Raw genomic sequence first — 55693 nt, forward strand, 5'->3', positions numbered from 1 at the left:
AACTTCATTGCGGCTGATTACCAGCAAGGCCGGGGTCAACCTCGCGGCAGTGAATTACCATTTCGGCTCGAAAAAGGCCCTGATCCAGGCGGTGTTCTCGCGCTTCCTGGGGCCTTTCTGCGCCAGCCTCGACCGTGAGCTCGAGCGCCGCCAGGCCAAGGCCGATCACAAGCCTAGCCTGGAAGAACTGCTGGAAATTCTTGTCGAGCAAGCGCTCGTGGTGCAACCGCGCAGCGGCAATGACTTGTCGATCTTCATGCGCTTGCTCGGCCTGGCGTTCAGCCAGAGCCAGGGCCACCTGCGGCGGTACCTGGAAGATATGTACGGTAAGGTTTTTCGCCGCTATATGTTGCTGGTCAACGAAGCCGCGCCGCGTATTCCGCCGATCGAATTGTTCTGGCGCGTGCATTTCATGCTCGGGGCCGCGGCGTTCAGCATGTCCGGCATCAAGGCGTTGCGTGCAATTGCCGAGACTGATTTCGGCGTCAATACCTCCATCGAGCAAGTCATGCGCCTGATGGTGCCGTTCCTTGCCGCCGGCATGCGCGCTGAAACCGGCGTGACCGACCCGACCATGGCCGCCGCGCAACTGCGCCCACGCAGCAAAACCGTGCCCACCCCCGCCAAGGTTTGATCTCCCTGGGTGTGCGCGGCCACTGGCATCCGCTAAGCTAGCCGCCATGTTCATGTCTGCTGATTATTCGCAACCCGTTGTGCTCACCGCGTGCCTTGCACCGAGTGAGCGCAACGGGTTGTGTGCGTTATTTAAGGAAGGTTTATGACAGTTGCCCTGCAAGGTTCTTTGATGGTCGACGTGGCCGGTACTTGGCTCACGGCTGAGGATCGCCACCTGTTGCGCCAGCCGGAGGTGGGCGGCTTGATCATTTTTGCGCGCAATATCGAGCATCCACGCCAGGTCCGTGAGTTGAGCGCGGCCATTCGGGCGGTGCGCCCGGACCTGCTGCTGGCGGTCGACCAGGAAGGCGGGCGCGTGCAGCGCCTGCGCCAAGGCTTCGTGCGCCTGCCGGCCATGCGCGCGTTGGCGGACAACCCCAACGCCGAGTACCTGGCCGAGCAGTGCGGCTGGATCATGGCCACTGAAGTGCTGGCGGTGGGTCTCGACCTGAGCTTCGCCCCGGTACTGGACCTGGACTACCAGCGCAGCGCCGTGGTCGGCACCCGTTCCTTCGAGGGCAACCCCGAGCGCGCCGCCGTGCTCGCCGGTGCCTTTATCCGTGGCATGAACAGCGCCGGCATGGCCGCCACCGGTAAACACTTTCCCGGCCACGGCTGGGCTGAGGCGGATTCCCACGTCGCAATTCCCAATGACGAACGCAGCCTGGAGCAGATTCGCGCGAATGACCTGGTGCCTTTCGCACGCCTGAGCAAGCACTTGGCGGCAGTGATGCCGGCGCATGTTATCTACCCGCAGGTGGACGCCCAGCCCGCCGGTTTCTCACGCCGCTGGTTGCAGGACATCCTGCGCGGCGAGTTGCAGTTCGATGGGGTGATTTTCAGCGATGACCTGTCGATGGCCGGTGCCCATGTGGTCGGCGATGCGGCCAGCCGGATCGAGGCGGCATTGACCGCCGGTTGTGACATGGGGCTGGTGTGTAACGATCGTGCGGCGGCTGAGTTGGCGCTGAGTGCGGCGCAGCGGATGAAGGTCACGCCATCGGCCCGCATCGCGCGTATGCGTGGGCAGGCGATTGCTTCGACTGACTACAAACAGGATCCGCGCTGGCTCACCGCACTTGGCGCTTTGCGGGATGCACAGCTGATCTAGCGCTTTTCCTGCTTATTGGGCAACGGCGCAAACAACGCCTCGATATCCTCGTTGCCCAACTGCCAATCTCCCGTGGTCCGTCCATCCAGCACCCCCGCCGCCAGGTCGGATTTTTCCTTCTGCAGGTGCTGGATTTTCTCTTCCACGGTGCCGCGCGCGATCATTTTGTACACGAAGACCGGTTTTTCCTGGCCGATGCGATAAGCACGGTCGGTCGCCTGGTTTTCCGTGGCCGGGTTCCACCACGGGTCATAGTGAATCACGGTATCGGCCTCGGTCAGGTTCAGACCCACACCGCCGGCCTTCAGGCTGATCAGAAAAATCTGCAACTTGCCGCTCTGGAAATCCTTCACGGGTGTGCGCCGGTCGCGAGTCTGGCCCGTCAACAGCGCGTAAGCGACACCGCGTTTTTTCAGCTCCACTTCGATCAGGCTCAACATCGAGGTGAACTGGGAAAACAACAGGATCCGGCGGCCTTCCTCAAACAGTTCTTCGAGCATTTCCATCAGGCTGTCGAGCTTGCCCGAGCTGCTGCCACGAGTGGGCAGGGTCGCATCGTTGATCAGGCGCAGGTCACAGCACACCTGGCGTAGCTTCAACAGTGCTTCAAGGATGATGATCTGGCTGCGCGCCACGCCTTTGCGGGTGATTTCATCGCGGACTTTCTTATCCATGGCCAGGCGCATGGTTTCGTACACGTCGCGCTGGGCCTCGTTGAGGTCGACCCAGTGAATGATCTCGGTCTTGGGCGGCAGCTCAGTGGCCACCTGCTCCTTGGTGCGGCGCAGCAGGAAGGGTTTGATCCGACCGTTAAGGTGCTGCAGTCGTACCTCGCTGGCGCGTTTTTCGATGGGAACGCGGTAGTCGCGGTTGAAGCTTTTGACGTCGCCTAGCCAACCCGGCAGCAGAAAGTGGAACAGTGACCATAGTTCGCCCAGGTGGTTTTCCAGCGGTGTGCCGCTCAGGCACAGACGCTGCCGGGCATTCAGCTCCCGCGCGGCCTGGGCAGCCTTGCTGGAAGGGTTTTTGATGTACTGGGCTTCATCGAGGATCAGCACATGCAAGGGTAGGGCGGCCAGGTGCTCGATGTCCTTGGGCAGCAGCGCATAAGTGGTCAGCAGCAGATCGTAGTCCTGCAGGCTGGCGAAGTGTTTTTTACGCGTGGCGCCGTACAGCGCCAGCACCTTGAGTTGCGGGGTGAAGTGCGCCGCTTCGTCCAACCAGTTGGGGATCAGGCTGGTGGGCATGACCACCATGCACGGCCGGTCCAGGCGTCCGGCGGCCTTTTCACTGAGAATATGCGCCAGGGTCTGCAGGGTTTTACCCAGGCCCATGTCGTCCGCAAGAATGCCGCCCACCTCCAACTGGCGCAGCGACTGCATCCAGCTCAAACCTTCCAGCTGATAAGGCCTCAAGGTCGCGTTCAGGCCTTCGGGCGCCACACAGGTGAAGTCCTTGATATCCCGCAGGCGCTGGGCAAAGTTGCGAATCTTCTCGCCGCCTTCCCATTGCAAAGGCAGGTCTTCCAGCGGGTTGAGGCGAATCGCATCGGCCTTGGCCAGGCGCAGCGCGGTGGTGCCGGGCTCCTGCAGGTAAAACTCACCGAGGGTAGCCAGTACCGGTTTCAGGCGGCCGTAGGGCAGTGCCACTTGCAGCGGGCCATGCCCGCCATTGGGCAGGCCGGGGATATTCACCAGGACCAGCTCGTCATCACGGCGCCGAGCGATTTTCTCCGGGTTGAGGAGCTCGGTGTGGGAGCGCATCAGGTTCAGCAGGATCGGCAGCAGGCTCAGCCGCTCGCCATTGACGATAATCCCCAGCTCAAGGTCGAACCAATCCCGTTCGGGACCTTCATCGACGGTGGCGTACCAGTCGTCCACCGCGCTGAGGTCGAAACCGAAGTCGTCGTCGATCTGCAGTTCCCAGCCGTCGGCGCGCAGGGTCGGCGCGGCGTTGAGGGTGAAGTTCAGCCAGGCGCTGTCATTGACCATCTCGAACAGTTCGCCGGCGCTTTCCGGCAAGGCTTTGCTCTGGCGTGTGGCGATCTTGAAACCCAGCAGGCGCAGCTGTTCGCGGTAGGCCTGTTCCACCTCGGGGTGGCGCTTGATCCGCAGGCTCTGGGTGTCCTGGCGCACAATGATGTCGGCGTTTTTCTGTCCGCTGACATAGTTGCCCAGGTAGTTGAAGGATAACGCCGCGCGGTGCTGGATATAACGCTGCATCTTGCCGTTGCGCGGTTCGAACGCGCTGAACTCGGCGCTGGCCAGCCACAGGCGCGGCACCGGTTGGACGTCGTCCATCGGCACTTGCGGCAGTACGACGCGGTTATCCAGTACAGCCTGGAGTTTTTCCAGCAGTTCGGCGTCCTGGGCGGCGGCGGGGTAGGCCAGGGTTTCCTGTACCTTGAGCAGTACCGCCGCGATGTGTTTGCAGTTGCTGTGCACCGGGCAGGTGCAGCGGCTGTCCACCAAAAGCAGCGCGCCTTTGGCCGACTCGCGCAGCGAAATGGTCTGACGGTACACATTGCCGCCCGAGCCTTCGCAACTGGCAATAATGGTGCTGTCGCCGGCCTCGACGATACGTACGCGGTTTTCCAGCGCGTAACGCCGGCCACGCTCCAGGCTTTGCTCTTTAAAGCGATTGGCCCACGAAGGGGCCAGTGGTTTGGTAAGCGACGACGTCGGGGGCATGGCGCTGGATCAGTCCTGCAGCTCGGGCGGCGGCGCGCTGGGTGGTTTGGCGGTCAGTGAAGTGATCTTGATCAGCAGTGCCAGATGGCCGCCGTCAAGGTAGTTGAGCTGGTTGTTCTTGGTGCGCACGTCCTTCTGCGACAAGTGCTCGCTGGCGACGACGCTGCCGTTGCTGTCGAACTGGTTGATCCAGAAATCCGCATCGATATCGGTGAAGCGCCCCAGTTGCAGGTTCAGCACGCCCTGGATGGGGAATTGACCGAACTGCTCCTGGCCATCGGTGACGGCGATTTTTACCGGCTGTTCGCCGAGGTTCTGCTCCCAGGCCTTGTGCGCCAGCACGGTGAAGCTGTTATCGGCGTTCAGTTTGTCGACAATGTTGTTCAGGCGCGGCGGGCTCATGGTGTCAGTGCCCAAGCGCGAGGCGCCGGCATCCCAGTTTTCCGGCGCGGCGCGGCTGTTGATTACCGGCTCCGCATTCTGGCGCACCAGGATCATTTCTACCTGGTACGGGCTGTCGGCGAACGCCGCGGGCGCGAATACCACTAACAACAGGCTCAGAATGCGGAACAGGCGCATTGGGGCGTCCTTCAAACAGGTGTCGGAATGAGGCGCTCAAACAGCGCCTCCAGGGTATTGAAGCGTTCTTCGGCGCGTTCCATCGGCACCATGAACTTGAACAGCGTAGCCCCTTCGAATTTATAGCGGTTGGGCTGGCCCTGGATCAGCTTGATCAGCACCAGTGGGTCTACCGGCGTCTGCGCTTCGAACTCGATCCGCCCGCCCTGCGGCCCGGCGTCGACCTTCTTGATGCCCAGCTGCTCGGCCTGCAGTTTGAGCAGGGTCAGGCGCACCAGGTTCTTGGTCGGTTCCGGCAGCAGGCCGAAGCGGTCGATCATCTCCACTTGCAGGTCCTTGAGGCCCTCTTCGTCGGTGGCCGAGGCGATGCGCTTGTACAGGATCAACCGCGCGTGCACGTCCGGCAGGTAGTCTTCGGGAATCAACGCCGGCAAACGCAGGTTGATTTCCGGACCGCCGCCCAACGGCTGGTCAAGGTTCGGCTGCTCGCCCTTGCGGATGGCTTTCACCGCGCGCTCAAGCATTTCCATATACAACGTGAAGCCTACAGCCTGGATCTGCCCGCTCTGGCCGTCGCCCAGCAGTTCGCCGGCACCGCGGATTTCCAGGTCGTTGGTGGCCAGCACAAAGCCGGCGCCCAGGTCCTGGGTGTTGGCGATGGCTTCCAGGCGTTTTTCCGCGTCGCCGGTAATCTGCTGGCGCGGCGGCGTGAGCAGGTAGGCGTAAGCCTGGTGATGGCTGCGTCCGACCCGGCCGCGCAACTGATGCAGTTGCGCCAGGCCGAATTTGTCGGCGCGCTCGATGATGATGGTGTTGGCGCTCGGCACGTCGATGCCGGTCTCGATGATGGTCGAGGCGATCAGCACATTGAAGCGCTTGTGATAGAAGTCGCTCATCACCTGTTCGAGCTCGCGCTCGCGCATCTGCCCGTGGCCGATGGCGATCCGCGCCTCGGGCACCAGTTCGGCGAGATCGGCGGCGCATTTCTCGATGGTCTTGACGTCGTTGTGCAGGTAATACACCTGCCCGCCGCGCAGCAATTCCCGCAGCAGCGCTTCCTTGACCGTGCTTTTATTCTGTTCCATCACGAAAGTGCGCACCGACAGGCGCCGCGCCGGTGGGGTGGCGATGATGGACAGGTCGCGCATGCCCGACACCGCCATGTTCAACGTGCGCGGAATCGGCGTGGCAGTCAGGGTGAGGATGTCGACTTCGCTGCGCAAAGCCTTGAGTTGTTCCTTTTGCCGAACACCAAAGCGGTGTTCTTCGTCGATGATCACCAGCCCCAGGTTCTTGATCTTCACATCGTCCGACAGCAGCTTGTGGGTGCCGATCACGATATCGATCTTGCCTTCGGCCAGGTCGGCAACGGCCGCGTTCACTTCCTTGGCGGACTTGAAACGGCTCATCACTTCCACGGTCACCGGCCAATCGGCAAAGCGGTCGCGGAAACTGTTGTAGTGCTGCTGAGCGAGCAGGGTGGTGGGCACCAGGATTGCCACCTGTTTGCCGCCGTGCACTGCGATGAAGGCGGCGCGCATGGCCACTTCGGTTTTGCCGAAGCCGACGTCGCCGCAGACCAGGCGATCCATCGGTTTGGGCGCGAGCATATCGGCGCGCACCGCTTCGATGGTGGTTTGCTGGTCCGGGGTTTCTTCAAAGGCGAAACCGGCGCTGAAGGTCGCGTAGTCGGCCTTCGGATCGGCGAAGGCATAACCTTCACGCGCGGCGCGGCGGGCGTAGATGTCCAGCAGCTCGGCCGCGACATCGCGCACTTGTTCGGCGGCCTTGCGCTTGGCTTTCTGCCAGGTCTCGGAGCCCAACCGGTGCAACGGCGCCAAGGCGTCGTCGCTGCCGGTATAGCGCGCGATCAGGTGCAGGTTGGCCACCGGCACGTAAAGCTTGGCACCCTCGGCATATTCCATCGTGAGGAATTCGGCGGCCTGGTTGTCGATCTCCAGGGTCTGCAGGCCCAGATAACGGCCCACACCGTGGTCGATATGCACCACCGGCGCGCCTTCGCGCAGTTCGGTGAGGTTCTTGATCACCGCGTCATTGTTGGCGTCGGCGCGTTTTTCACGACGCCGACGCTGCATCACGCGCTGGCCGAACAGCGGGCTCTCGGCAATCAGTGCCAGGGCCGGGTCATTCAACAGCAGGCCTTCGTCGAGCGGTGCGATGGTGATCGCCAGGCGATCCTTGCCCGCGACAAAGTCCGGCCAACTGTCGACGGTTTTAGGTCGCAGTTTCAGGCGTTCGAGCAGCTCCAGCAGCACTTCGCGGCGCCCGGCGGATTCGGCGGTAAACAGCACGCGGCCCGGGAAGTCGCCAAGGAATGTGGACAGCGCTTCCAGCGGCTGAGTGGCCTTGGCCTGGATCGCGAGGTCGGGCAGTGCTTGCGCGGGGAAGCGTTCGCGACCGCCACCGGCGTCCACATCCTGCTGGCTGGCCACCACACGCGGCCAGTTTTTCAGGCGCGCGAAGCAGTCTTCCACCGGCAGGAATAATTCGGCGGGCGGCAATAAAGGACGCGAGGGATCGACGCGGCGCTCCTCATAACGGTTGCGCACGTCGTTCCAGAAGTTTTCCGCCGCCTGTTCGATGCCCGGCAGCGAGAACACTTGCGTGTCCTGGGGCAGGTAATCGAACAGGGTGGAGGTTTCGTCGAAAAACAGCGGCAGGTAGTACTCGATACCGGCGGGTGTAATCCCGCTGCTCAGGTCCTGGAAGATCGGGCAGCGGCGGAAGTCGACGTCGAAGCGCTCACGAAAACGCGCCTTGAAGCGGGTCACTGCGTCTTTTTGCAACGGGAATTCCCGCGCCGGCAGCAGCTTGATCGATTCGACCTTGTCGATGGAGCGCTGGTTTTCCGGGTCGAAGGTGCGCAGGGTTTCGATTTCGTCGTCGAACAGATCGATGCGATAAGGCAACTTGCTGCCCATCGGAAACAGGTCGATCAGCGCGCCGCGTACCGCGAACTCGCCGTGCTCGTACACCGTGTCCACACAGCGATAGCCGCTGGCTTCCAGGCGCGTGCGCATCTGCTCCACGTCAAGCTTCTGGCCCACATCCAGCACCAGGCTGCTGCCCAACAGGAACCTGGTCGGCGCCAGGCGGTGCAACGCCGTGGTGATCGGCACCACCAGCACGCCGTGGGCCAGTTCCGGCAGGCGGTACAGGCTGGCGATGCGTTGGGAGATGATGTCCTGGTGCGGCGAGAACAGATCGTAGGGCAGGGTTTCCCAGTCGGGAAAATGCAGCACCGGCAAATCGGGGGCGAAGAAGCTCAGCTCCTGCTCCAGCCGTTCGGCGCTTTGGCTGTCGGCGGTAAGCAGCAGGGTAAAGCGCTTGGCTGCGCTGGCAGCCTCGGCGATGGCCAGGCTCAGGGCGGCACCGGGCAGGTTGCCCCAGTGCTGTTTACCTGCCGCGGCAGGGAGTTGCGGTAGACGCAGAACGGGCACGGAAGGTTGAGCTCCAAGCGTTGCGACAAAGTCGGTAATTGTAACGGCCCCAGGTGCCGCCTGTCAGTTGCTGACTGTGCCTATTACGGTTTGTAGGAAATGTAGTGGCTAAGACAAACAATGCAGGGTTTTGACTCAATATGTAGTGCCGAAAAGCACGTATGTTTCGGAGGGTTACGGACAAGTCGGCGCAACCATCTCAATGGTGGCCTTCTGGAACCCGCGTGTTTCCTGGCCTGTAGCGTGGTGGTAGTTTTTTGCAAGGGCTTTTTGTTGGTGTCGGCGCATTGCTCAACGGGCAGTCGGGCGACATAATGTAGCCCCTTTTTTCAGCCCCTACATGTGGAAGGTTCCCGTGACTCAGAAGCCCGACCAGTGTCTTGGTGAATGGATCGACCGTGAAGCACTCGCAGAAGCGATGATCCCGCTCATCGGTCAGCTGTACCGCAATAACAATGTGGTCAGCTCGATCTATGGCCGCAGCCTGATCAACCAGTCAGTCATCGCGATTCTCAAGGCGCACCGCTTTGCTCGCCATCGCTCCGCCGACGACAGCGAACTCTCCGTCCACGAAACATTCCCCCTGCTCAAGGCCATGAGCGAGCTCAAGCTCGGCGCGGCATCGGTAGACCTGGGCAAACTGGCCTACAAATTCCGCAATGAAGCCAACGGCCGCAGCGCCGAGCAGTTCGTGCGTGAAGAAATGGCCGATGTGGTCGGCCAGCAGAGCGCCGCGGCCCGCAAGGGCACCGACGTGGTGCTGTACGGCTTTGGTCGTATCGGCCGCCTGCTGGCACGCATCCTGATCGAAAAAACCGGTGGCGGCGACGGCCTGCGCCTGCGTGCCATCGTCGTGCGCAAAGGCGCCGAGAATGACCTGACCAAGCGCGCCAGCCTGCTGCGTCGCGATTCGGTACATGGTTCGTTCAACGGCACCATCACCATCGACGAAGAAAACAACACCATCACGGCCAACGGTAACCTGATCCAGGTGATCTACGCCAAGAACCCGACCGAGGTGGACTACACCCAGTACGGCATCCAGGACGCCCTGCTGGTGGACAACACCGGCGTATGGCGTGATGCCGAGGGCCTGGGCCAGCACTTGCAGTGCCCGGGCATCGCCCGCGTTGTCCTGACCGCGCCTGGCAAGGGCAAGCTCAAGAACATCGTGCATGGCATCAACCACGCTGACATCACCGCTGACGACAAAATCGTGTCGGCCGCGTCCTGCACCACCAACGCCATCGTGCCGGTGCTCAAGGCCGTGAACGACAAGTTCGGCATCGTCAATGGCCACGTCGAAACCGTTCACTCGTACACCAACGACCAGAACCTGATCGACAACTTCCACAAAGGCGACCGCCGTGGCCGCAGCGCCGCGCTGAATATGGTGATCACCGAGACCGGTGCCGCCACTGCCGCTGCCAAAGCCCTGCCTGAATTGGCCGGCAAGCTGACCGGCAACGCGATCCGTGTTCCGACGCCTAACGTGTCGATGGCTATTCTCAACCTGAACCTTGAGAAAGCCGCTACCCGCGAAGAGATGAACGAGTACCTGCGCTACATGGCGCTGCACTCCGACCTGCACAAGCAGATCGACTTCGTCAATTCGCAGGAAGTGGTGTCCACCGACTTCGTCGGCTCGCGCCACGCCGGTGTGGTGGATGCGGAAGCGACCATTACCCAGGACAACCGCGTTGTGCTGTACGTGTGGTACGACAACGAGTTCGGCTACAGCTGCCAGGTGGTTCGCGTGATGGAAGACATGGCCGGGGTCAACCCGCCGGCGTTTCCGCGCTAAGCCTCTGCGCTGAATGAAAAAGCCCCGACTGGTTCGGGGCTTTTTTGTGGCTGGGATTTTGTGTTGTCTGGGATACCTCATCGGGGGCAAGCCCCCTCCCACGGTTTGATGTGGGAATAGATTCAAATATGGGAGGGGGCTTGCCCCCGAAGGCGATCGTTCATCCGCCGCATCACTTCAGCAACCGGCCGCGCAACTCATCCGACAACCCCCCAGGCGCGAGCCAGATGCCCAGGTAGGCCCGTGCCAGTTCGTCATCGCGACTGATGAACACCACTTGCCCATTGATCTCCAGCTTCAAACCGCGACCGGGATGAAAGTCCAGGGCATAACGGTCACCGCTGCGGATGTCGCGAAAGCTGGCGTGCAACTTATCCAGCTCAGGCTTTAATCGAGCATTGGTTTGTTGGCGTTCAAGAGTGGTCGTGGCGGCCTTGATCACGTCGTTGCGGTCGATGTCGCGAAAGTAATACAGCGTCAGGCGCAGTGCAGCCTGCTGGTCCCAGGCGTGCCTGGCGCTGAGCGCTGCCGGGGCATACAGCGCTGCGGCATACACGTCCGCCCACAGATAGGTGAGCACCGCCTGGTTTTTCAGGATCAGTTCCCCAGCCTGCGCCGGGAAGGCCGCTTGCTTGAGCCGCTGAGCATCACTGGCGTGCGCGGTGATCGACACCATCAGCATCAAACAAAAAAATAGTTGTCGCATAATGCTCATCCTGAAATCGACGCTGATTTGCGTCCTGTAGTATGGCAAGGTTGGCCTACGACGCGACCAAGGGTTAATGTGCGCGGCGTTGAGCCTTCTATAGACTGTGCCCCGGTTCACACACTTGAGCCAAATTGTCCTTCATGACCGCTGGCCGCGGCATGATTTAGCCCGGCGTCCAACCGTACGCCTGGCCTGTTCTGAGGAGTACGCATGGCTGTCTACAACTACGACGTGGTGGTACTGGGTTCCGGCCCGGCTGGAGAAGGTGCGGCGATGAACGCCGCGAAGGCAGGGCGCAAGGTGGCGATGGTCGATAGTCGTCGCCAGGTCGGCGGTAACTGCACCCACCTGGGTACCATCCCGTCCAAGGCCTTGCGTCACTCGGTGCGCCAGATCATGCAGTTCAACACCAACCCGATGTTCCGGGCCATTGGCGAGCCGCGCTGGTTTTCGTTCCCGGACGTGTTGAAAAGCGCCGAGAAAGTCATCTCCAAGCAAGTGGCGTCGCGCACCGGTTACTACGCACGCAACCGTGTCGACCTGTTCTTCGGCACCGGCAGCTTCGCCGACGAGCAAACCATCGAAGTGGTGTGTTCCAACGGCGTGGTCGAAAAACTGGTGGCCAAGCACATCATCATCGCCACCGGCTCGCGCCCGTATCGCCCGGCCGATATCGACTTCAACCACGCGCGTATCTACGACAGCGACACCATCCTGAGCCTGGGCCACACCCCGCGCAAACTGATCATCTACGGCGCCGGCGTGATCGGCTGTGAATACGCCTCGATTTTCAGCGGCCTGGGCGTACTGGTGGAGCTGGTGGACAACCGCGACCAGTTGCTGAGCTTTCTGGACTCGGAAATTTCCCAGGCGTTGAGTTACCACTTCAGCAACAACAACATCACCGTGCGCCACAACGAAGAGTACGAGCGCGTCGAAGGCCTGGACAACGGGGTGATCCTGCACCTCAAGTCCGGCAAGAAGATCAAGGCCGACGCCTTGCTGTGGTGCAACGGGCGTACCGGCAACACCGACAAGCTGGGCATGGAAAACATCGGGGTCAAGGTCAACAACCGTGGCCAGATCGAAGTGGACGAGAATTACCGCACCTGTGTGGCGAACGTCTATGGCGCCGGCGATGTGATCGGTTGGCCGAGCCTGGCCAGCGCCGCCCATGACCAGGGGCGTTCGGCCGCCGGCAGTATTGTCGACAACGGCAGCTGGCGGTATGTGAACGACGTGCCCACCGGTATTTACACGATTCCCGAGATCAGCTCGATCGGCAAGAACGAGCACGAACTGACCAAGGCCAAGGTGCCTTATGAAGTGGGCAAGGCGTTTTTCAAGAGCATGGCGCGTGCGCAGATCGCCGGTGAGCCGCAAGGCATGCTGAAGATTCTGTTTCACCGTGAAACCCTGGAAGTCCTCGGCGTGCATTGCTTCGGTTACCAGGCGTCGGAGATCGTGCACATCGGCCAGGCCATCATGAACCAGCCGGGCGAGCAAAATACCCTCAAGTATTTTGTAAACACCACGTTCAACTACCCGACCATGGCCGAAGCCTATCGGGTAGCCGCCTACGACGGCCTCAACCGGCTTTTTTGAGCGGCTCCGGCCGGTGGCCTGAGCCGGCCGGGGAGACCGATTTCAGCCATTCCCGAGGGTGGCAGTGGCCAAACCGGGAAAGTCTGTAATCAGGCTATCGACGCCGAAGTCGGCGAGCCTGCGCATCAGCGCGGGTTCGTTGACCGTCCACACGGACACGTGCAACCCCTGGCGCTGGGCTTTCTGCAAGCGTTCAGGGGTGCACAGCGTCCAATTCAATGCCAGGTACTCACAGCCGTAGTTCTGCGCGACTTTCAATGGGTCGAGCCAGGCGTATTCGGCCACCAGCCCGCGTGACAGGTCCGGCGTGAGCTCCACGGCGGCCTTGAGCACTTCCCGCGAGCTGGAGGTCACAGTGACCTTGTCCATCAGGCCAAAACGCACGGCCATTTCACGGATTGCCAATACGGTGGTCGCCGCGCGAGTGCGCGAGGCGCTTTTGACTTCCAGTTGCCAGTGATCGAAGTCGCACTGTTCGAACAACGCCTCCAGGCGTGGAATGGGGCAGGGCGTGAGCCAGCCGGGACCGCCCTTGCGCGCGTCCATTTTCACCAGGTCGGCTGCCGAATAGTCAACCACCTTGCCGCGACGGTCAGCCGTGCGTTTGAGGGTCGGGTCGTGGATAACCATCAGCTCGCCGTCCATGGACAGGTGCAAGTCCAGTTCGCAGCGGCGCACACCGTGCTTGAGGCATTGTTGAAAGCTGGTCAGGGTGTTTTCCGGTGCTTCGCCTTTGGCACCGCGGTGGCCGTAAATCAGGGTCACAGTTGCTCCTTTTCGCCGGATCGTCCGGCGGGGTGTATACGAATCAGGTGGCCTGGGCGTCGCTTTTTTCCCGCGCCAGGCGCCGTTCCTGGGCTTGCTTCTGCAGGATGTAGCGCGCCAGCAACTGGCGTTGGGCATCGGTCATGGATTCGAATTCCGTGCCCACATCGAAGCCCTCGCCCTTGGCGTCGCAATGGGTAACCTTGGCGCGCAGCAGCAGGCCCAGGGCCTGGGGCATCAGCACCAGCTTGACCGCCAGGTGCGCGCCGACAGGCAACGATGAGGGGTGCTGGAAGTCGATACCGCCTTCGGAGATGATCACCGGCTGCGGGGCGCCGACTTCGTCCAACAGGCCACGGGCCATGATTTGGCTGAGCAGATCCAGGCGTTTGTTCTGGACTTTGAGGAACGCCGCCAGGCTGCGATCTTTCTCGCTGATCTGGCGCAACAGGTGCTGGGCTTCGAATTCGCTCAGGTGCAATTCACTGAGCAGGTTGAACAGCGGTGAATCATCCAGCAATACTTCCTTGCTGGCTGCTTCAGGGGCAGACAGGCTTTTGATTTGAAGTGCGATCATGTCATCGATACGGTAGTATTCGCGGCGCTCTTCTTCATCTAATGTCGTCATGGCGAACCCCAGCTGGCGGTAATGGTCTGAGTGTAAAGCTGCTTACCAGACCCCGCCACCGGGACGTCTTCTTTTCCTCCGAACAAGCCCCGACATGTTCAGACCTCTCTTCGTATTTATCGGCACGCGTTATACCCGTGCAAAGCGCCGCAATCATTTTGTGTCGTTCATTTCCTTGACCTCGATGATCGGGCTCGCCTTGGGCGTGGTTGTGATGATCGTGGTGCTGTCGGTGATGAACGGCTTCGATCATGAGATGCGCACCCGCGTGCTGGGCATGGTGCCCCATGCGACCATCGAAGCCAGCGAGCCCATCGGCGACTGGCAGAGCCTGGCCGACAAGGTCAAGCAGAACCCCAAGGTGGTGGCCGTTGCGCCGTTCACTCAGATGCAGGGGTTGCTGACCAATGATGGCAAGGTGCAGAAAATCCTGCTCAACGCCATCGACCCGGCCCAGGAGCGCAAGGTCTCGATCATCGACCGGTTCATGCTGCAGGGCAGGCTTGACGACCTGGCGCCCGGCAGTTTTGGCATCGTCATCGGTGACAAGGCCGCAGCCAAGCTCGGCGTGGGCATCGGCGACAAGCTCACCTTCGTCGCCCCGGAAGTCACGGTCACCCCGGCCGGTATGTTCCCACGCATGAAGCGCTTTACCGTGGTCGGCACGTTCCACGTCGGCGCCGGTGAAATCGACGGCTACCTCGGCCTGACCAATCTCACCGACCTGGCCCGCCTGCATCGCTGGCAGCCGGATCAGGTGCAGGGCCTGCGCCTGAAATTCAGCGATCTGTTCGACGCGCCGCGCGGTGCCTGGGAAATCGCCCAGCACTTGGGTGAAACCGAGTATTACGCCCGCGACTGGACCCGCACCCACGGCAACCTGTACCAGGCCATCCGCATGGAAAAAGCCATGATCGGCCTGTTGCTGCTGCTGATCGTCGCCGTTGCAGCGTTCAACATCATTTCCACCCTGGTGATGGTGGTCAACGACAAGAAAGGCGATATCGCCATCCTGCGCACCCTGGGCGCCACGCCGGGGCAGATCATGGCGATCTTCATGGTGCAGGGCACCGTGATCGGCGTGGTCGGCACCTTGATCGGCACCGCCGTCGGCATCCTCGCCGCGCTCAACGTCAGCGCGGCCATCGCCGGCCTGGAAACCCTGATCGGTCACAAATTTCTCAACGCCGACGTGTATTTCATCGACTACTTACCGTCCCAGGTTCAGGCCCAGGATGTGTTGATGGTGGGCGGGGCGGCGTTGGTCCTGAGTTTCCTTGCCACCCTGTATCCAGCCTGGCGCGCGGCACGCACCCAGCCAGCACAGGCCTTACGTTATGAGTGAATCGGGCATGAGTGAAAAAGCAATTTTGAGCTGCCGTAACCTGGGCAAATCCTATGAGGAAGGCCCGGAATCCGTGGTGGTGCTCTCCAACCTGCAGCTTGAACTGCACCCGGGCGAGCGCGTGGCGATTGTCGGCAGTTCGGGTTCCGGTAAAAGTACGTTGCTCAACCTGTTGGGCGGCCTTGATACGCCGTCCCAGGGCAGTGTGTGGCTGGCCGGTGAAGAGCTGTCGGCTCTCGGTGAGAAGGCCCGTGGCCAGCTGCGCAATCGGTCGCTGGGTTTTGTCTACCAGTTTCACCACCTGTTGCCGGAATTCACCGCCCTGGAGAACGTGTGCATGCCGTTGCTGATCGGCAAGACCGCGATCCCCGAGGCCCGCCAACGCGCCACGGCGCTGCTGGAGCGTGTCGGCCTCGGTCACCGTCTGGAGCATAAACCGGCGGAGTTGTCCGGGGGCGAGCGCCAGCGCGTAGCGATTGCCCGCGCCCTGGTGAACAACCCCGGCCTGGTGATGCTCGATGAGCCCACCGGCAACCTCGACTCCCACACCGCCCAAGGCATCAAGGACTTGATGCTGGAGTTGAGCACCCAGATGCGCACCGCGTTCCTGGTGGTGACCCATGACATGAGCATGGCCCGGCAGATGGACCGCGTGCTGCATCTGCAGGAAGGTCATCTGGTCGCCATCTGACCCGTTTTCCAGCCCGGCGCCTGGCGTCGGGCTTTTTCATTTTTTCAGGCGGTGCACGCGAATGTTCAGACCGTTATCGATTTTCATCGGCACGCGCTATACCCGCGCCAAGCGCCGCAATCGCTTTGTGTCGTTCATCTCCATGACGTCCATGATCGGGCTCGCCCTGGGCGTGCTGGCGATGATCGTGGTGCTGTCGGTGATGAACGGCTTCCAGCGCGAAATGAGTTCGCGCATCCTCGGCATGGTGCCCCATGCGACCGTCGTCGGCGTAAAACCGATCGACGATTGGCAGCCGGTGGCGGCCGCTGCGATGAAGAACCCGCAGGTCACGGCTGCGGTGCCTTTCACGCAAATGGACGGCATGTTCTCCTACAAGGGCGCCATGCAGCCCATCGAGATCAGCGGCGTCGATCCGGCCCAGGAAGGCAAGGTGTCGATCGTGGCCCAGCATATCGTGCGCGGCAAACTGGAAGACCTGAGGCCCGGCGAGTTCGGCGTGGTGGTCGGTGAGATCACCGCGCGGCGTTTCCGCCTCAATGTGGGCGACAAGCTGACCCTGATCGTGCCGGAACTCAGCAGCGCGCCTGGCGGCATCACCCCGCGCATGCAGCGGTTGAATGTAGTGGGGATCTTCAAGGTCGGCGCCGAGCTGGATGGCTCCATGGCCCTGATCAACATGGCCGACGCCGCCGAGATTCAACATTGGCAGCCGAACCAGGTGCAGAGCGTACGCCTGGCGGTGAAAGACCTGTACGCCGCGCCCAAAGTGTCGGCGGACATTGCCGCCAGCCTGGGCGCGGGCTACAAGGCCGATGACTGGACCCACACTCAGGGCAGTCTGTTCAGCGCGATGAAAATGGAAAAGACCATGATCGGCCTATTGCTGCTGATGATTGTCGCCGTGGCCGCGTTCAATATCATCGCTACGTTGATCATGGTGGTGAACGACAAGGGCGCGGACATCGCGATTCTGCGCACCATCGGCGCCACGCCGCGCCAGATCATGGCGATCTTTATGGTGCAGGGCACGGTAATCGGGATCGTCGGCACCTTGATCGGCGGCGTGCTCGGCGTGATCGCGGCGTTGAACGTGAGTGAACTGGTGGGGTGGCTGGAGCGCGTGACCGGGCAGCATATCTTCAGTTCGGATGTGTACTTTGTCAGCAACTTGCCGTCCGAGCTGCAAGGCGGGGATGTGCTGTTGATCTGCTCGGCCGGCTTTGTACTGAGCTTTCTGGCGACCATTTACCCAGCGTACCGGGCGGCGAAGATCGAGCCGGCGCATGCGCTGAGATATTCGTAGTCATTGAGACCGCTATCGGGGGCAAGCCCCCTCCCACAGTTGATCGCGTTTATTCAGGAAGCATACGGTCGAATGTGGGAGGGGGCTTGCCCCCGATAGGGCCGGCCCATCTTGCATCAATTCACCCTGGGCAACTCAATCACAAACCTTGTCACTCCAGCCGCGGATTCACAAAAAATCCGCCCCCCATGGGCCCGCACGATCGACTGGGTAATCGCCAAGCCCAGTCCGGCATGCTCGCTGCTGCCTTCGCGTCGCGCCGGGTCTGCTCGGTAGAAACGGTCGAATAATTTCGATAACTGCTGCGCCGGGATGCCTTCGCCGGTGTTCTGCACCGCCATCGTCACTGCGCGCCCATCCTCGGCCAGCGTCACTCGCACTTCGCCGCCGGGCGGGGTAAAACGCAGCGCGTTATCCAGCAGATTCGACAACGCCCGGCGCAACATGCCGCGATCACCGCGTGTATCGGCCGTGCCCTCGCGAACCAGATGCACCGTCGCGTCTTCGGCCAGCAGGGCGAAGAACTCGAGCACGGCGTCGACTTCATCCGCCAGCGCCAGGGGCTCGCGCTTGGGCATCAGCAAGCCATGGTCGGCCTTGGCCAGGTACAACATGTCGTTGACCAGCTGCGCCATCCATTGCAGCTCTTCAAGGTTGCTGTGCAGCGCCTCGCGGTAATCCTCCAGCGGGCGCGGCTGGGTAAGGATGACCTGGGTGTGGGTCAGCAGGTTCGACAGCGGTGTGCGCAATTCGTGGGCGATATCGGCGGAGAACGCCGAGAGGCGCTGGAACGCGTCGTCCAGGCGGCCGAGCATGGCGTTGAAGGCCTGGGCCAGTTCCGCCAGTTCGGCCGGCATCTGTTGCTGGGGCAGGCGCTGGGTGAGGGAGTTGGCCGACACGCTGGCCGCGACTTCCCCCATGCGCCGCAGAGGCCGTAGACCGCTGCGCGCGGCCCAGGCGCCGAGCAGGGCGGTGGCCAGCGCCGACAGGCCGACGGTGAGCCAGATCAGGTGCTGCATGCGCTGCAGGAAATGCTGGTGATGGGTGATGTCGAGCACCAGGCTCAATTGCGGCGAATCGGGCTGCTCTGCAATTAACGGCGCGTTGTACACCCGGTAATCCGTACCGGCGTGTTGCAGGCTATGCAGCCCGGATGATTGCGGCAAACTAATACTCGTCGCGCTGTCGAACCAATCCTGCCCGGCAGCCGTGATGCGCAGGGCCAGATCGGGTTGGCGGCTGAGTTCGGCCTGCAGTTGGGGGGCGCGTTGAGCCAATGCCTGCTGGGTGTCGACGCCTTGCAGGGCGGCGCGCAGCGCAATCAGCTTGCTGTCGAGCAACTGCTGGTCAAGTTCAAGAAAGTGCGCCTCGCTGGCCTGATTGAACAGCACCCCGGCCAGCAGTGAAACCACCGCGGTGCAGGCGGCAAACAACAGCGCCAGGCGGCTGGCCAGGGACAGGCGACGGATCAATTGCACCGCTCCTCCAGCACATAGCCCATGCCGCGTACGGTGTGGATCAGTTTAGTGGGAAAGTGGTCATCGACTTTCAGGCGCAGGCGGCGGATCGCGACTTCGATGATGTTGGTGTCGCTGTCGAAGTTCATGTCCCACACCTGGGAGGCGATCAGCGACTTGGGCAGCACTTCGCCCTGGCGTCGCAGCAGCAGTTCGAGCAAAGAAAATTCCTTGGCGGTGAGGTCGATGCGTTGGCCGTCTCGCTCGACGCGGCGGCGGATCAGGTCCAGGCGCAGGTCGGCCAGTTGCAGCGCGGTGTCCTGCGGCAAACTGCTGCCACGTCGCAACAGGCTGCGCACGCGGGCCAGCAGTTCGGAAAAGGCGAACGGCTTGACCAGATAGTCGTCGGCACCCAGCTCCAGGCCATGCACGCGGTCTTCCACGGCGTCGCGCGCGGTGAGAAACAGCACCGGCACATCCAGACCGGCTGCACGCACCGCCTGCAGGATTTGCCAGCCGTCGCGGTCCGGCAGCATCACGTCGAGGATCAGCAAGTCGTAATCACCGGTCAATGCCAGGTGCTGCCCGGTGAGCCCATCGGCCACCCACTCGGTGATGAAACCTGCCTCTGCCAGGCCCTGGCGCAGGTATTGGCCAGTCTTGGGTTGGTCTTCGACGATCAGCAGTTTCATGGGCGGCTCTGGGTAACGGGTGACGGGGCTTTATACGCGGGTATCAGGCAAAGGGCGCAACCTGACAAAGTTGTAATCCAGCAGTCAGCTGGCTGGCAGCCGCTTCATCTTAGAGTGCCGCTCAAAGCAGTGACACATTTTTGGAGAAGAGCGATGACGTTACGTACACCCCTGTTGCTGGCGGGCTGCCTGTTAGCGTTGAGCGTCAATGCACTGGCCGAAGGGGCGCACACCTACGCCTTCGGACAGCCGGCACCGGCCGACAAGGCCACACGCACGGTGGAAATCACGTTGCAGGACATTGCCTTCTCGCCCACATCGCTGGACGTCAAAGCCGGTGAGACCGTGCGCTTCGTGTTGGTCAACAAAGGCCGGCTGCTGCACGAATTCAACCTGGGCGACGCGGCGATGCATGCACAGCACCAGCAGGAAATGTTGCAGATGCAGGCCAGCGGCATGCTTACCCCCACGGGAATGGGGGAAATGGACCACAGTGCCATGGGCCACGGTGAGGTCATGAAGCACGACGACCCGAACAGTGTGCTGGTGGCGCCGGGCAAGACCGCTGAACTGACGTGGACTTTCAAGCAGGCGACGGGGTTGGAGTTTGCCTGCAACCTGCCGGGCCATTACCAGGCGGGCATGGTGGGCAAGCTCAACGTCAGCCAGTAAGCGGCGGGTGCGCAAACGCGGGGCCAAAGGCTGTTAGACTGGCGCGGTTTATTCAGTCAGGTTTCCGCCATGCATCCCGCAGCCGAACATTCGCCGCTGGGCAAGTCCAGTGAATACATCTCTACCTACACCCCGTCGTTGCTGTTCCCGATTCCCCGTGCCGCCAAGTGGGCCGAGCTGGGATTGAGCGCCGAGACCCTGCCCTATAAGGGCGTGGATTTCTGGAACTGCTTCGAACTGTCGTGGCTGCTGCCGTCGGGCAAGCCGGTGGTGGCCATTGGTGAGTTCAGCATTGCGGCCGATTCGCCGAATATTATCGAATCCAAGTCCTTCAAGCTGTACCTCAACTCGCTGAACCAGACGGCGTTTGCCGATACGGCCAGCCTTGAAGCCACCCTGCGCACCGACCTCAGTTTTGCTGCCGGCAAGCCAGTGAGCGTGCGCATTCGTAGCCTGGCCGATATCGAAGCCGAAGGCGTGATGGCGTTGCCGGGCGTGTGCATTGACGACCTGGATATCAACGTCAGCAGTTACGAACACCCGCGCCCGGAACTGCTGCGTTGCGATGACTCGCGTGTGGTAGAGGAGAGCGTGCACAGCCACCTGCTCAAGTCCAACTGCCCGGTGACCAGCCAGCCGGACTGGGGCAGTGTGGTGGTGGAATATCGTGGTGCGGCGCTGGATCATGCCAGCCTGTTGGAATATATCGTCAGCTTTCGCCAGCACTCGGACTTCCATGAACAGTGCGTGGAGCGGATCTTCCTGGACCTGCAGCGCTTGCTCAAGCCCGAGAAGTTGACCGTGTACGCGCGGTATGTGCGCCGGGGTGGATTGGACATCAACCCCTACCGCAGTACCGAAAACACTCAGTTCCTGAACGTGCGGCTGGCGCGCCAGTAAGCCTTTACCCAACAATACTGTGGGAGCTGGCTCCCACATTTGGTTTGGTGTTCGGCTTGGGCTCGGGTTAGATGCCGATATTGCCCAGGGTAGTGACTATATTGCGAAACGCTCCAGCCAACCCGGGATGACTGGACTCAAACTCGATCGCCGCTTTGTTGAAATCGTCGGCAATGCTGGGTGACTGGGCACCCGGTTCCATTTGAAGTTGAAAATTCAAATCGGCAACCAGTTTTTCCAGGGCTTGGCGCTTTTCAACGGGCAAATCCGGATGCTCTTCCAGTTGTTTGCTCACAATATCGGCCTGCTGTTTTAACTTTTCGCGATCAGGCATGACGTTCTTTCCTTTTATCGATAGGCACTGGCATAGACCGCGGCACGCCGTGAAAGGTCTACGGGCTGACCTGTAGATTAATTCACTGCGGCCAACTGTGCATGATCTCGATCAGGGCTTCTCGCCCTTGAGCCGGCGCAGGCTGATGTCGGCCAGGCAAGTGCCGAGTTCGCCCAGGTGATCGATCACCGAGTGCACCCCCAGCCCGTACAGCGCCACTGTTGCCTTGGCGCGCTTGTGCTCGCGTTCCTTTTCGCTCAGCGCTTGCCAGGGTTCGGGCGCCAGGCCGCACAGCGAACCACAGGAGGCCAAACCGATGGTCCACAATCCGGCGTTGAGCCCGGATTGCAGGAGGCGCGGCTCGCCGCTGACCAACACGCAGCCTTCCAGACGCTCGATGTTCAACTCCATCAAGGCTTGCCAACAGGCGTGGGGCGCGGGCCAGCGGATCGGGGAGGGCGATATGGCCTTGACCCAACGCGGCAGCACGGCGGCCAGCGCAGTGGTCACGGTGGGTGGGAGTTCATCCAGCCAGGCGCAGGGCACGCCTTGTTCTTTGAGGTGGCGCAGGATGTTCAGGGCGCCTGGAGTGGCCTGAGAGTCGGGCGCCGAGGAATCGGTACGCGCCTGGGAACCAAAGTCCACCAGGCAACCACTCAGGCCGAACAGCACCGCAGTCAAGGTGGGGGCGGTGGCGATGGCGATCTCGGCGTGTGGCATGTCGACGTCCCTGAAATAGCTCCGACGCTATCGGCGCGGGATGACAAGGCGATGACAGCTGTATGCAATTGTAGGAATTTTGTGCATTTTCCGTATGTCGTTTCCTAGGAGCTGCCTAAAAGGACACTTCCGTCATATACTCACCGCCTTATTCAGGGCATAGCGCCCATGACAGACCATTCAAGGAGCAAAAGCTATGCGCTGGAGCCACTACTTCGCTCAGCTGTCGGTGTGTGCCACTGTGATGTTGGCGCCGTTCGCCGTACAGGCTGCAACCGAAGACGATCCATGGGAAAGCGTTAACCGTCCGATCTTCGCGTTCAACGACACCATTGATACCTACGCCCTCAAGCCTCTGGCCCAGGGTTATGAGTGGATCACCCCGCAATTTGTCGAAGACGGCATCCACAACTTCTTCCGCAACATCGGCGACGTCGGCAACCTGGCCAACAACGTGCTGCAGCTCAAGCCACACAACGCGGGTGTCGATACCGCGCGCCTGCTGGTCAACACCACGTTCGGCGTGCTGGGCTTCGTCGATGTCGGCACCAAAATGGGGCTGCAACGCAGTGATGAAGACTTCGGCCAGACCCTGGGCTACTGGGGCGTGGGCAGCGGTCCGTACGTGATGATCCCGCTGCTGGGCCCTAGCACGCTGCGGGATGCGCCTTCCAAGTACGTGGACAGTTACACCCAGCCGTACCGCTATATGAACGATATCGACTGGCGCAACAGCACGATGGGCCTCAACATCATCGACACCCGCGCCAGCCTGCTGGATAGCGAGAAGCTGATCACCGGCGACAAATACACCTTTATCCGCAATGCTTACCTGCAGAACCGTGAGTTCAAGGTCAAGGATGGCAAGGTCGTCGACGACTTTTAAGCCGTGATGTTTTGAAACGAAAAAGGCGATCCGTGCAGGTCGCCTTTTTTGTGCGCGTCTTTCAGCGCATTTTCAGGATCTTAAGGCCCAGCCGCTGAGTCTCGTGCTGCTCGCCGTCAGCTTTGATCCAAACCACCTCGGTCTCGGCTTCCAGGCCCTTGAGGGCCGCGTGCTCGGAATCAATGCGCACGCTCAGCAGGTCGCCCACGCTGAACTGGCGGGGTGCCTGCACTTGCATGCCGGAACTGGAAAGGTCCAGGCACACGCCTTCAATCTCCTGCCCAGCGTGGATCAGGGACACATTGGCATCCACCCGCATGCGGATGAAATCGCGTTTTTCGGCGTAATCGCGCTCGTGTTCGCTCACAGCATCCGTCCTTACTTTGTGTTGGGGTAGTGACCGTTCTTATAACTCCCGGTGATTTGCGGTGTAAAGACGCCCGGCGACCATCGGCATGAGCTTGAAACACCTGACGGATGGGAGTACCGTCTGCGCCTTAGAAGGGCACCTCTGCATTACAGTTGTGCGTGGGCAAAAAGCCCATGCTTTGTAGGACAGAGAGGCTAGAAAGCGAATCCAGTAGTATGAGCCCGGCCATTGCCGCGCCGCCTACGCCAACCTAATTCTGGCGCCGTTTGCCCACATGCAAAAAACCAGTGCCACGCTGCTGATAATCGATGACGACGAAGTAGTGCGCGCGAGTCTCGCGGCCTATTTGGAAGACAGTGGCTTCAGCGTCCTGCAGGCCGGCAACGGCCAACAGGGTCTCCAGGTGTTCGAGCGCGACCAGCCCGACCTCGTGATCTGCGACCTGCGCATGCCCCAGATGGGCGGCCTGGAGCTGATTCGCCAGGTCACTGAGCGTGCGCCGCAGATGCCGGTGATCGTTGTGTCCGGCGCCGGTGTGATGAACGACGCCGTCGAGGCGCTGCGCCTGGGCGCCGCCGATTATCTGATCAAGCCCCTGGAAGACCTGGCGGTGCTGGAGCACTCGGTGCGTCGTGCCCTGGATCGGGCACGCCTGCTGCTGGAAAACCAACGCTACCGTGAGAAACTCGAAGCCGCCAATCGCGAGCTCGAAGCCAGCCTGAACCTGCTGCAGGAAGACCAGAACGCCGGTCGCCAGGTGCAGATGAACATGCTGCCGGTGAGCCCCTGGACCATCGATGAGTTCCAGTTCGCGCACCAGATCATCCCGTCGTTGTACCTGTCGGGGGATTTTGTCGACTATTTCCGCGTTGATGAGCGGCGCGTTGCGTTTTATTTGGCCGACGTATCCGGCCACGGTGCGTCTTCGGCCTTTGTGACCGTGTTGTTGAAATTCATGACCACACGGCTGTTGTTCGAATCCAAGCGCAATGGCACCTTGCCGGAGTTTACCCCGTCGCAAGTGCTGGGCCACATCAACCGAGGCCTGATCAGTTGCAAACTGGGCAAGCACGTGACGATGGTCGGCGGCGTGATTGACGAAGAAACCGGTCTTTTGACCTACAGTATTGGCGGTCACCTGCCGATGCCTGTTTTATACACTCCTGACAGTGTGCGTTACCTGGAAGGCCGTGGCCTGCCCGTAGGCTTGTTTAATGAAGCGACCTACGAGGACCACATTCTGGAACTGCCGCCGACGTTCAGCCTGACGCTGATGTCCGATGGCATTCTGGACCTTCTTCCAGAACCTACACTCAAAGAGAAAGAAGCCGCCTTGCCCCAAAAGGTCAAGTCGGCGGGCGGCAGCCTGGATGGCTTGCGGCAGGTTTTTGGATTGGCCACGCTGGGGGAGATGCCGGATGATATCGCCCTACTGGTGTTGAGCAGGAATCTTTGATGAGTACCGGAAGAATCCAATTCGCCGAGCAAGACGGGACTTTTGTCCTGAAGTTTGTCGGTGAAGTGCGCCTGACCTTGTGTTCGGCGCTGGATGCGACGATTGAGCGCATCTTTACTGCGCTGAACTTCTCGGCGATCGTGATCGATCTGACCGAAACCCGCAGCATCGATAGCACCACGCTGGGCCTCTTGGCCAAGCTGTCCATTCTGTCTCGGCAGAAGGTTGGCCTGTTGCCGACCGTGGTCACTACCCACGACGACATCACCCGGCTCCTGCAGTCCATGGGCTTCGATCAGGTGTTCAATATCGTTGGTCGCCCGATTCCATGCCCGGAGTGCCTTACCGATTTGCCCTCCCAGGACCAGTCCGAGGAAGTCGTGCGGGTCAAGGTGCTGGAAGCGCACAAAATTCTGATGGGCCTCAACGAGTCCAACCGCGAAGCATTCCACGACCTGGTCAACGCCCTCGAGCGTCACTGAGCCTCTGCCTAACATTCGCCCCATTGTGGGAGGGGGCTTGCCCCCGATAACGCAGTGTCAGTCAATGTATCTTCCACTGTTGAAATGACATTGGCTTGAGACATCGACACAAAAAAGGGCGGTACCCTCACAGGTACCGCCCTTTTTGTCGCCTCCGCCGTTTACAGCTTAGCGGACAGCAGCGCCTCCAGCTTCTCCTGGTCCCGCGCAAACTGGCGAATACCCTCGGCCAGTTTCTCGGTTGCCATTGCATCCTCGTTGGACTCCCAACGGAACTGCGCTTCAGTCATGTGCACGCGCGCCTCGCCGGCATGCCCTGGCGACAACTTGCGCTCCAGCGTGCCCTCATCCGCCGCCAACTTCTCCAGCAGGTCCGGGCTGATGGTCAGGCGGTCGCAGCCGGCCAACTCTTCGATCTGGCTGAGGTTGCGGAAGCTCGCACCCATGACCACGGTTTTGTAACCGTTGGCCTTGTAGTAGTTGTAGATGCGCGTCACCGACTGCACGCCCGGATCATCGGCGCCGGTGTAATCGTTGCCATTGGCTTTCTTGTACCAGTCGTAGATGCGGCCCACGAACGGCGAGATCAGGAACACGCCTGCTTCGGCACACGCCACGGCCTGGGCAAAGGAGAACAGCAGCGTCAGGTTGGTCTGGATGCCTTCTTTTTCCAGCTTCTCCGCCGCGCGGATGCCTTCCCAGGTGGAGGCGATCTTGATCAGCACGCGGTCACGGCCGACGCCAGCTTTGTCGTACAGCTCGATCAGACGGTGCGCACGCTTGAGGATCGCGCCTTCGTCGAACGACAAGCGGGCATCCACTTCGGTGGAAATCCGGCCCGGTACCACTTTGAGAATTTCTTGACCGACCGCCACCGCAAAACGGTCGCTGGCCAGGCCCACGTCACCGTTGCAGTCCTTCACGCACTCATCCAACAGATTGGCATAGCCCGCAATCGAAGCGGCCTTGAGCAGCAGCGAAGGGTTGGTGGTAGCGTCTTGCGGCTTGAGCTTGGCGAGGGTGGAAAAGTCGCCGGTGTCGGCTACGACGGTGGTGAATTGCTTGAGTTGTTCCAGCTTGGAAGTCATGAGCGTGCTCTGTCCTATGGGTCTGTTGACATTACCCGAGCGCCGACAGGCGCTCAAGGGCGCAAATGCGTTCGATCGTTTGCGGGGGCAACAACCTGAAAACAGCCGTTTGAATCACCGGCTGTGGTGCTTAATAGGAGGGCAAAACTGACCGCAGGTTCAACCCAACTGGCATGTGGGCAACGCTCGCTCCGATAGCAGCAGCTCGATCGTCCCCACGCAGAGCATGGGAACAATCAGCGACCCTCCAGCAACTCCGCGGCCTGATCCAGCAATGCCAGCGGATCACTCACCTTATGAATATCCACCGACAACAACTGCCGAAACTTCCTCGCCCCCGGAAACCCCGTGCCCAAGCCCAGCACATGCCGCGTTATATGGTGCATCGCCCCACCCGTGGCCAAGTGCTCGGCAATATAAGGTCGCAACTGTGCCATCGCCTGCGCCCGACTGATCACCGGCGCTTCACTGCCAAATAGCTGCTGATCCACTTCCGCCAGCAGATAGGGGTTGTGATATGCCTCACGTCCGAGCATCACACCATCAAACGTCTGCAAATGCTCGTGGCACTGTTCCAACGTCTTGATCCCGCCATTGAGCACAATCTCCAGCTCAGGGAAATCCTGCTTCAACTGCGCCGCCACGTCATAGCGCAACGGCGGAATGTCGCGGTTCTCCTTAGGCGACAACCCCTCCAGAATCGCAATCCGCGCATGCACGGTAAAACTGGTGCAGCCGGCGTCCTTCACCGTGCCGACGAAATCACACAACTGGCCATAACTGTCCCGACCGTTGATCCCGATACGATGCTTCACCGTCACCGGAATCGACACCGCATCGCGCATCGCCTTCACGCAATCGGCCACCAGGGCGGGGTGTGCCATCAGGATCGCGCCGATCATATTGTTCTGCACACGGTCGCTGGGGCAGCCGACGTTCAGGTTCACTTCGTCGTAACCCGCGGCCTCGGCCATGCGCGCGCAGGCAGCCAGGTCAGCGGGGACGCTGCCGCCCAGCTGAAGCGCGAGCGGGTGCTCGGCTTCGTCGTGACGCAGGAAGCGCTCATGATCGCCGTGCAGAATAGCGCCGGTGGTGACCATCTCGGTGTAGAGCAGGGCGCGCTTGGAGAGCAGGCGCAGGAAGAACCGGCAGTGGCGGTCGGTCCAGTCCATCATCGGGGCCACGCTAAACCGGCGTGACGGCTCTGAGTGTGAAGGGCTAGCGTTTGCTGGGGATGCGGCTTTTTCGGAATTCATTAATACTGATCTTTTATACAGCGGTTTTTACCCTTTTTCCCTTGTTTTCTAAAGTCGGTTGCTACACTGTAGCGATCGAATTCGGCAATGTAGCAACTGGAAATGGGCACGATCACAGCACGTAAGCGCAAGGACAACTCGACAGCCTACACGGCGCAGATACGGATCAATCGGGATGGCAAGACAGTTTATCAGGAAAGCCAAACCTTCGACCGTAAGCAGGTCGCCCAGGCCTGGATCAAGCGACGGGAGACTGAGCTGGCCCAACCAGGTGCTATTGAGCGGGCGAATCGGAAGGGCGTGACGATCAAGAAGATGATCGAGCAGTACCTGGATGAGTACGAGAAGATCCGGCCATTGGGCAAGACCAAAAACGCTACTCTGAAGGCGATCAAGGAAACTTGGTTGGGAGATCTCGACGATTCAGAACTGACGAGCCAGAGGCTGGTCGAGTTCGCTCAATGGCGAATGAGCAAGGAGGGTGGCGACGTTCAGGCGCAGACGGTTGGTAACGATCTCTCGCACCTTGGCGCGGTGCTGTCCGTGGCGCGGCCAGCATGGGGTTATGAAGTGGATCCGCTGGCCATGCCTGACGCGCGTAGGGTGTTACGCAAGCTGGGCATGGTGAGCAAGAGCAAGGAGCGTAATCGCCGTCCGACACTGTTAGAGCTGGACAAACTCATGGCGCATTTTTTTGAGATGCAGGCGCGCCGTAAAGCTCAGATCGACATGCCGAAGATGATAGCTTTCGCGATCTTCTCGACACGCCGGCAAGAGGAGATCACCCGGATCTGCTGGAACGATCTCGACGAGTCTAGACAGGCGGTTCTAGTGCGGGATATGAAAAACCCCGGGCAGAAAATCGGCAATGACGTGTGGTGCCATTTGCCAGATGAGGCCTGGGCGATTCTGCAGTCCATGCCCAAGAAGGAAAAGGAGATCTTTCCCTACAATGCGAGGTCGGTCTCGGCGTCCTTTACGCGGGCCTGCCCGATGCTGGGGATTGAAGATCTGCATTTCCACGACCTACGCCATGAGGGGGTTAGTCGGTTATTTGAGATGGACTGGGATATTCCAAGGGTGTCGAGCGTTTCGGGTCACAGGGACTGGAATTCGCTTCGACGTTACACGCATCTCAGAGGCCGGGGTGACCGCTACGATAATTGGCGTTGGTTAAAATTGATTTTAGCGTCGTAGTTATTACATTCTTTGCTAGCAAATTTAAGTGGTTTTTGGCATTTTGACATCATGGTACGCGCCGGCTATAGCCAAAAAGTATATAAAAGGGAGTTTTAATGACTGCTCAGGTTAATGCTCATCCCGCGAAGCGATTTTTCGTAGAGATGTTGACGCGCGACATCGAGCTGAAGGATTCGATTCTCGACTTGCTTGATAATTGCGTCGATGGCGCTATGCGCGAGAAGCGTGCGGAGTTAGATCATCCGTTACCTTACAAAGGGTTTGAAGCGAGAATCACGTTTGACGAAAATCACTTCTCTATCTTCGATAACTGTGGAGGAATACCGCGTGAAGTGGCCTTGGAGCGTGCGTTTCGCTTAGGTCGCCCTGATCGTGATACCGATAAAGATGTACCGACCGTGGGTGTATATGGTATCGGGATGAAGCGGGCGATATTCAAGCTCGGTAAGCAATCAACAGTTGAGACAAATGCCAAGGATGCCGCTTATAAAGTTACTATTGATTCTGCATGGTTGGCTGATGACTTTAACTGGAATTTACCAATTGAAGAAGTTGCTCCAGGTGAATCTAAAGGAACAAAGATATCTGTTACAGAGTTGAATGATGGGATTCCACGGTTATTCTCAAACCAAACTGGTTTTGAGATGGATCTTAAAAAAGCTATATCTGCTTACTACGGCCATATCATAACCAAAGGTTTTAATGTTTACGTTAACGCTGAAAGAGTTTCACCGACCACGTCGAGTTTTATCTTGGGTGATAATGCTTTGGCGTCCGGTGCCGGTATCGCGCCTTATGTGTATCAGGGCGATTATCAAGGTGTCACTATTGAGTTGGCTGTTGGTTTCTATCGCGATCTTCCATCTGATGAAGAGGAAGAGGACTCGCTAGCTGGCAAACCGTCAACGGAGAAGGCTGGATGGACCATCATCTGTAACGATCGTGTCGTGCTGCACGCCGATAAAACGAGGGTTACAGGCTGGGGCGAGGCTGGTGTTCCCGCCTACCATACTCAGTTCGTGTCTATCGCTGGCGTGGTAAGCTTTAAATGTAATGACGCTTCGCTGCTTCCTGTGACTACTACCAAACGCGGCATAGATGGTAATTCGGATCTTTATCTCGCAGTTAAAGAATTTATGCGGGAAGGCGTAAAAATCTTTACTGATTATACCAATAAGTGGAAGCGTCCCTCAAAAGAGCGGGCGGATTTGAGTGTATCCGCCGTGACAACGACCCCTGCTGAAATCATGAAGCAAATACCTTCGGAGAGGTGGTCTTCGGATAGGAAGAGCATGATTAAGGGGCAAAAATTTAAGCCAGATTTGCCGATGCCTACCGTAGAAAAAGAATATCGGTTTTTAAGATTCTCCAAACCGTTGACTGACATCAGGACGTTGGGTGAGCATTTTTTTGGCGATGAAAATACATCTCCTGGAGAAATTGGTGCTAAATGCTTTGATGAAGTTCTGAAGAGGATTTGATCAATGAGTCAGGGAGGAAGTATTGCCTATCATCTTCGTCAAAATAAAGCTATTGAGCGAAACTTATTCGTTGATCTGTTAACTCGAGTTGGACGGTATGTAAATATTTCAAACTACAGTTATATCGGGTTCGGAGGTCCATTTTTAGAAGATTTCAAGCACCTGCATGCGGCTCTTAGAATATCAAAAATGATTTCGTTGGAGATGGATTCAAATGTTTTTAAACGGCAGGGATTTAATAAACCTTTATCATGTATATCCCTTCGCAATGAGTCAAGTGGTGAGTTTCTAAATAATTTTGAGTTTGATTCTGAGGCAGGAAACGTAGTTTGGTTTGATTATGCCACTTCGGATATCACAAGTCAGTTAACGGAAACTCAAAGACTTATCGAGAAATTAGGGCATGGGGATATTTTTAAGATTACGGTTAATGCAAGTCCTACTGCTTTGGGAGAGCCTAAAGACCGTTCTCAAATGCTCGAGTTTCGAGCAAATGTGTTAGCTGGTAGATTGTCTTCATATGGTCCTGCCGAAATTACTACTGATTCGGTCGCTACAAAAAATTATCCGAAGACGTTACTAGCAGCAATCATGTCCGCCGTAAGGCATGGCCTGGCTGGCGACCCAAGCATTGTTGTGCAGCCGCTTGCTGCTTTTGTTTATAGTGATGGGCAGCAGATGCTGACGGTCACTGGTATTCTTCTACATGAGGATGAATTGGAGAAGTTTTTAGAGCTGTCCAGATTGCCTTACTGGAGCTTTTTTAATCCTGAGTGTGTTGAGCCCACCGGTATTAGTGTGCCTATTTTATCTACTAAGGAAAGAGTGCATATCGAATCGCTCCTTCCGGAAGCAGGTGTAGAGGATATCCAAAGAGCTCTGGATTTCTACACTGCTTCAACTGAAAAAATTTCTCAGGAGGAGATGGGTAATTTTGTAAACTTTTATCGGATGTTTCCGTGGTATTCGCGCGTGGTCTTATAAGCAGTTATATACAGATTTTAGGATATACTCTCCAACTATGGGGCTCACGCTATTTCCTATTTGACGGAAGCTGTGCCACTTAGTTGGATGGAATTGGAACCAGTCAGGGAAACCCTGCAGTCTTGCTGCTTCACGCGGTGTAATCACTCGAGGAGATGTCATATGTATTGGCCTAACTGCCTGGAAGCTGCCTTTGTCACTACCGGTGCCGGCTCTCAGCGTTGGGCAATACCCGTTAGGGTCAAGCCTTTTGGCCTTGGAGATGGCATCAACCTCACCGGCTTTTAGTCGAGCGAAACGCTTAACGACCTCCGGGATGTGCCGTGTACCAAAACAGCCCGAGACAAGTTGTTTCTCAAACAGCAATTCAATAGCTTTGATTTCGCCGACACCCTCTGGAATATTTCCGTTTACAGAAGCGTGAAATACGTTGTCAGTCAGCAGCTTTGCCGTTCGCCAAGATTGTTCTTCTGCTTGCCAATCAGATCGAATCAGAGAGGGTAGTCCTCTTAATGCCATGTCTACATTAACAAGCTGGGTATCTACCCTCGGTAGAAACAAATCAGAGCTTAAATCGATTTTTAATTCATTAGCTCTAAAGCCAATGAAGAATATTCGCGTTCTAGTTGTAGGTGCGCCATATCTATCCGCTTTGACCTTAATTGGCTCAAGTAGTGTGTATTCTTTACGGACAAGGCTTAGCGCCTCTTCGACATGAGTTTTGTATTTTTCAGTTAGGATTCCAGGTACGTTTTCTGCAATAAAAAACTTTGGCTTTGTTTCCGTAATTAATCTGAAGAAATGATAGAAAAGTTGGTTACGGGGGTCCGCATCATCGCGCTTGCCCATAGTGCTGAAACCCTGGCACGGCGGCCCACCGATGAGCCCATCCAGCATTCCCAGCTGTAAGCCCGAGCGTTCTAATATTTCTTTTCCTGACATCGAACCAATGTCTGCTTGGATATGGTTGGCGTTGGGGAAGTTAATGCCATGTGTTTCAATTGCAAATTTGTCAATTTCGAAAGCGCCTGCAACGTGGAAACCTGCTCTGGAGGCTCCAAGGCTTAGGCCACCGACGCCAGAAAATAGATCGATGACTACAGGGTTATTCATGTGTGGTTCCAATTTTAGTTCTTGCATGTACTTTGTAGGCGTTTTCGACGATACGCCTAACGCTTAATGTTTTTTGACTTACGGTTCTAAGCTTGATTTTTTGACCGCGCATCTTAACACCATCGTTGAAAGCGCGCGGAGATTTCAAGGGTGTCATGAGGGTCTCCCCATCAGTCTGTTTTGTTCAGCGGTAGCCCTCTCGCGCTGACGATCAATGTATTCAGCGAGGTCTTTCAAATGGATCCCAAGCCCGGCTTTTTGGCTTTGCGCACCGAGACGAACCACTGGGATATCGATCTCACCTGTCAGTTGCTTGTGCTTAAATTTTTCAACCGTCAAATTCATATAGTCGGCACAGACTCGTGCAAGTGGAATCACCGCCTGACCGTCATATTGAGCCATGAGTAAAAATAGTGTGTTCATAACACCGCCCGGCTTACGTTGGTCGTTAAGTATGATCCAGCCTTTGATGGGTAGGCCCATTTATACCCCTTATCAGGCTGCGCGAGCGGGCGCTCCTGAGTGTTTAGCGTTGCATTAGCGAGCGCTGCCCCGCGCAGCTTTTCGTGGGGTATAAGTGCCTCGGCAGTGGCGCTGGGAGGAGCAATAATGCCTGCTGCTGCGCAGCAGAGACTATTTGTTTCTAGCGTGTCGACGCCACCTGCAGCGCGTAGCAAAGCGGGCAGGGCATTGGCGTTGTCCTGGCGGTTCTTCATGCCGCTTTCCTCCGGTGTTCGATAGCGAGTTGGTCCATCAGCCGCTGGTGGTAGGTGAGTCGGGCTTCTGCGGCAGGCCATGGGCGGATGATTTCAACCATGGGTTCGATGCCGACCAAGCAATCCCAGATAGCCGTATCGGTTGGCATGAGGTCGCGGCGCTCGGTCGCCAGCGCAATCAGGTCGGCACGGTGCACGCAAGCCGGGAGATCAAGGGCGAGGTCGAAGCGCTCACAAACGCGCATCCAGATCACGTCCTCGAAGCCCCGGTAGTCGGGCATCCACTGCTTGAGTGGGCGAGTGATGTCACCCAGGTATGCCTCGGTGGCGTCGTGAAGCAAGGCCGAGAGCTTGTGTTCTTCCGGCACCAGCTCGGCGACGATGCAGCTGTGTTGGGCCACGCTATAGAACTCGCGGGTGTGGCCGTTGAAGCGGCATAGGTGTGCGAGCGAGTGCGATATGTCCCGTGGGTCGATCATGTCTGCGTCTGGCTCGTACAGGTCAAAGCGCTTGCCGGTATGGGTGAGGATGCAGTTCATGCGGCCTCCTTCACGAGATCGGCCAGCAGCAAGGCGTTTTCGGTTGCTTTGTGCAATTGGCCCAACGCGTCATAACCGATCAACGCTTTCAGTTGCCGGTCGAGTTCCTTGCTGTAGCGGGTCAGCGCGCGGAGTTCCTTGGTGGCCTTGTCGTGCTGCTGTTGCAGTGTGCCGGCGGCTTGGGGCGTCAGGCGCAGCATGGGGATGGCTTGGCTCATGCGGCGTCCCCCTTCAGCTCGAAACGGTCCAACAGCGCGGCCATATTCAGTGCCTTGTCACATAGGGCAAGTGCCTGCACTGCTTGGCTTTCGGATCTGACAGCGCGGAAGGTGTCTGCGGCGAGCTTCAGCTTTTCGGCAATGGCCAAAAGGGTGTAACGGTCTTGCGGTTCCCGGCTCAATAGGAGTTCGGTGCGCATGCATTGATCTGACATCTCTTTGAGAGAGGCAGCGTATGCGGCTGAAGATTCGTCCCGTCCCGAGAAGTACCCATGGGAATAGCCTTCGTCGTAGCCATCATTTTTGCCGTCTGTGAGGCCGCCTCGATAGCCGACCCAATAGAGGATCCCGGCGGCGATTACGATGCTGATCAATGCGCAGATTTGAATTGCAGTCATGTGGTGTGCTCCTGGTGTTGTTGGCTGGTGGTGGCAGCCGTTGGGGATTACTAGCCTTGCTCGGCTGAGTCGGTTTCTGGTCGCGGCATATCTTCATCTGCCCTATAGGCGCGAATGTCGATTAGCGAGGCCACATGCTTGATGTGGGCGTACTTCGGTGCCTTGCGGCTGTTGACCAGTGTTGTCACGGGCAGTTGAATTCGGCCTGTGGTAATTGCGTCGGCAAAAGATCCTTCGTTGAGGTTCCGGAAGTACCGTTCGCGCAACTTTTCCACCGGGATCAGAACGTCACCAAAGGTCCGGTACAGAAGTTCGACTGTCACCGGATCGGGTGCGGGCAGCAGCCTTAGTGGCTGTTGTTCAGCGTGTGCAGTCATTGGGTTTCTTCCGTTGAGGATGATTCCAGGCATTCAGGCAGTGGCGTTTAGTCAGCTCCCGCAGATGCTCCGGCACTTCGAGGAGTGCGGCGTTGCGCTCCTCGCGTGTGCGCATGGCGACGATCTGGCGGGCGTAATCCCTAGGCCACGTCACGGTTATCAGCCGGGATGGCTGGTAGTTCGAGGCCGAGCTGTTCGGCCAGCCAGCGAATACCGGCTTGCCGAACCTTGGTCGACTGGCTGTACTGCATGCCCGCTTTCTCGTGGTACCAGTTGCTGTCTTTGATCCGCAGGTACTCCCGGTCACGCACGGGGAAAGCCGGCAGGTTGCGGTCGTTGAGCAAGCCCTTGTCACGCATGAGCGCGATAAGCTTGGGACGGGTCAGGCCGAAGTAATTGGCGGTTTTTTGGAGGTCACGTTCCATCACGGCCTCCTAAGCTGCATGCGCGGCAGGGGTCGCCACGGTAGCCAGGTGAGTGATGGATTCTGCCACCATGGAATAGATATCCACGTCACTTCCGCATACGGTGAAACACTTGGTGCGCGGCTTCTTCACGCCGATGCTCATGATTGTGGTGATTCCAGCGCGGGTCTTGTTACGGTGGATTGCCAAGTTGATCGGCAACTCAAAACCCATATCGAGACTGAGTGCGCCGCCGGTGCGGATCAGCTCGAATACCTGCTGCTTGTGTTCAGTCTGGAACAGGCCATAACGGCGATCAGCGTGCGGCGGAGACGAAGGATCGACGGAAGTGGTTGGCCCGTTGACGATCTCCTCAATGAAGTCAGCAAGCTTGAGGTGCATCTTCTTGCTGTTGGTCAAGGTCAGTGTGTGGCGTTCGCTGCCCAGCTCAACGGTGAAATGCGTATCTATTTTTCGGCGTTCGACCTGCAGTCGGAAGGCCATGACGTCGCGTTGCGTTTCGGCGCGCAGATGGTGGTTGAAGGTTTCGGTCAGACAGACCTGAGCCTTGAGCAGTGTCAGGGTGCGGTTGTCGAGTTTGTACTTCTTCATGCCGCGTGCCCTCCGCCATTTGGATCGAATGGCACAGTCGCGGAGCGCTGTTTCAGCTTGGGTTTGGAAGCGATGAAAGCGCAGCCGCAGTGTTGTGCCAAGCGGCGGATTTCGAAGATGCGGGAGGGGTTAGCAGCGGCCGGGTGGACGTGCAGGGTGGCAGTGGTGTGCATGGTTTTGCCTCGCTCTGTGGTGGAAGAGTGAGGCAAATATCAACTATTGGTTGATTTTGGTCAAGGGCTTCGGTTTTCGTTGAGGCAAAAACCTATCACCTGATACTGTGAGGGTAAATGGCAAAGTGCCATAGATCAGAGCTATTTAAAGGGATGGTTAAAAATGGACACAGGGCAATTTGTAGCAGATTTCATGGCGGCCAATTTAGAGCGCATCTACAAACTTGGAAAGTCCAGTTTCGGGAAAATCGATGAATCGCTAAAGTTAACGTTGAAAACTGCTTATGACGATTATCTTGAAAAAACAAGAAATAAGTACTCAAAATCTAAGTCATTTTTTATTAGAGATCAGCCTGTAGATCTTTATGAATACTATGTGCCTTCTGGAATTTCTTGCGGAGACTTTGTAATAAAAAGACCTGCATTTTATAGTTGTGTTAAGGCCTCGAAGAGAATTGTTATTGCAGGCACCGGCGGTACTGGTAAGTCTGTATTGATCAAGCATTTATTTCTAGATTGTGTAAGGGACAAAAGGTATGTCCCTGTGTTGATTGAACTGCGAGAATTAAACAGGATTCAGGTGAATCTGATTGATTATATTCACCAAACACTCACGACTTTTGGATTCAAGATGGATCAGGATTTCGTGACGCGCGCTATGGTAGCTGGCCATTTTTGTTTTTTCTTCGATGGCTATGATGAGCTGGATCACTCGTTGCGATTTGACGTAATGCGATGCATCAAAGAAATTTCAAATAAGTTTGGAAGTTGCCCTATATTTATTTCTTCAAGGCCCGATGATGTTTTCAACGGGATTGAGGACTTCTCAATTTTCAAAGTGATGCCATTAAATATCAAGTCGGCATCCGAACTTATTGAGAAGCTACCTTATGACGATGAAATAAAAGCAAAATTCTTGGTGGACCTAAATGATAAGATGTTTTATAGGCATGAATCATTTTTGTCGAATCCTCTACTTTTATCAATTATGTTGCTGACCTACGGTGTAAATGCGGAGATTCCATCTAAGCTAAGCGTTTTTTATAATCAAGCCTATGAAGCGTTGTTTCAACGACACGATGCTAACAAAGGGGGGTACCTAAGAACGAGAATGACAAAGCTGGACATTCAAGATTTCTCTAGAGTGTTTGCGCTCTTTTCATTGCTAACGTTTGATAAGCGCCTCTTCAAGATGTCACGCAATGATTGCTTGGAGTATATAGGTAAGTGTCGTGAACGCCTGCGCTCAGATTTTAAACCGGAAGAATATCTCAATGATCTCCTTAGTGCGGCTTGTTTGCTCATTGAAGATGGTATGGATGTATCGTTTTCACATCGATCGTTTCAAGAGTATTTTGTTGCTGTTTATATTTCCAATGCGACTCCAGTTATCCAGCAGAAGCTTATAGATAAGTATTGGCCGAACTCCGAATCAGATAGTGTCATGTTTTTGCTTCATGAGTTAAATCCGGAATTGGTGGAGCGCCTTTTGGTAGTACCACAACTAGAGATGCTTTTCAGAAGTCTCGGTGTTAAAGATAGGGTAGAGGATATTCATGTTCTTAGGTTTTTGAAGTTTGGCTACAGCGAATTTCGATTCGAAAGAAATAGTTTTGTTGCGTATGGTAGGGATGATGTAAGGTCTGAAAGTGGAAGGCATCCCTTCGAGATGGTCAGATTTGCTATGGATAATGTCTATAAATACAAGAATCGGGAGGAAGCGTACTATCGTAAAATTTCGGATCAGATAATTGAAAAATATATGGTGTCTTCGAAATTCTTGTTGGTTCCATTGTCAACGATGAAGTGTAGCGATGGACTGTTCAAAGATTTGTTGAAAGCTGATACTGTCTTTTCCCTCTCTTACTTGCAAAGTGCGCACGAGTTGTATTTGTCGCTTAAGGCGAAATTTGAAAATCAGTCAGATGATTTTGATTTGTTGCTGGGTGGTTTAGATTAAATTGGAGTGGGGTTATTCGGGGATGAATGACCCTACAACTTTTCCACAAATATGTGTTTCTTCTGTAATTTCAATAATTGGATATTGCGGATTTATAGGTCTTAAAAACTGCCGGCCAGCGTCCTCAACTAGAATTTTGAATGTCGCTTCATTAGTTCGAGGCACTCTAGCTATGACCCTGTCACCAGTTTTCGTTTCCGCCTCAGGATCTACAAAGATAATGCATCCTGTTGGGTAGCTGCGGCCTGGACCTGGATTAGTCATGGAGTCTCCAAGCACCTTTAGCGCGTACCCTTGATCACTAATTGGTACGGGGCAAGAGAGCCAAGAGTCTGCGTCGTAGGCTTCAAAGTTCGAGATTGCTTCACACCATGCGCCAGCCTGAACCCAGGAAATCAGCGGTACTTTGCCAAAGCGCTGACTAATAGCGCTAATATTGCTCCCTTCGTTAGCTTGGAGTTGGCGAACATTGCTCTCCCCAATCTGTTCTTTTGGAAGGACGCCATATTCTAACCATTCCCGCCGAACCTTTAGCCATGTGCAAAGCGCAGACATGCTATCTGCTTCTGCAAAAGCTTCGCCGTTTAACCATTTACTAATAGCTTGGGTGGTTTTCACAACCCCCAAGCTTTTCAAATGGCGGTGAATGTCCACGCCTCGTCCCCGGCTCCGTACGCCGGCGTCATCGAGGGCTTCGTGTAAGCGCTCGCTGAAAGCTGCGCGGAGAGTATTTTTATCAACCATGAGTTGAGAGTCGCACAGAGGTTGCGCAATAGTCAGTTGATATGTAGTATCAACCGAAAGTTGATAAGCTGAGGTTGTCATGTTGGATCCCGCAGATTTTCCAAACGCCATTACCTTTGCTTTTGAAGCCGTAGGCGGCATCGGGGCCGCCGCGAAGGTATGCAATCGAAGCTATCAGGCTCTATACAAATGGCGTCAATCTGCATGCCTGCCGCGAACGGATTACACCGGTGAAACCAAATATGCTGAACTTTTGGCTGCTGAAGCAGCGCGGAAGGGCAACGGCTTCCAAGCAGCTTGGCTGTTGAACGCATCGGCGCCCCAGAAAGCTGCAGCGTAGGTAGAAAAAGGGCGACCCAAAGGTCGCCCAGTTCCTCCCGGCACGCACCACCACAGCGCTGTCGGGTCGCGATAAAGATAGGCGGGCACACCACATGCAGCCACCTCTATTTATCGCGCTTTTCCAAGGCTCGGAAGCCTTGGTGTTGCTGCCTTTTCCACCACAGATTGGGCAGCTGTTGCGCCAGGGGTGAGCAACGGATTGTTCGCCTCGGCACGGTGCCGGTTTCGATCCCTAGATCTAGCCGGCGTTTGGGCCCTTTCAAGCCACGCGGCAAATGTAACACCACTGCATGTCGCGGGGCACTGGCAACTTAGTAGGATTAATGCCATGAGCCGAGTAGCTTTAAGCTGTGTTGATCGAGCGCAAAGGGAAGTACTGACGCTCGAATTAGCCCTGTATCACGCCGCACGGGACTATCCCGGCGGTGCCGCAGCAATCGCCGCCACCACCGGTCGAAATGCCACCACGTTGCAGCACAAGTTGTCTCCGACCCACCCCTCGCACACGGTCAATATCCAAGAATTTGGCGAGATCCTCGAACTGACCAAGGACCGTCGGATTCTCGACGCGGTGCACGGCCTTGTTGGCGACACGATCTGGCAGGAGCTGGCCGAGTCGTACACCAATGACATGCCCGAAACCCTTACCACCGGGATTGCGCAGTTCTTCCGGCAGGTAGCGGACCTGTCCGAAACTTGGGCCAAGCATATTGGCGACGGCAAAGTCGACGACGGTGAGTTGGCTGAGATACGCCAGTTGGTGTTTCGCGGCATCCAGGGTTTGTTGGGTATGTACAACCGCGCCCGCTACGTCAACCAGACTACTAGTGGGGTGGAACGTGGCTGATATTGCTGACTTTGCAAATGACCTGGTGCAGGAGCGACTCGATCAGGCTTTGGCTGCTCGCGCAGCCCAGCTTTCTGCCACGACCCTGCATTCGTTGATGTTCTGTGATGAATGCGATGAGCCAATCCCGGAAGCTCGTCGGTTGGCACAGCCCGGTTGCACTCACTGTGTTGAATGCCAATCCGCAGACGATCTGAGGGCTTCCCGTTATGCTCGATGAGGTAATTAATCAGTTCGCGGATTATGGCCTTGAGCCTGATCAGCCATTGGTTTTCGGCAAGCTCACTCGCTGCAAAACCACCCAGGACAAGGGCAAGGAGAAAAATGGCTGGTATGTTGTCCACGAACACCGCACCGAGAAGAACGAAACTCTGATATTCGGTAGTTTCGGTGACTGGCGATCTGGCGATACCCAAAAAATCAAAGTAAAGGCCGGACGCATGAGCCCGGAAGAGCGCGAGGTAATGCGTGCTCGACAGGAAGATGCAAAGCGCAAGGCTGCCGAAATCGCGGCCAACGCGTCCCGCCGAGCGGCCAATCGTGCATCGGCATTGTTCCAGCGAATGCCAGAAAAGGGTAAAAGCGCCTACCTGGATCGAAAGCAGATCGTAGGCTTTAAGGTTCGCTATGCGCCACGTACAGGCGCATTTTTAGTGCCCATGTGCAACGTGCGCGACCAGATCGTCGGCCTGCAGGTGATCTTCCCCGCGAAGCAAGAGGACACCGGGCGCGACAAAGCGTATTGGCCCTACGGCATGTCGAAGGAAGGCGCTTTCCACTTGATCGGCCCGCACCCTGAACCGGGTGAGCCGGTGCTGGTGTGTGAGGGTTATGCCACGGGTGCAAGCCTGCACATGGCGACTTCGCTCGCTGTCGCCGTCGCCTTCGACGCGGGCAACTTGCTTTCGGTCTCCAAGGCCATGCGCGAACGTTTCCCCGGTTGCCCGCTGATCATCTGTCGTGACGACGACTGGAAGACCAAGCGCCCCAACGGCGATGCCTGGAACCCTGGCGAAGAAAAGGCCAACAACGCCGCTCTGATTGTCGGTGGTCAGGTGGTTGCTCCGGTGTTCTCCGGTGAGCGCGAAACCAAGTGGACCGACTTCAACGACCTGCATATTGCAGAAGGCCTAGAGGCTGTCCGCCGTCAGGTGCTGGCGGTGGTCAGGCCTCCTGCAGCTGGTGGTTGGAAGGATCAATTGGCCCGAACCGAAAACGGATCTTTGATAGCGCACATGCAGAATGTCGAGCTGATTCTTGGCAACGATGAGCGTTGGGCGGGAGTGATCGGCTTCAGCGCGTTCAGCTCAAAAATCGTTAAGTTACGTGCTGCCCCATACGGTGGCGGTGTCGGCGACTGGGCAGATATCGACGACATGCTTGTAATGAAGTGGCTCGCACAACAGTACAACCTTCGGGTCAAGGCCAGCAGCGTGATCGAAGCGGTTAGTGTGGTTGCCCATGATCATGCCTTCCATCCTGTACGCAATTACCTCCATGGTCTGGAATGGGACCGTGTTCCACGGTTGGCTACGTGGTTGACTGACATCATGGGCGTTGAAGCAACTGACTACAGTTCGAAGGTTGGTAAGCGCTGGATGGTGTCAGCGGTCGGGCGTGTGATGCAACCAGGTTGTAAGGCTGACTCGGTGATGATCCTCGAAGGGGCACAGGGCGCTGGTAAATCAACAGCAATGTCTGTGCTTGGCGGTGCCTGGTTTATGGATACACCTTTCGCCCTGGGCGATAAGGACGGCTTCCAGGCGATCCGTGGTAAGTGGATCATTGAGTTGGGGGAGTTGGATAGTTTCAACAAAGCTGAGTCGACCAAGGCTAAGCAGTTCTTCTCTGCTTCGACTGACACCTATCGCGAGAGCTATGGCCGAAGAACGATGGACGTGCCACGCCAGTGTGTTTTTGTGGGTACGACGAACCAAGACGAATATCTCAAAGACGCCACGGGTAACCGGCGTTACTGGCCTGTCGCGTGTACCAAAGTCGATTTGGAACAGTTGCGCGAAGTCCGCGACCAGCTCTGGGCCGAAGCGATGTTCTGTTATCAGTCCGGTGACATTTGGTGGGTCAACCGGGATGAGGCTCCACTATTCGCCGAGGCGCAGGAGTCGCGCTTTGTCGTGGATGAGTGGGAAGGTCCGGTCGTCAAGTGGTTGGAAGAATCTCAGATCGGCGCAACAGCGAGCGGCGAGGATATTTTGGCTGGTGCGTTGAAGCTCGATTATGGCCACTGGGGCAAGCCTGAGCAGATGCGTGTCGGGGCGATCATGCATCGACTCGGATGGCGAAAGGTGCGACTGCCGCCGTTGCCCAAAAGTGGTATTCGGCCATATGCCTACAAGAAGCCAGATCATTGGGGCAATACATCAGCGCTGCAGGTTGATAGCGCACGGGATGAGGAGCCTTGCTTTGATTAAACGAATCGATGAAATGCTCAAGCTCTGGGCGCAGGATCTGCATTCGCCAGTGCCCGAAGGCTCTGGTGGGCCAAGTGGCGGCAACATGATTGCCATGCTGATGGAGTGCAAAGGGGAGTTGATACGCGGCACGCGTGGCAGTCGGGTACTGTTAGATGAATCGGCCGACATCGAGCTCATCGTCAACAAGCACTTGCCGCCGCAGCTGTCGGTCGTCGTGCGTGAACACTACTGCAACCACGAAAGCTTCCTGTCGCAGAAGTACACCCACTGTGGGTGTAGTCGCGATACCTACTATCAGCGCCTGCATGAAGCGCACCTGCACATTGCCGGCATGCTGATGGGGAAGGCTGCGTGACCTTTCGCACACTTGCGCCTACAACTGTCCTACTGTCCGGCCTTGCCCTACCTCAAGTTTGCAAGGTAGGACTGCTGGAGGCCGCGCATTCCGTGGCCTGTCCTACCTCCCTACCTAATATCGCACGACGCACACATGAGCGTAGCGCGTCGCATCACGCGCCGCTGGCGCGCATGCGTTTTTTAGTTTTCTCTCTTTACACGAGAAAAAGTTAAAAGAGGTAGGGCAGTAGGGCAAGGCCCCGAATTCAGCGGGCTCCAGCTGTCCTACCTCCCTTCTGAATAGTGGGGCAGGTAGGACAGCGCCGGAGGCGCTGGAAGCCGAAATAAAGATATTCACCGACATTGCCTAGGCGTAGACCAGACATTCACCGGGTGGCATTAAAACAGGGTTGCTGCCACCGGAATCCACCTGTAAAAAGTAGTCATCTTCGATAGGTGCGACCGCGAGCAGCGGGACACACCACCACACTAGACCCGGCCATTGCGCCGGGTTTTTGCGTTTATGGGGTAGGGCGATGACGAACGAGCAGCAAGCGCTTATTGATATGCCGATCTGGATGGTGATCGTGCTGTCCCTGGTCGGCGGCATATCCGGCGAAGCATGGCGGGCCGACAAAGCGGGGGTAAGTGGCTGGTCCTTGATTCGCCGCTTGCTCCTTCGATCCGGGGCCTGCGTGGTCTGCGGGCTTTCCACCATGATGTTGCTGCACGCTTCGGGCATGTCGGTCCTGGCGGCAGGGAGCATCGGATGCCTCACCGCGATGGCCGGCGCCGATGTTGCCATCGGGCTGTATGAACGCTGGGCAGCCAAGCGGTTGGGCGTGTGCGATGTGCCGCCCTCGGGCAGTGGTCAGGCATGATGCGCTGGAGGCCACGGAATACGTGGCCTGTAGTGGAGTGCGTCAAAATGGTGCGCCGAAAGTCGCCGGGGACCCTGACGGCATTCGAGGGACACGGGGCATGAAACCCGCGGGAAAGCGTTAGCGGCAGGGATGCCAGCTTACTGAAATTCAATCGATTGAAATTGAAAGGTTTCATTGAAAAGCTGTTGAAAAGGAGGGCTTATGACGGATTCACTGTTCCTGTCTAAAAGCGCTTTCGCGGTTCGCATCGGCAGGACGCCGAGCTACATCACCTGGCTGAAAGACAACAATCGCCTGGTGCTGTCGCCGGATGGCAAGAAGGTCGACGTGCTGGCAACAGAAGCGCTGATCCTCGAAACCGCCGACCCCAGCAAGGCCGCTGTCGCAGCTCGACACCAAAAAGACCGGCTCCAGCGTGACGTTTACAGCCAACTGTCCCCCGTGGTCGAGCCGACTAACACGGCTGCGCCGCCGCAGCCTGCTGGCGCGAAGAGCGGGCAACCCGACTTCCAGAAGGCCCGCGCACACCGCGAGTACTACCTGGCCCAGCTGGCCGAAGCCGAGTTTCACAAGGTGCAGGGCTCGCTGGTAGAGATGAAGGCGGTCACCACCGGGGCCTACAACGCCGGACGCATGCTGCGCGATCAGTTGCTCAGCATGCCCCCGCAACTGGCGCCTGAACTGGCGGCGATGTCCGACCCTTGGGAGATTGAGCAGCACCTGACCAAGGCGCTGCGGCTGTCCCTCGAAGAGGCCGAGCGCATGTCTTCGGCTGACCTTGAACGCGATCTAATCACTACGAGTTAACCCATGCAGACGGAAAAACCTGACGGCGCTGAGGTGTACCGTGAGGCGTATTTCCGTGGGCTGCGTCCAGACCCCAGCCTCTGGGTGGACGAGTGGGCCGACGAGTACATGCGCATCCCGCGTGATACAGGCGCCGCCGAGCCAGGGAAATATCGCACCGTGCGAACGCCCTACGCGCGCGAGCCAATGCGTTGCCTGTCACCGGCTCACCCGTGCAAGCGTGTGGTCACCATGGTTGCCTCGCAGCTGATGAAAACCCAAATCGCCTTGAACTGGATTGGCGCGTTGATCCACATGGTGCCGTCGAACATCCTCACGCTGCTGCCAAGCCTGGGTCTGGCAAAGCGGGTGTCTTCGCGTATCGGTAAGACCATCAAGGCCACCCCGGTGCTGCGCGAGCGTGTGGCGGCGAGCCGCTTGCGGGACTCGCGCAACACCATGGACACCAAGGAGTTCGAGGGCGGCTCGCTGTACGTCACCACCGCCGGCTCTGCGGCCAACTTGGCCGAGCTGTCGGCGCGTTACGTGTACGGCGATGAGATTGACCGCTGGGAAGTCGACGTAGGCGAAGAGGGCGACCCAATCGAACTGGCGGAAACGCGGGGCAGTACCTTCGGCCGCAATGCCAAGTTCTACTTCTCCAGTTCGCCGACTATCAAGGGCGCCTCGCGCATTGACGATCTGTTCGAGGGCAGCGACCAGCGTTACTACTACGTGCCGTGTCCGACCTGCGGGCACATGCAAACCCTAGAGTGGGAGCGGCTGCATTACTCCCAGGACTTCAGCGTTGTGCATTACGAGTGCGCCGGGCCTGACTGCGACGTGCTGATCGAGGAGCACCACAAGGGCGACATGCTTGCCCGTGGTGAGTGGCGCGCCCATGCCAAGGGCGATGGCGAGACGGTCGGCTTCCACCTCAACGCGCTGTACTCACCGTTGGGTTGGACGGGCTGGAAGTCGCTCGCGAAGCAATTCGAGAAGGCGAAAAAAGCCCAGGCCAAAGGCGACCTTGAGCCCATGCAGGTGTTCTACAACACCCGTCTGGCTAAGGTGTGGGACAGCGCGCAAGAGCAGACCAAGGCATCGGTGCTGATCGAGCGCGCACGGCGGGAAGGGTTCTCCCTCGGTGCGATGCCCGCCGCCGTGATGATGATTACGGGCGCTGTCGACGTGCAGGCTGATCGCCTGGAATTCATGGCAATGGGCTGGGGCGTCGGCATGGAGCGCTGGGTCATAGATCACCGTGTGATCGCGGGCGACCCCTCGGACGAACGCACCTGGGCTGTACTGGATGAACTACTGAAAGAGCGGTACCGGCATCCCTGTGGTGTTGGCCTGGGCATTCTCGCGGTTGCCGTCGACTCGGGTGGTCACCACACCGACGAGGTTTACCAGTTCTGCCGCGTGCGGCGCTGGCGCAACATCTTCGCCATCAAGGGCGCGAGCAAGCCCGGTAAGCCGGTGATCGCTCAGCGGCCGTCCATGGTGGATGTGACCTGGAAGGGCCAGACCGAACGCGGCGGTGCCGAGCTGTGGTTTGTCGGTACCGACACCGCAAAGGACTGGATCTACAACCGCTACCCGTTCGAGTCCGGCCCAGGTGCGCTGCACTTTGCCAACGACCTGCCGGACGAGTTCTTCGCCCAGTGCGTGGCCGAGCGCAAGGTCGCCAAGTACGTGCGGGGTCACAAGCGCATCGAGTGGATCAAGGGCAAGGCCGAGCGCAACGAAGCCCTCGACCTGATGGTGTATTGCCTGGCGATGGCGCATTACCTCGGCATCAACCGGTATCAGGAACACGACTGGGACCGGGTACGGAACTCGCTGGCCCAGGCCGGTTTGTTTGATGAAAAGGTGGTCGCCGCCGAACGTATCACGGTCGCCGAGCAGGCTCCCGCGAAACCGCAAGTGGCGCCGCAACCCGTTGCCCCGGTCGCCCAACCGCGACCCGCTGCACCCCCACAACGCCGCAGCTCCACCAGCGGTTACCTGAAGAGACGCTGATATGTCGTTTACTCCGAAGCACCTCGAAGCCATCGAGCGCGCCATTGCACGCGGTGAAAAGACCGTGCGCTACAGCGACCGCACGGTGGAATACCGTTCCATCGACGAACTGCTCAAGGCCCGCGACGAGATCCGCACGTCGTTGACCAACGCCGCCGGGCCGCGCTCACGCGTGGTTCGGCTCATGCATGGAGGCAAAGGACTCTAATGGCACGACACTATCCGACGCTGACCCGTAATGGATTCTTGCTGCCGTCGAACATCAAGGCCAGTTACGAAGGCGCGGGTGAGGGCCGACGCTCGGCCAGTTGGGAAGCCACCGACAACGGCATCAACAGCATCAACACCCCAGCCCTGCGTAACCTGCGGGCGCGTTCACGGGCGGCGGTGCGCAACGATCCGTACGCCTTCAATGTCATCGACAAGCGCGTCAGCAACCTGATCGGCACCGGCATCACCCCCAGGCCGACCACGGATGACGCGGAACTGCGCAAACTCCAGCAGCAATTGTGGGACGACTGGGTTGACGAAGCGGACGCCGATGAACTGACCGACTTCTACGGCATGCAGTCCCTGGTGGCGCGCACGGTTGAAACGGCCGGTGAGTGCTTTGTGCGGTTGCGGCCGCGCAGCCTCAGTGAGGGGTTGGCGGTGCCGCTACAACTGCAGGCGCTGGCCCCTGAGTTTGTCCCACATGACAAATTCGAGACAGCCAAAAACGGCAACGTCATCCGCGCCGGAATCGAGTTCAATCCGGCCGGCAAGCGTGTGGCGTACTGGATGTACTTGTCGCACCCACGCGATTCGTCGTCGTTAAACGTCGGTTACAACCAGCTGGTGCGTGTACCGGCGACACAGGTGCTGCACATCTTCGAACCGATGGAGCCTGGACAACTGCGCGGCGTGCCGCGTCTGGCGCCGGTACTGAAACGCCTGCGCAGCCTGGACAACTACGATGACGCGGTGTTGTTCCGCCAGGAGGTGGCGAACCTGTTTGCCGGCTTCATCAAGCGCCCTGCAGCTGAGGCCGGGCCGCAAGCGCGCAACCCGATGACAGGAGAACTGCTAGTCACCGACCGCGACGGCTTCACACCGATGGTGGCCCTGGAGCCCGGCACCATGCAGGAGCTGGCACCAGGTGAAGAGGTCGAGTTCTCCAAACCACCGGACGCCGGCAACAACTACCCCGACTTCATGCGGCAACAGCTGATGGCTGCGGCGGCGGGTTCGGGAACGCCTTACGAGATCCTTACCGGCGACATGCGCGAGGTCAACGATCGAGCGCTGCGGGTGGTGCTCAACGAGTTCCGGCGGCGCCTGGAGCAACTGCAATTCGGCGTGTACGTGCATCAGCTGTGTCGCCCGGTGCGAGCAGCATGGATGGACATGGCGGTGCTGTCCGGTGCCCTGGTGCTGGAGGACTACGCCCAACGGCGGCGCGAATACCTGCGCACACGCTGGGTGCCACAAGGCTGGGCCTACATTCAGCCGGTGCAGGACGTCCAGGCGCGGCGGATGGAAGTGCAGGCAGGCTTCGGTTCACGCAGCGAGATGTGTCTGCGCAACGGCTACGACGCGGAAACCATCGACGCGGAAAACGCGGCCGACCTCGCCAGGTCCACCGATCTGGGCCTCAACTACACCACGCTTGATGCCATCGAGCCGATTGATGACAAGGAACAACCATGAGTAAAAAAGCGATCCCGCGCATTTATGACAAGGCTGGCAAGCAGGTAAAAGTCGCGGATAAAAGTTGGTACACCTTCCAGGCCAGCGGCGAAGCCGAGCAACAGACCATTGAGGTCTTTGTATACGGCGAGATCGGCACTTGGGGTGTCAGCGCTAATCAGTTTGTTCAGGACCTGCGGGCTATGGATGACGGCGCTTCCCCGGTCGTTGTGGCGTTCAACAGCATCGGCGGCGACCTGTTCGACGGCCTGGCTATTCACAACGCACTGTCGCGCTTGGGCGAACGCTGTACCGGGCGCATTGATGCGCTGGCGGCCAGCGCGGCCAGTGTCGCCGTATGTGGCGCACACCGGGTGGTCATCGCGGCCAATGCCATGCTGATGATTCATAACCCTTACACCTTTACTGGCGGTGATGCCGAGGACTTCCGGCGTGTCGCCGACGTGCTGGACCAGACACTGGAAGCGATCATTGCGGCCTACAAGTCCAAAGCGCCTGACATCGACGAGGCAGAGCTGCGGCGCATGGTCAACGCCGAAACGTGGCTTACCGCCAACGAAGCAGTGGCCTGGGGCTTGGCCGATGTAGTGGGCGACGGGCTGAAAGTGAAAGCCTGCCTCGGGCAGGGCAGCGTGTTGCAGCGCTTCCAGAACGCCCCGGCTGAATTGCTGGCTCAGTTGGACGAAGAGCCGAATGTCGAGCCGACTGATCCCGTAAACCTTCCGGATCCAGCTCCCGTACTGGACGCGGCCGGATTGGCGTTGATGGTCACCAAGGGTTGTGCAGCGGCAGGCATCAGCAATTTGGTAGAGCCGTTGCTTGCCACCACCAAACTGGAAAGCGAAGCGGTAGTCACAGCGGCGCTGACCAGGGCAAAAGCGCTGCACGGTCTCTGTGTTGCGGCACGATTGCCAGAACTGACTGGCGAGTTCATCACTGCCGGCCTGGATGAGAGCGCTGTCAGGGCGCGCCTGTTCGACAAGCTGGTGAGCAGCGGCGGTGGCTTTGAAATCAACAACAGTCTGCCTCTGGACGACGATCCTGAATTCAAGGTCAAGGCAAAGCAGGTCGACACCCATGCAATCTGGTCCAGCCGTCAGGCGGTTCAGAACGGAACGAAAGGAGTAAGAGCATGAAAATTGAATCGATGCACGCGGGCGAGTTTCTGCTGTCCGAAGGCGCCGGAAACATTTCCCGCGAAGCGATCAACGTAGCGGCCGGCCCAGCTCTGGAACCGGGCCAGATCCTCGGCCTGGTCACTGCCACTGGTGAGTTCGCGCCGTATCACGCGACTGCCGAGGACGGCACTGAAAACGCCGTGGCGATCCTCTACGGGCCGCTGAGTGAATCCGACGTGGTGCGGCGCGGCCGCGCCATCGTGCGGCTGGCTGAGGTCAGCGAAGCGCATTTGACCGGCCTTGACCCTGCCGCCGAAAAAGCCCTGAACATCCAGCACGTGATCGTGCGCTAAGACGCTTATCCCATTTATCCATCCCGCCGAGTGCGGGATTTTTCGTTTCTGGAGTGTACCCCCATGGCCGATATCGCCATTTTTGAAGACGATGCGTTCAGCGTTTCCTCGTTGACTGCCGCAATCAATGAGCAGGAATACCTGCCGGGCCGCATCAGCAGCCTTGGCCTTTTCCGCGAAGAGGGCATCAGCACGCTGACCGTGCAGATCGAGAAAGACGGCGACACCCTGGCCCTGGTGCCATCGGGTGAACGTGGTACTTCTGGCTTGGTGGTCGGTGCGACTAAGCGTCAGTTGATCCCGTTCAACACCGTGCATCTGCCGGAGCGCTTCACCATCAAGGCCGATGAGATCCAAGGCATTCGAGCCTTCGGTACCCGCAGCGAACTGCAGGCCGTGCAGGATGTAGTCAACAAGCGCCTCGCAAAGGCCCGCAGACAGCTTGATGCCACCCACGAATTCCAGCGCATGGGCGCGTTGAACGGACAGGTGCTGGACGCCGATGGCAAGACAGTCCTGTTGGATATTTATAAATCCTTCGGCGTTAATCGCCAGAAGCTGCCGATGGGCTTGAACAGTCCAGATACCGAGCTGCGGGTCAAATGCGGCGAAGCGCTGGATATGCAGGAGGAAGCCCTCGGCAGCGTCACCAGTAGCGGCTCCCGCGCTTTGTGCGGTAAGAACTTCTGGAACAAGCTGATCGTCCACAACTCGGTCAAAGAGACTTACCTCAACACCATGCAGGCCGCGTCTCTACGTGGTGATGCCCGTGAAGCCTTTGAGTTCGGAGGGATCGTCTGGGAGCGTTATCGCGGCAAGGTTGCCGGCGTTGCGTTCGTCCACGACGACAAGGCACTTTTGGTCCCCGAGGGCGTCCCTGACCTGTACATCTCGTCCTTCGCACCGGCCGACTACATGGAAACTGTCAACACCCAGGGCATCCCGTACTACAGCAAGATCGAGCCGCTGCCTTTCAACAAGGGTGTCGCCGGGGAAGCCCAGTCCAACCCGCTGCACCTGTGCACGCGGCCTCGCGCGCAGATCCTGCTGGAGATGTGATCGTGGCCTTCCGCGATCTGATTGACGACATCGACGAAGTGGTCTTCGAAACACTGGGCGATAGCGCACGGATCGAGGGCCGGGGAGAGCCGGTGCTTGGTATGTTTGCCGCGCCCTGGTTGCAGCCGAAGCTCGGCAAGCTCAATACCGGCTTGCGTGAGCCTCGGTTTGAGATCCGCGTCAGTGATTCGGAAGGCTTGAAACGCGGGCTTCTGGTCAGCATCGACTTACCCGCTCTGGACGGCGGCGGCGATTACGACTTGCTGCAGCTGGAGCCGAGCGGCGACGGTCTGGTCGCCTTGATCCTGAGGTTGCGCCCATGAGCATCGGTAGCTACGTCAAACCCTCGGCCGGCGGCGGGATGATCTCTATCCAGTCGTCAGCCGCAGACCTGCAGGCTTTTCAGGACTTTGCCAAGTTGGTGCCCAAGGCAGCCGCTACGGCGCACCGACGCGCGATCAACAAGACGTTGGGCTGGTTGCGTACGCATATTGCCCGTGCAGTCAGCAGACAGGAGCGCATCGCTGTCGCGGCGGTGCGTCAACGGTTGCGCAGCTACCCGGTGTCCGGCGGGGCATCGAGCGGCAAGCTGTGGTTTGGTTTGAATGCCATCGAGTCCAGCCGGATCGGCCGGGCGCGGCAAACCGGCAGCGGTGTGTCGGTTGCGGGACGGCGTTACCAAGGTGCATTTCTCAAGAAGGTCTACGGCAACAAGCCAGACATTTGGATTCGCACTGCGAGCAAGCACTTCAATGCTGATGACTATCCAGACAGCACGGTGTCACCTGGTCGCGGTGCAAGTTCTGGATGGGTCGCGGAGCATGGCAATCGTTTCCCGTTAGCCAAAGCCAAGGTGTCTCTGGAACAGGCTCGTCCGCATTTTGAGAGCTGGGTACAAAAGGCGGATGAACGCTTGCTGGAGATCCTGAAGCAAGAGCTCAACTTCGAACTGCAGAAATACTTGAAGAGGATCGGGTGATGGCTGACGAATCTTTTAGCCTGGACCAGCTTTACCGGGCGGTCGAGCAGTACCTGGTGAGCCATCTGCCAGGGGTTCAGACGGTAAGTGCCTGGCCGGACATTCAGGATCGCATCGCTTTACCGGCGGTCTTTCTGGAGCTGGCCGAGATCGAGCCCGGTACCGATATCGGCACGGGTGAAACCACATTGGTTTGCAAGTTCGAGGCACGCATCGTCGTTGACCCGATCTGTCCTCTGCATCAGCAACAGGCGGTGCAGCTGGCTACCCAACTTGCGGTCCTACTCCGGGCTCAGACCTGGGGGCTGGCAGTCGAACCGGCAGAGTTCGTTCAGGCACTACAGGACTGGACCCAGCCAGTGTTGGACGGTTACACCGTTTGGCTGGTGGAATGGACGCAGCAGGTGTACCTCGACCCTGAAGAGTGGCCTTGGCCCGATCAGCCGCCCGGCATGCTGTTGTTTGGCTTCAACAACGACGTCAAAGAGGACTTTGTTCCAGCGGAGGACTTGTGAGCGGCTATGTTGCTGCCCAGCACGACCGCATGCTTGCGGGGGTGGTCAAGGATTGCTTTGTGGTGGCGGTCGATCTGGCTGCCTCCCCGCCTATGTGTCGGGTTTCGGACGGCGAATGGATCAGCGCCTGGGTGCGTTGGCACAGCATCGCCGCCGGCAAGGCCAGGCATTGGAGGGCTCCGTCTCTGGGCGAGCAGGGGACATTGGTCAGTGCCAGCGGTGACGTGTCACAGGGTACGTTCATTCCGGGCTTGTATGGCAACGCTGGACCTCCGCCGGATAACCGGGACCATGTGGAAGTATGGCGCTTTGATGATGGAGGATCGCTGATTTACGACTGGCAGGCCAAGAGCTACAGCATCACCCTTCCGAGCGGTACGGTTACCATCAAAGTCGCCAGTACAGAGGTGGTCGTGACGGACAGCGCCGTGAACGTGACCACCGGCAACATCAATCTGAAAGCAGCGGTGATGATCGATGGCGCGTTACACGTCACGAAAGGCATCACCAGTGCCGGTGCGATCATCGACGCCGGTGGCAACAGCAATCACCACACGCATTAATTCAATTCATTACAGCCCGCCCATCGCGGGTTTTTTTATGCCTGGAGAAGACATGGCCAAGTTAGAAAGCCCTGTGACCGAGGAGCCTGCAGTCGTTGTGCCAGTGCCAGATCGGCAACTGACCTTCGCCGATCAAGTATTCACGTCACGCACCCTTATCGTTCCCGGAACTGATCGCACATTGTTGGTCGAGAAAGGCGTTGTAAAGGTTCAGTCATCCGATGCCCAAGCCGTCAGCTTGCTGAAGGCCAACGCCGAGTTCCACTTGCTAAAGGAGTGATTTAGATGATCGGAATGGATCGCCACACCGGCCAACCCATTTCCGGCATCGCGCACTTGCGACAATCGGTTCCAGACATTTTGGGTACGCCGTTGGGGAGCCGGAGGCATCGGATGGATTACGGCAGCAAGCTCCGACGGTTTGTTGACTTGCCCGTTACTGATGGCTGGAAAAGCGCCGTACAGGCGGAAGTCGCCCGCGCACTGGGTCGCTGGGAGCCGCGTTTGAAACTGGATCAAGTGCGCGTCATTTCCGTTATCAGCGGGCAAATTAACCTGAAGATCGTCGGGCAGTACGTGGGCGACAGCGTCACGCTGGAGGTGGCCGTATGAGTATCGTGGATCTGTCGTCGTTACCGGCGCCGACCGTGTTAGAGCCGCTGGACTTCGAAGAGGTTTTTCAGGAGGGGCTGGGCGTCTTTCGCGGATACATGGGCGGCAACTGGACTGCTGCGCTGGAGAGCGATCCGGTGCTTAAGGTGCTTGAGGTCGGCGCTTACATCAAGGTCGGCAACCGCGCCCGAGTCAATGACGCCGGCAAAGCGGTATTGCTGGCGCACGCCATACGCGGTGACCTTGATCATTTGGGTGCCAACGTCAATCTGAAGCGCCTGGTCATTCAGGCCGAGGATCTTCTGGCCTTTCCGCCGGTACCAGAAGTCAAAGAAGACGACGATGCGTTCCGAGAGCGCATCCAGTTGGCCTATGAGGGGCTGACCACGGCCGGCCCGCGCAACAGCTATATCCTGCATGCGCGTAACGCTTCGGGACTGGTGGCGGATGCCACGGCCGAAAGCCCGGCGCCTTGTTATGTGACGGTAACGGTGCTTGGATTGGACGGGGAGGGGGAGGCTTCACCGGAGCTGCTCGCCACGGTGGCAACCGCGCTGAATGACGACGATGTGCGGCCGGTGGGGGATAGGGTGACGGTTCAGAGCGCCCAGGTGATCCGCTACCAAATCAAAGCGATCCTGCACATGACCAGCGCGGGGCCAGAAGCTGATGCCAGTTTAGCCGAGGCGAAAAGTCGATTGGCGGCGTGGATCAATCCCCGCAAACGGCTTGGCGTTGAAGTGGCACGTTCCGGTGTAGATGCTCAGTTACATGTTGCCGGCGTTTCTCGGGTTGAGCTGGTTGGCTGGCAGGACCTAGCCCCGACTAAGGCTCAGGCGGCGTTCTGTACCGGCTACACCGTGACGCTGGCGGGCTGATATGAAAAGCCTATTGCCGATCAACAGCACGCATCTGGAGCGCGCGATGGAGGCAACGTTTTTCGAGAAAACAATCGTCCCGTTGCGCGATCTCTACAACGCCGATACCTGCCCCGGTCACCTATTGCCTCACTTGGCGTGGGCGTGGTCTGTCGACCGCTGGGACTACCGATGGACCGAGGCGACCAAGCGCGCCGCTATCAAGGCTTCTTACTACATTCATGCCCACAAAGGCACCATCGGCGCGTTACGCCGCGTGGTCGAGCCGCTGGGCTATCTGATTGAGGTTATCGAATGGTTCAACATGAAGCCCGAAGGGGTCCCCGGCACCTTTGCATTAAAGGTCGGAGTGTTGGACACCGGGATCACCGAAGAAATGTATCAGGAGCTGGAACGGCTGATTGATGACGCCAAACCCGTCAGCCGGCGCTTAACCGGACTGGCCATCAGCCTCGAAACCACCGGCAGCATCAACATTTTCGCGAGCACCTACGACGGCGATGAAATCGACGTCTATCCGCCAGTCCCCCGCGACGTTGTCACCACGGGCGTCATAAGTGCCCCCGGACGGGAACACACAATCGACACCCTCGACATTTATCCACCGGCACCAGGGGTAATCAGCTTCACATGCCACATCGGCACCCCTTGCCGCGAACACTCTATTGACACTTTGGATATTTACCCATGATCGATCCCAACACTCAGTTTTTTGCGATCCTCACAGCTGTCGGTGAAGCCAAACAGGCCAATGCGGACGCGCTGGGCATCCCCTGGAAACTCACCGAGATGGGCGTGGGTGATGCAAACGGCACCGACCCAATCCCCGACCGAAACCAGAAAAAGCTGATCAACGAACGCCGCCGCCGGCCATTGAACAAGCTGTCGATCGACACGGCCAACGCCAACATCCTCATTGCCGAGCAGATAATCCCGGCTGACGAGGGCGGGTGGTGGATTCGGGAGATTGGACTGTATGACGGTGACGGCGACCTGGTCGCCGTGGCCAACTGCGCGCCCAGCTACAAGCCGCTGATGTCCCAGGGCTCTGGCCGGACGCAAGTGGTGCGTATGAACTTCATCGTTTCCAGCGCGGCCAACGTGGTGCTGATGATCGATCCGGCGGTAGTGCTCGCCACGCGCAAGTTCGTCACGGACTCGATCATTGATGCGATCAATCAGCAGGACGTGAAACAGTCCGTGCTGGTGGCCACCACCGCTCCTATCGTTCTGGCGGGAGCGCAGACCATCGACGGCGTCGCGGTGCCGGTGGGCTCGCGGGTGTTGGTGAAAGATCAGGCCCAGGGTAAAGACAACGGTTTGTACCTCACCACCGCTGACATCTGGACGCGCGCTACGGATGCCGATATCGGCAGCGAGGTGACGCCTGGTTTATTGGTTCATGTCGAACGTGGCGCTGTGAACGGCGACACCTGGTGGCACTTGACCACAGACGCGCCCATTACCCTGGGTACCACGCCCCTGATGTTTCAGTGGGCTGGTGGGCAATACGCGCCAACACCATCGCTGGACGACCGCTCGAAACGAGTCACAAACACTGAGGCTGTGCGCGCGCAGATTGAGAGTCCAAGCCAGGCATTCCCGGCCCATGTCTTCCGAAAAAATCGTTTGATAAACGGCAATTTCGATATTTGGCAGCGAGGCGTAACA

Annotated in this window: 60 protein-coding genes (2 of these 60 running past the window's edge); 38 read left to right on the forward strand and 22 right to left on the reverse strand. The window is 58.3% G+C overall.

Going from position 1 to position 55693, the window contains the following annotated elements:
- Positions 1-634, forward strand: partial view of a TetR/AcrR family transcriptional regulator gene (locus G7025_RS08315; RefSeq protein WP_181078064.1) — the 3' portion only. The gene continues 74 nt to the left of window position 1, outside the view; only the last 634 of its 708 coding nucleotides appear in the window; its start codon lies off the left edge, out of view; it ends in the stop codon at positions 632-634.
- 144 nt (positions 635-778) lie between these two features.
- Positions 779-1786 carry a beta-N-acetylhexosaminidase gene (gene nagZ, locus G7025_RS08320; RefSeq protein WP_181078066.1) on the forward strand — a complete coding sequence of 336 codons (1008 nt, stop codon included), beginning with the start codon at positions 779-781 and terminating at the stop codon, positions 1784-1786.
- On the opposite strand, the gene G7025_RS08325 is transcribed toward nagZ, so the two are convergent.
- Genes G7025_RS08325 through mfd form a run of 3 tightly spaced genes read right to left on the reverse strand, consistent with a single transcriptional unit; the run spans position 1783 to position 8516 of the window.
- A complete protein-coding gene (locus tag G7025_RS08325; protein WP_181078068.1) occupies positions 1783-4476 on the reverse strand; it encodes a DEAD/DEAH box helicase in 2694 nt (897 codons plus the stop codon). The two genes, nagZ and G7025_RS08325, sit on opposite strands and share 4 nt — an antisense overlap.
- Positions 4477-4485: 9 nt before the next feature.
- Entirely contained in the window at positions 4486-5055 is a 570-nt protein-coding gene (locus G7025_RS08330) for a CsiV family protein (protein ID WP_181078070.1), read from the reverse strand.
- 11 nt (positions 5056-5066) lie between these two features.
- Entirely contained in the window at positions 5067-8516 is a 3450-nt protein-coding gene (gene mfd / locus G7025_RS08335) for a transcription-repair coupling factor (RefSeq protein WP_181078071.1), read from the reverse strand.
- Between the two features lie 340 nt (positions 8517-8856).
- Here mfd and G7025_RS08340 point away from each other — a divergent pair, with 340 nt between their 5' ends.
- The gene (locus tag G7025_RS08340; protein WP_181078073.1) at positions 8857-10320 is read left to right on the forward strand and encodes a glyceraldehyde-3-phosphate dehydrogenase; all 1464 of its coding nucleotides are present in this window, start codon (positions 8857-8859) and stop codon (positions 10318-10320) included.
- A 172-nt stretch (positions 10321-10492) separates the two neighbouring features.
- Here G7025_RS08340 and G7025_RS08345 read toward each other — a convergent pair whose 3' ends face one another.
- On the reverse strand, positions 10493-11026 hold the full coding sequence (locus G7025_RS08345) for a chalcone isomerase family protein (protein WP_181078074.1): 534 nt from the start codon (positions 11024-11026) through the stop codon (positions 10493-10495).
- Positions 11027-11239: 213 nt separating this feature from the next.
- Between G7025_RS08345 and sthA the strand changes: the two genes are divergently transcribed.
- The gene (gene sthA, locus G7025_RS08350) at positions 11240-12634 is read left to right on the forward strand and encodes a Si-specific NAD(P)(+) transhydrogenase (protein ID WP_181078076.1); all 1395 of its coding nucleotides are present in this window, start codon (positions 11240-11242) and stop codon (positions 12632-12634) included.
- A gap of 42 nt (positions 12635-12676) precedes the next feature.
- Here sthA and G7025_RS08355 read toward each other — a convergent pair whose 3' ends face one another.
- Positions 12677-13399, reverse strand: a complete 723-nt coding sequence (locus tag G7025_RS08355) for a glycerophosphodiester phosphodiesterase (protein ID WP_181078077.1) — start codon at positions 13397-13399, stop codon at positions 12677-12679.
- A gap of 43 nt (positions 13400-13442) precedes the next feature.
- Complete coding sequence (locus tag G7025_RS08360) at positions 13443-14027, reverse strand: PilZ domain-containing protein (protein ID WP_181078079.1); 585 nt, start codon at positions 14025-14027, stop codon at positions 13443-13445.
- 94 nt (positions 14028-14121) lie between these two features.
- Here G7025_RS08360 and G7025_RS08365 point away from each other — a divergent pair, with 94 nt between their 5' ends.
- The 3 genes from G7025_RS08365 to G7025_RS08375 all read left to right on the forward strand — a co-directional run bounded on the left by G7025_RS08365 (position 14122) and on the right by G7025_RS08375 (position 17369).
- Positions 14122-15372 (forward strand): lipoprotein-releasing ABC transporter permease subunit, encoded by a 1251-nt coding sequence (locus G7025_RS08365; RefSeq protein WP_181078081.1) that lies wholly within the window; start codon positions 14122-14124, stop codon positions 15370-15372.
- A gap of 7 nt (positions 15373-15379) precedes the next feature.
- Positions 15380-16063 (forward strand): lipoprotein-releasing ABC transporter ATP-binding protein LolD, encoded by a 684-nt coding sequence (gene lolD, locus G7025_RS08370; protein WP_162830773.1) that lies wholly within the window; start codon positions 15380-15382, stop codon positions 16061-16063.
- A gap of 61 nt (positions 16064-16124) precedes the next feature.
- Entirely contained in the window at positions 16125-17369 is a 1245-nt protein-coding gene (locus G7025_RS08375) for a lipoprotein-releasing ABC transporter permease subunit (RefSeq protein ID WP_083377897.1), read from the forward strand.
- 116 nt (positions 17370-17485) lie between these two features.
- On the opposite strand, the gene G7025_RS08380 is transcribed toward G7025_RS08375, so the two are convergent.
- Positions 17486-18841 (reverse strand): heavy metal sensor histidine kinase, encoded by a 1356-nt coding sequence (locus G7025_RS08380; RefSeq protein ID WP_181078286.1) that lies wholly within the window; start codon positions 18839-18841, stop codon positions 17486-17488.
- Entirely contained in the window at positions 18838-19518 is a 681-nt protein-coding gene (locus G7025_RS08385; protein WP_181078083.1) for a heavy metal response regulator transcription factor, read from the reverse strand. The genes G7025_RS08380 and G7025_RS08385 overlap by 4 nt, the downstream gene beginning before the upstream one ends.
- Before the next feature lie 153 nt (positions 19519-19671).
- Between G7025_RS08385 and copI the strand changes: the two genes are divergently transcribed.
- Positions 19672-20190, forward strand: coding sequence for a copper-resistant cuproprotein CopI (copI, locus tag G7025_RS08390; RefSeq protein ID WP_181078085.1), 519 nt, complete (start codon positions 19672-19674; stop codon positions 20188-20190).
- A gap of 69 nt (positions 20191-20259) precedes the next feature.
- On the forward strand, positions 20260-21090 hold the full coding sequence (queF, locus tag G7025_RS08395; protein WP_181078087.1) for an NADPH-dependent 7-cyano-7-deazaguanine reductase QueF: 831 nt from the start codon (positions 20260-20262) through the stop codon (positions 21088-21090).
- Between the two features lie 67 nt (positions 21091-21157).
- Here queF and G7025_RS08400 read toward each other — a convergent pair whose 3' ends face one another.
- Positions 21158-21424, reverse strand: a complete 267-nt coding sequence (locus G7025_RS08400; RefSeq protein ID WP_181078088.1) for a DUF4404 family protein — start codon at positions 21422-21424, stop codon at positions 21158-21160.
- Positions 21425-21535: 111 nt separating this feature from the next.
- Positions 21536-22144 carry an HAD family phosphatase gene (locus G7025_RS08405; protein ID WP_181078090.1) on the reverse strand — a complete coding sequence of 203 codons (609 nt, stop codon included), beginning with the start codon at positions 22142-22144 and terminating at the stop codon, positions 21536-21538.
- 196 nt (positions 22145-22340) lie between these two features.
- Between G7025_RS08405 and G7025_RS08410 the strand changes: the two genes are divergently transcribed.
- On the forward strand, positions 22341-23030 hold the full coding sequence (locus G7025_RS08410) for an MlaA family lipoprotein (RefSeq protein WP_181078092.1): 690 nt from the start codon (positions 22341-22343) through the stop codon (positions 23028-23030).
- A gap of 61 nt (positions 23031-23091) precedes the next feature.
- On the opposite strand, the gene G7025_RS08415 is transcribed toward G7025_RS08410, so the two are convergent.
- Complete coding sequence (locus G7025_RS08415) at positions 23092-23397, reverse strand: PilZ domain-containing protein (protein WP_181078093.1); 306 nt, start codon at positions 23395-23397, stop codon at positions 23092-23094.
- A gap of 277 nt (positions 23398-23674) precedes the next feature.
- Between G7025_RS08415 and rssB the strand changes: the two genes are divergently transcribed.
- Together rssB and rssC are read left to right on the forward strand one after the other, a co-directional pair.
- A complete protein-coding gene (gene rssB / locus G7025_RS08420; protein WP_181078095.1) occupies positions 23675-24856 on the forward strand; it encodes a two-component system response regulator RssB in 1182 nt (393 codons plus the stop codon).
- Complete coding sequence (rssC, locus tag G7025_RS08425; protein WP_181078097.1) at positions 24856-25338, forward strand: anti-sigma factor antagonist RssC; 483 nt, start codon at positions 24856-24858, stop codon at positions 25336-25338. The genes rssB and rssC overlap by 1 nt, the downstream gene beginning before the upstream one ends.
- Positions 25339-25499: 161 nt before the next feature.
- Here the strand turns inward: rssC and tal are convergent, their stop codons facing one another.
- Both tal and dusA read right to left on the reverse strand, forming a co-directional pair.
- On the reverse strand, positions 25500-26426 hold the full coding sequence (gene tal, locus G7025_RS08430; RefSeq protein ID WP_181078098.1) for a transaldolase: 927 nt from the start codon (positions 26424-26426) through the stop codon (positions 25500-25502).
- 236 nt (positions 26427-26662) lie between these two features.
- Positions 26663-27682 carry a tRNA dihydrouridine(20/20a) synthase DusA gene (gene dusA / locus G7025_RS08435; RefSeq protein ID WP_181078100.1) on the reverse strand — a complete coding sequence of 340 codons (1020 nt, stop codon included), beginning with the start codon at positions 27680-27682 and terminating at the stop codon, positions 26663-26665.
- Between the two features lie 102 nt (positions 27683-27784).
- Here dusA and G7025_RS08440 point away from each other — a divergent pair, with 102 nt between their 5' ends.
- The 3 genes from G7025_RS08440 to G7025_RS08450 all read left to right on the forward strand — a co-directional run bounded on the left by G7025_RS08440 (position 27785) and on the right by G7025_RS08450 (position 31347).
- The gene (locus G7025_RS08440; RefSeq protein WP_181078101.1) at positions 27785-28879 is read left to right on the forward strand and encodes a site-specific integrase; all 1095 of its coding nucleotides are present in this window, start codon (positions 27785-27787) and stop codon (positions 28877-28879) included.
- 98 nt (positions 28880-28977) lie between these two features.
- Positions 28978-30363 carry an ATP-binding protein gene (locus tag G7025_RS08445; protein WP_181078103.1) on the forward strand — a complete coding sequence of 462 codons (1386 nt, stop codon included), beginning with the start codon at positions 28978-28980 and terminating at the stop codon, positions 30361-30363.
- Positions 30364-30366: 3 nt separating this feature from the next.
- Positions 30367-31347 (forward strand): O-methyltransferase, encoded by a 981-nt coding sequence (locus G7025_RS08450; protein WP_181078105.1) that lies wholly within the window; start codon positions 30367-30369, stop codon positions 31345-31347.
- On the opposite strand, the gene G7025_RS08455 is transcribed toward G7025_RS08450, so the two are convergent.
- From G7025_RS08455 to G7025_RS08490, 8 genes are all read right to left on the reverse strand, one after another.
- Complete coding sequence (locus G7025_RS08455; RefSeq protein ID WP_181078106.1) at positions 31342-32460, reverse strand: DNA cytosine methyltransferase; 1119 nt, start codon at positions 32458-32460, stop codon at positions 31342-31344. The genes G7025_RS08450 and G7025_RS08455 overlap by 6 nt on opposite strands.
- A 153-nt stretch (positions 32461-32613) precedes the next feature.
- On the reverse strand, positions 32614-32883 hold the full coding sequence (locus tag G7025_RS08460) for a pyocin activator PrtN family protein (RefSeq protein ID WP_177120630.1): 270 nt from the start codon (positions 32881-32883) through the stop codon (positions 32614-32616).
- Between the two features lie 289 nt (positions 32884-33172).
- Complete coding sequence (locus G7025_RS08465) at positions 33173-33715, reverse strand: phosphohydrolase (RefSeq protein ID WP_181078108.1); 543 nt, start codon at positions 33713-33715, stop codon at positions 33173-33175.
- A complete protein-coding gene (locus G7025_RS08470; protein WP_181078109.1) occupies positions 33712-33933 on the reverse strand; it encodes a hypothetical protein in 222 nt (73 codons plus the stop codon). The genes G7025_RS08465 and G7025_RS08470 overlap by 4 nt, the downstream gene beginning before the upstream one ends.
- Entirely contained in the window at positions 33930-34331 is a 402-nt protein-coding gene (locus G7025_RS08475) for a hypothetical protein (RefSeq protein ID WP_181078111.1), read from the reverse strand. Before G7025_RS08475 ends, G7025_RS08470 begins: the two co-directional genes overlap by 4 nt.
- 50 nt (positions 34332-34381) lie before the next feature.
- Positions 34382-34708 (reverse strand): pyocin activator PrtN family protein, encoded by a 327-nt coding sequence (locus G7025_RS08480; protein ID WP_181078112.1) that lies wholly within the window; start codon positions 34706-34708, stop codon positions 34382-34384.
- A gap of 140 nt (positions 34709-34848) precedes the next feature.
- Positions 34849-35133, reverse strand: a complete 285-nt coding sequence (locus G7025_RS08485) for a phage antirepressor KilAC domain-containing protein (RefSeq protein WP_181078114.1) — start codon at positions 35131-35133, stop codon at positions 34849-34851.
- A gap of 9 nt (positions 35134-35142) precedes the next feature.
- Positions 35143-35724 carry a hypothetical protein gene (locus tag G7025_RS08490; protein ID WP_059397080.1) on the reverse strand — a complete coding sequence of 194 codons (582 nt, stop codon included), beginning with the start codon at positions 35722-35724 and terminating at the stop codon, positions 35143-35145.
- A gap of 336 nt (positions 35725-36060) precedes the next feature.
- Here G7025_RS08490 and G7025_RS08495 point away from each other — a divergent pair, with 336 nt between their 5' ends.
- Positions 36061-37857, forward strand: a complete 1797-nt coding sequence (locus tag G7025_RS08495) for an NACHT domain-containing protein (protein WP_181078115.1) — start codon at positions 36061-36063, stop codon at positions 37855-37857.
- A gap of 12 nt (positions 37858-37869) precedes the next feature.
- Here G7025_RS08495 and G7025_RS08500 read toward each other — a convergent pair whose 3' ends face one another.
- The gene (locus tag G7025_RS08500; protein ID WP_181078288.1) at positions 37870-38601 is read right to left on the reverse strand and encodes a LexA family protein; all 732 of its coding nucleotides are present in this window, start codon (positions 38599-38601) and stop codon (positions 37870-37872) included.
- A 79-nt stretch (positions 38602-38680) separates the two neighbouring features.
- On the opposite strand from G7025_RS08500, the gene G7025_RS08505 reads away from it, so the two are divergent.
- The 22 genes from G7025_RS08505 to G7025_RS08610 form a co-directional block, all read left to right on the forward strand.
- A complete protein-coding gene (locus G7025_RS08505; protein WP_181078117.1) occupies positions 38681-38941 on the forward strand; it encodes a hypothetical protein in 261 nt (86 codons plus the stop codon).
- A gap of 330 nt (positions 38942-39271) precedes the next feature.
- Positions 39272-39790 (forward strand): phage regulatory CII family protein, encoded by a 519-nt coding sequence (locus G7025_RS08510; RefSeq protein WP_181078118.1) that lies wholly within the window; start codon positions 39272-39274, stop codon positions 39788-39790.
- A complete protein-coding gene (locus G7025_RS08515; protein ID WP_181078120.1) occupies positions 39783-40010 on the forward strand; it encodes a TraR/DksA C4-type zinc finger protein in 228 nt (75 codons plus the stop codon). The genes G7025_RS08510 and G7025_RS08515 overlap by 8 nt, the downstream gene beginning before the upstream one ends.
- Complete coding sequence (locus G7025_RS08520) at positions 40000-42222, forward strand: VapE domain-containing protein (RefSeq protein WP_181078121.1); 2223 nt, start codon at positions 40000-40002, stop codon at positions 42220-42222. Before G7025_RS08515 ends, G7025_RS08520 begins: the two co-directional genes overlap by 11 nt.
- A complete protein-coding gene (locus G7025_RS08525) occupies positions 42215-42580 on the forward strand; it encodes a PA0613 family protein (protein ID WP_069672305.1) in 366 nt (121 codons plus the stop codon). The genes G7025_RS08520 and G7025_RS08525 overlap by 8 nt, the downstream gene beginning before the upstream one ends.
- A 517-nt stretch (positions 42581-43097) precedes the next feature.
- Positions 43098-43442: a phage holin family protein gene (locus G7025_RS08530; protein WP_043046669.1), complete on the forward strand. Its 345-nt coding sequence runs from the start codon at positions 43098-43100 to the stop codon at positions 43440-43442.
- Positions 43443-43646: 204 nt separating this feature from the next.
- On the forward strand, positions 43647-44252 hold the full coding sequence (locus G7025_RS08535) for a terminase small subunit (protein ID WP_181078123.1): 606 nt from the start codon (positions 43647-43649) through the stop codon (positions 44250-44252).
- Between the two features lie 3 nt (positions 44253-44255).
- A complete protein-coding gene (locus G7025_RS08540) occupies positions 44256-46256 on the forward strand; it encodes a phage terminase large subunit family protein (RefSeq protein ID WP_181078124.1) in 2001 nt (666 codons plus the stop codon).
- A 1-nt stretch (position 46257) separates the two neighbouring features.
- On the forward strand, positions 46258-46464 hold the full coding sequence (locus G7025_RS08545) for a phage head-tail joining protein (RefSeq protein ID WP_056783432.1): 207 nt from the start codon (positions 46258-46260) through the stop codon (positions 46462-46464).
- Positions 46464-47945 carry a phage portal protein gene (locus G7025_RS08550; RefSeq protein ID WP_181078126.1) on the forward strand — a complete coding sequence of 494 codons (1482 nt, stop codon included), beginning with the start codon at positions 46464-46466 and terminating at the stop codon, positions 47943-47945. The genes G7025_RS08545 and G7025_RS08550 overlap by 1 nt, the downstream gene beginning before the upstream one ends.
- Positions 47942-49081, forward strand: coding sequence for a head maturation protease, ClpP-related (locus G7025_RS08555; RefSeq protein ID WP_181078127.1), 1140 nt, complete (start codon positions 47942-47944; stop codon positions 49079-49081). Before G7025_RS08550 ends, G7025_RS08555 begins: the two co-directional genes overlap by 4 nt.
- Positions 49078-49416 (forward strand): head decoration protein, encoded by a 339-nt coding sequence (locus G7025_RS08560; protein ID WP_181078129.1) that lies wholly within the window; start codon positions 49078-49080, stop codon positions 49414-49416. Before G7025_RS08555 ends, G7025_RS08560 begins: the two co-directional genes overlap by 4 nt.
- A gap of 63 nt (positions 49417-49479) precedes the next feature.
- Positions 49480-50475, forward strand: coding sequence for a major capsid protein (locus G7025_RS08565; protein WP_181078131.1), 996 nt, complete (start codon positions 49480-49482; stop codon positions 50473-50475).
- Positions 50476-50477: 2 nt separating this feature from the next.
- Positions 50478-50798, forward strand: coding sequence for a head-tail joining protein (locus G7025_RS08570; protein ID WP_181078132.1), 321 nt, complete (start codon positions 50478-50480; stop codon positions 50796-50798).
- Complete coding sequence (locus tag G7025_RS08575; protein WP_181078134.1) at positions 50795-51454, forward strand: hypothetical protein; 660 nt, start codon at positions 50795-50797, stop codon at positions 51452-51454. The genes G7025_RS08570 and G7025_RS08575 overlap by 4 nt, the downstream gene beginning before the upstream one ends.
- The gene (locus G7025_RS08580; RefSeq protein WP_181078136.1) at positions 51454-51969 is read left to right on the forward strand and encodes a hypothetical protein; all 516 of its coding nucleotides are present in this window, start codon (positions 51454-51456) and stop codon (positions 51967-51969) included. The genes G7025_RS08575 and G7025_RS08580 overlap by 1 nt, the downstream gene beginning before the upstream one ends.
- A 29-nt stretch (positions 51970-51998) precedes the next feature.
- Entirely contained in the window at positions 51999-52532 is a 534-nt protein-coding gene (locus tag G7025_RS08585) for a phage baseplate assembly protein V (protein WP_181078290.1), read from the forward strand.
- 52 nt (positions 52533-52584) lie between these two features.
- Complete coding sequence (locus tag G7025_RS08590; RefSeq protein ID WP_181078138.1) at positions 52585-52812, forward strand: hypothetical protein; 228 nt, start codon at positions 52585-52587, stop codon at positions 52810-52812.
- Between the two features lie 5 nt (positions 52813-52817).
- Positions 52818-53144 carry a GPW/gp25 family protein gene (locus G7025_RS08595; RefSeq protein ID WP_181078139.1) on the forward strand — a complete coding sequence of 109 codons (327 nt, stop codon included), beginning with the start codon at positions 52818-52820 and terminating at the stop codon, positions 53142-53144.
- Positions 53141-54022 carry a baseplate assembly protein gene (locus G7025_RS08600; protein ID WP_181078141.1) on the forward strand — a complete coding sequence of 294 codons (882 nt, stop codon included), beginning with the start codon at positions 53141-53143 and terminating at the stop codon, positions 54020-54022. Before G7025_RS08595 ends, G7025_RS08600 begins: the two co-directional genes overlap by 4 nt.
- Position 54023: 1 nt before the next feature.
- Positions 54024-54713 carry a phage tail protein I gene (locus G7025_RS08605; protein ID WP_181078143.1) on the forward strand — a complete coding sequence of 230 codons (690 nt, stop codon included), beginning with the start codon at positions 54024-54026 and terminating at the stop codon, positions 54711-54713.
- Positions 54710-55693 carry the 5' portion of a phage tail protein gene (locus G7025_RS08610; protein ID WP_181078145.1) on the forward strand. The gene runs 906 nt beyond the window's last position, so the window shows 984 of its 1890 coding nt (coding positions 1-984); the start codon lies at positions 54710-54712; its stop codon lies off the right edge, out of view. Before G7025_RS08605 ends, G7025_RS08610 begins: the two co-directional genes overlap by 4 nt.

The sequence above is a fragment of the Pseudomonas lurida genome (assembly GCF_013522705.1).
GTDB classification, from domain to species: domain Bacteria; phylum Pseudomonadota; class Gammaproteobacteria; order Pseudomonadales; family Pseudomonadaceae; genus Aquipseudomonas; species Aquipseudomonas quebecensis.

Excerpts from the sequence above, each read along its gene's own strand:
- G7025_RS08485 (WP_181078114.1), bottom strand. The coding sequence starts at position 35,133 with ATGGAACGTGACCTCCAAAAAACCGCCAATTACTTCGGCCTGACCCGT.
- G7025_RS08450 (WP_181078105.1), top strand. The coding sequence starts at position 30,367 with ATGAGTCAGGGAGGAAGTATTGCCTATCATCTTCGTCAAAATAAAGCT.
- G7025_RS08500 (WP_181078288.1), bottom strand. The coding sequence starts at position 38,601 with ATGGTTGATAAAAATACTCTCCGCGCAGCTTTCAGCGAGCGCTTACAC.
- G7025_RS08440 (WP_181078101.1), top strand. The coding sequence starts at position 27,785 with ATGGGCACGATCACAGCACGTAAGCGCAAGGACAACTCGACAGCCTAC.
- G7025_RS08540 (WP_181078124.1), top strand. The coding sequence starts at position 44,256 with ATGCAGACGGAAAAACCTGACGGCGCTGAGGTGTACCGTGAGGCGTAT.
- G7025_RS08590 (WP_181078138.1), top strand. The coding sequence starts at position 52,585 with ATGGCCAAGTTAGAAAGCCCTGTGACCGAGGAGCCTGCAGTCGTTGTG.
- G7025_RS08595 (WP_181078139.1), top strand. The coding sequence starts at position 52,818 with ATGATCGGAATGGATCGCCACACCGGCCAACCCATTTCCGGCATCGCG.
- G7025_RS08555 (WP_181078127.1), top strand. The coding sequence starts at position 47,942 with ATGAGTAAAAAAGCGATCCCGCGCATTTATGACAAGGCTGGCAAGCAG.
- G7025_RS08375 (WP_083377897.1), top strand. The coding sequence starts at position 16,125 with ATGTTCAGACCGTTATCGATTTTCATCGGCACGCGCTATACCCGCGCC.
- copI (WP_181078085.1), top strand. The coding sequence starts at position 19,672 with ATGACGTTACGTACACCCCTGTTGCTGGCGGGCTGCCTGTTAGCGTTG.
- G7025_RS08600 (WP_181078141.1), top strand. The coding sequence starts at position 53,141 with ATGAGTATCGTGGATCTGTCGTCGTTACCGGCGCCGACCGTGTTAGAG.
- G7025_RS08475 (WP_181078111.1), bottom strand. The coding sequence starts at position 34,331 with ATGACTGCAATTCAAATCTGCGCATTGATCAGCATCGTAATCGCCGCC.
- G7025_RS08545 (WP_056783432.1), top strand. The coding sequence starts at position 46,258 with ATGTCGTTTACTCCGAAGCACCTCGAAGCCATCGAGCGCGCCATTGCA.
- G7025_RS08325 (WP_181078068.1), bottom strand. The coding sequence starts at position 4,476 with ATGCCCCCGACGTCGTCGCTTACCAAACCACTGGCCCCTTCGTGGGCC.
- tal (WP_181078098.1), bottom strand. The coding sequence starts at position 26,426 with ATGACTTCCAAGCTGGAACAACTCAAGCAATTCACCACCGTCGTAGCC.
- G7025_RS08530 (WP_043046669.1), top strand. The coding sequence starts at position 43,098 with ATGACGAACGAGCAGCAAGCGCTTATTGATATGCCGATCTGGATGGTG.
- G7025_RS08410 (WP_181078092.1), top strand. The coding sequence starts at position 22,341 with ATGCGCTGGAGCCACTACTTCGCTCAGCTGTCGGTGTGTGCCACTGTG.
- rssB (WP_181078095.1), top strand. The coding sequence starts at position 23,675 with ATGCAAAAAACCAGTGCCACGCTGCTGATAATCGATGACGACGAAGTA.
- G7025_RS08405 (WP_181078090.1), bottom strand. The coding sequence starts at position 22,144 with ATGCCACACGCCGAGATCGCCATCGCCACCGCCCCCACCTTGACTGCG.
- G7025_RS08445 (WP_181078103.1), top strand. The coding sequence starts at position 28,978 with ATGACTGCTCAGGTTAATGCTCATCCCGCGAAGCGATTTTTCGTAGAG.
- G7025_RS08470 (WP_181078109.1), bottom strand. The coding sequence starts at position 33,933 with ATGAGCCAAGCCATCCCCATGCTGCGCCTGACGCCCCAAGCCGCCGGC.
- queF (WP_181078087.1), top strand. The coding sequence starts at position 20,260 with ATGCATCCCGCAGCCGAACATTCGCCGCTGGGCAAGTCCAGTGAATAC.
- G7025_RS08385 (WP_181078083.1), bottom strand. The coding sequence starts at position 19,518 with ATGAAACTGCTGATCGTCGAAGACCAACCCAAGACTGGCCAATACCTG.
- G7025_RS08520 (WP_181078121.1), top strand. The coding sequence starts at position 40,000 with ATGCTCGATGAGGTAATTAATCAGTTCGCGGATTATGGCCTTGAGCCT.
- G7025_RS08605 (WP_181078143.1), top strand. The coding sequence starts at position 54,024 with ATGAAAAGCCTATTGCCGATCAACAGCACGCATCTGGAGCGCGCGATG.
- G7025_RS08535 (WP_181078123.1), top strand. The coding sequence starts at position 43,647 with ATGACGGATTCACTGTTCCTGTCTAAAAGCGCTTTCGCGGTTCGCATC.
- G7025_RS08550 (WP_181078126.1), top strand. The coding sequence starts at position 46,464 with ATGGCACGACACTATCCGACGCTGACCCGTAATGGATTCTTGCTGCCG.
- G7025_RS08345 (WP_181078074.1), bottom strand. The coding sequence starts at position 11,026 with ATGCGACAACTATTTTTTTGTTTGATGCTGATGGTGTCGATCACCGCG.
- G7025_RS08575 (WP_181078134.1), top strand. The coding sequence starts at position 50,795 with ATGAGCATCGGTAGCTACGTCAAACCCTCGGCCGGCGGCGGGATGATC.
- G7025_RS08360 (WP_181078079.1), bottom strand. The coding sequence starts at position 14,027 with ATGACGACATTAGATGAAGAAGAGCGCCGCGAATACTACCGTATCGAT.
- G7025_RS08495 (WP_181078115.1), top strand. The coding sequence starts at position 36,061 with ATGGACACAGGGCAATTTGTAGCAGATTTCATGGCGGCCAATTTAGAG.
- G7025_RS08340 (WP_181078073.1), top strand. The coding sequence starts at position 8,857 with ATGTGGAAGGTTCCCGTGACTCAGAAGCCCGACCAGTGTCTTGGTGAA.
- dusA (WP_181078100.1), bottom strand. The coding sequence starts at position 27,682 with ATGAATTCCGAAAAAGCCGCATCCCCAGCAAACGCTAGCCCTTCACAC.
- G7025_RS08565 (WP_181078131.1), top strand. The coding sequence starts at position 49,480 with ATGGCCGATATCGCCATTTTTGAAGACGATGCGTTCAGCGTTTCCTCG.
- G7025_RS08585 (WP_181078290.1), top strand. The coding sequence starts at position 51,999 with ATGCTTGCGGGGGTGGTCAAGGATTGCTTTGTGGTGGCGGTCGATCTG.
- G7025_RS08330 (WP_181078070.1), bottom strand. The coding sequence starts at position 5,055 with ATGCGCCTGTTCCGCATTCTGAGCCTGTTGTTAGTGGTATTCGCGCCC.
- G7025_RS08560 (WP_181078129.1), top strand. The coding sequence starts at position 49,078 with ATGAAAATTGAATCGATGCACGCGGGCGAGTTTCTGCTGTCCGAAGGC.
- lolD (WP_162830773.1), top strand. The coding sequence starts at position 15,380 with ATGAGTGAAAAAGCAATTTTGAGCTGCCGTAACCTGGGCAAATCCTAT.
- G7025_RS08365 (WP_181078081.1), top strand. The coding sequence starts at position 14,122 with ATGTTCAGACCTCTCTTCGTATTTATCGGCACGCGTTATACCCGTGCA.
- nagZ (WP_181078066.1), top strand. The coding sequence starts at position 779 with ATGACAGTTGCCCTGCAAGGTTCTTTGATGGTCGACGTGGCCGGTACT.
- G7025_RS08505 (WP_181078117.1), top strand. The coding sequence starts at position 38,681 with ATGTTGGATCCCGCAGATTTTCCAAACGCCATTACCTTTGCTTTTGAA.
- G7025_RS08400 (WP_181078088.1), bottom strand. The coding sequence starts at position 21,424 with ATGCCTGATCGCGAAAAGTTAAAACAGCAGGCCGATATTGTGAGCAAA.
- G7025_RS08465 (WP_181078108.1), bottom strand. The coding sequence starts at position 33,715 with ATGAACTGCATCCTCACCCATACCGGCAAGCGCTTTGACCTGTACGAG.
- rssC (WP_181078097.1), top strand. The coding sequence starts at position 24,856 with ATGAGTACCGGAAGAATCCAATTCGCCGAGCAAGACGGGACTTTTGTC.
- G7025_RS08455 (WP_181078106.1), bottom strand. The coding sequence starts at position 32,460 with ATGAATAACCCTGTAGTCATCGATCTATTTTCTGGCGTCGGTGGCCTA.
- sthA (WP_181078076.1), top strand. The coding sequence starts at position 11,240 with ATGGCTGTCTACAACTACGACGTGGTGGTACTGGGTTCCGGCCCGGCT.
- G7025_RS08490 (WP_059397080.1), bottom strand. The coding sequence starts at position 35,724 with ATGAAGAAGTACAAACTCGACAACCGCACCCTGACACTGCTCAAGGCT.
- G7025_RS08510 (WP_181078118.1), top strand. The coding sequence starts at position 39,272 with ATGAGCCGAGTAGCTTTAAGCTGTGTTGATCGAGCGCAAAGGGAAGTA.
- G7025_RS08580 (WP_181078136.1), top strand. The coding sequence starts at position 51,454 with ATGGCTGACGAATCTTTTAGCCTGGACCAGCTTTACCGGGCGGTCGAG.
- G7025_RS08480 (WP_181078112.1), bottom strand. The coding sequence starts at position 34,708 with ATGACTGCACACGCTGAACAACAGCCACTAAGGCTGCTGCCCGCACCC.
- G7025_RS08460 (WP_177120630.1), bottom strand. The coding sequence starts at position 32,883 with ATGAACACACTATTTTTACTCATGGCTCAATATGACGGTCAGGCGGTG.